50 protein-coding genes and 2 pseudogenes (2 of these 52 running past the window's edge) are annotated in these 57,069 nt (G+C 61.1%); 7 read left to right on the forward strand and 45 right to left on the reverse strand.

Going from position 1 to position 57,069, the window contains the following annotated elements:
- Positions 1-518: the 5' portion of a DUF6708 domain-containing protein gene (locus HF257_RS23425; RefSeq protein ID WP_332872297.1), read on the reverse strand. 79 nt of this gene lie to the left of the window's left edge; only the first 518 of its 597 coding nucleotides appear in the window; the start codon lies at positions 516-518; its stop codon lies beyond the left edge, outside the window.
- Positions 519-520: 2 nt separating this feature from the next.
- Here HF257_RS23425 and HF257_RS23430 point away from each other — a divergent pair.
- Positions 521-1,249: pseudogene (locus tag HF257_RS23430) on the forward strand (LysR substrate-binding domain-containing protein); the annotation flags it as partial.
- A 131-nt stretch (positions 1,250-1,380) separates the two neighbouring features.
- Here the strand turns inward: HF257_RS23430 and HF257_RS23435 are convergent.
- The 10 genes from HF257_RS23435 to HF257_RS23480 form a co-directional block, all read right to left on the reverse strand.
- Positions 1,381-2,037: a response regulator gene (locus tag HF257_RS23435; RefSeq protein ID WP_185710521.1), complete on the reverse strand. Its 657-nt coding sequence runs from the start codon at positions 2,035-2,037 to the stop codon at positions 1,381-1,383.
- 117 nt (positions 2,038-2,154) lie between these two features.
- A complete protein-coding gene (locus HF257_RS23440; RefSeq protein WP_185710573.1) occupies positions 2,155-3,207 on the reverse strand; it encodes a protein-glutamate methylesterase/protein-glutamine glutaminase in 1,053 nt (350 codons plus the stop codon).
- Complete coding sequence (locus tag HF257_RS23445; protein WP_185710520.1) at positions 3,207-3,695, reverse strand: chemotaxis protein CheD; 489 nt, start codon at positions 3,693-3,695, stop codon at positions 3,207-3,209. The genes HF257_RS23440 and HF257_RS23445 overlap by 1 nt, the downstream gene beginning before the upstream one ends.
- Positions 3,692-4,504 carry a CheR family methyltransferase gene (locus HF257_RS23450; RefSeq protein WP_185710519.1) on the reverse strand — a complete coding sequence of 271 codons (813 nt, stop codon included), beginning with the start codon at positions 4,502-4,504 and terminating at the stop codon, positions 3,692-3,694. Before HF257_RS23450 ends, HF257_RS23445 begins: the two co-directional genes overlap by 4 nt.
- Positions 4,505-5,032, reverse strand: coding sequence for a chemotaxis protein CheW (locus HF257_RS23455; RefSeq protein ID WP_185710518.1), 528 nt, complete (start codon positions 5,030-5,032; stop codon positions 4,505-4,507).
- Between the two features lie 11 nt (positions 5,033-5,043).
- Complete coding sequence (locus HF257_RS23460) at positions 5,044-6,678, reverse strand: methyl-accepting chemotaxis protein (protein ID WP_185710517.1); 1,635 nt, start codon at positions 6,676-6,678, stop codon at positions 5,044-5,046.
- A gap of 19 nt (positions 6,679-6,697) precedes the next feature.
- Positions 6,698-8,677 carry a chemotaxis protein CheA gene (locus HF257_RS23465; protein WP_185710516.1) on the reverse strand — a complete coding sequence of 660 codons (1,980 nt, stop codon included), beginning with the start codon at positions 8,675-8,677 and terminating at the stop codon, positions 6,698-6,700.
- 3 nt (positions 8,678-8,680) lie between these two features.
- Entirely contained in the window at positions 8,681-8,998 is a 318-nt protein-coding gene (locus HF257_RS23470; RefSeq protein ID WP_185710515.1) for an STAS domain-containing protein, read from the reverse strand.
- A 4-nt stretch (positions 8,999-9,002) separates the two neighbouring features.
- Positions 9,003-9,368: a response regulator gene (locus HF257_RS23475; RefSeq protein ID WP_185710514.1), complete on the reverse strand. Its 366-nt coding sequence runs from the start codon at positions 9,366-9,368 to the stop codon at positions 9,003-9,005.
- Positions 9,369-9,411: 43 nt separating this feature from the next.
- Complete coding sequence (locus HF257_RS23480) at positions 9,412-10,500, reverse strand: methyl-accepting chemotaxis protein (protein WP_185710513.1); 1,089 nt, start codon at positions 10,498-10,500, stop codon at positions 9,412-9,414.
- Positions 10,501-10,823: 323 nt separating this feature from the next.
- Between HF257_RS23480 and HF257_RS23485 the strand changes: the two genes are divergently transcribed.
- Both HF257_RS23485 and HF257_RS23490 read left to right on the forward strand, forming a co-directional pair.
- A complete protein-coding gene (locus HF257_RS23485; RefSeq protein ID WP_185710512.1) occupies positions 10,824-11,597 on the forward strand; it encodes an NYN domain-containing protein in 774 nt (257 codons plus the stop codon).
- 152 nt (positions 11,598-11,749) lie between these two features.
- The gene (locus HF257_RS23490) at positions 11,750-12,787 is read left to right on the forward strand and encodes a phospholipase D family protein (protein WP_185710511.1); all 1,038 of its coding nucleotides are present in this window, start codon (positions 11,750-11,752) and stop codon (positions 12,785-12,787) included.
- A gap of 77 nt (positions 12,788-12,864) precedes the next feature.
- On the opposite strand, the gene HF257_RS33220 is transcribed toward HF257_RS23490, so the two are convergent.
- The 19 genes from HF257_RS33220 to paaG form a co-directional block, all read right to left on the reverse strand.
- Positions 12,865-14,601: an ankyrin repeat domain-containing protein gene (locus tag HF257_RS33220; RefSeq protein ID WP_198913764.1), complete on the reverse strand. Its 1,737-nt coding sequence runs from the start codon at positions 14,599-14,601 to the stop codon at positions 12,865-12,867.
- Positions 14,562-15,587 carry a hypothetical protein gene (locus HF257_RS33225; RefSeq protein WP_198913763.1) on the reverse strand — a complete coding sequence of 342 codons (1,026 nt, stop codon included), beginning with the start codon at positions 15,585-15,587 and terminating at the stop codon, positions 14,562-14,564. Before HF257_RS33225 ends, HF257_RS33220 begins: the two co-directional genes overlap by 40 nt.
- A 137-nt stretch (positions 15,588-15,724) precedes the next feature.
- Entirely contained in the window at positions 15,725-16,906 is a 1,182-nt protein-coding gene (locus HF257_RS23500; RefSeq protein ID WP_185710510.1) for a GGDEF domain-containing protein, read from the reverse strand.
- A 6-nt stretch (positions 16,907-16,912) separates the two neighbouring features.
- On the reverse strand, positions 16,913-17,332 hold the full coding sequence (locus HF257_RS23505; RefSeq protein ID WP_185710509.1) for a hypothetical protein: 420 nt from the start codon (positions 17,330-17,332) through the stop codon (positions 16,913-16,915).
- Positions 17,333-17,435: 103 nt separating this feature from the next.
- The gene (locus tag HF257_RS23510; RefSeq protein WP_185710508.1) at positions 17,436-17,804 is read right to left on the reverse strand and encodes a BrnA antitoxin family protein; all 369 of its coding nucleotides are present in this window, start codon (positions 17,802-17,804) and stop codon (positions 17,436-17,438) included.
- Positions 17,805-17,807: 3 nt separating this feature from the next.
- Positions 17,808-18,089 carry a BrnT family toxin gene (locus HF257_RS23515; RefSeq protein WP_185710507.1) on the reverse strand — a complete coding sequence of 94 codons (282 nt, stop codon included), beginning with the start codon at positions 18,087-18,089 and terminating at the stop codon, positions 17,808-17,810.
- Between the two features lie 241 nt (positions 18,090-18,330).
- Complete coding sequence (gene paaZ / locus HF257_RS23520) at positions 18,331-20,385, reverse strand: phenylacetic acid degradation bifunctional protein PaaZ (protein ID WP_185710506.1); 2,055 nt, start codon at positions 20,383-20,385, stop codon at positions 18,331-18,333.
- A 31-nt stretch (positions 20,386-20,416) separates the two neighbouring features.
- A complete protein-coding gene (locus HF257_RS23525) occupies positions 20,417-22,063 on the reverse strand; it encodes a cation acetate symporter (protein ID WP_185710505.1) in 1,647 nt (548 codons plus the stop codon).
- Positions 22,060-22,368 carry a DUF485 domain-containing protein gene (locus tag HF257_RS23530; protein WP_185710504.1) on the reverse strand — a complete coding sequence of 103 codons (309 nt, stop codon included), beginning with the start codon at positions 22,366-22,368 and terminating at the stop codon, positions 22,060-22,062. Before HF257_RS23530 ends, HF257_RS23525 begins: the two co-directional genes overlap by 4 nt.
- A 45-nt stretch (positions 22,369-22,413) precedes the next feature.
- Positions 22,414-23,490 carry a 1,2-phenylacetyl-CoA epoxidase subunit PaaE gene (paaE, locus tag HF257_RS23535; RefSeq protein ID WP_185710503.1) on the reverse strand — a complete coding sequence of 359 codons (1,077 nt, stop codon included), beginning with the start codon at positions 23,488-23,490 and terminating at the stop codon, positions 22,414-22,416.
- Between the two features lie 33 nt (positions 23,491-23,523).
- Complete coding sequence (gene paaD, locus HF257_RS23540; RefSeq protein ID WP_185710502.1) at positions 23,524-24,048, reverse strand: 1,2-phenylacetyl-CoA epoxidase subunit PaaD; 525 nt, start codon at positions 24,046-24,048, stop codon at positions 23,524-23,526.
- A complete protein-coding gene (gene paaC / locus HF257_RS23545; protein ID WP_185710501.1) occupies positions 24,035-24,796 on the reverse strand; it encodes a 1,2-phenylacetyl-CoA epoxidase subunit PaaC in 762 nt (253 codons plus the stop codon). The genes paaD and paaC overlap by 14 nt, the downstream gene beginning before the upstream one ends.
- An 8-nt stretch (positions 24,797-24,804) precedes the next feature.
- On the reverse strand, positions 24,805-25,086 hold the full coding sequence (gene paaB / locus HF257_RS23550; RefSeq protein ID WP_007943393.1) for a 1,2-phenylacetyl-CoA epoxidase subunit PaaB: 282 nt from the start codon (positions 25,084-25,086) through the stop codon (positions 24,805-24,807).
- A 15-nt stretch (positions 25,087-25,101) separates the two neighbouring features.
- Positions 25,102-26,091, reverse strand: coding sequence for a 1,2-phenylacetyl-CoA epoxidase subunit PaaA (gene paaA / locus HF257_RS23555; protein ID WP_185712114.1), 990 nt, complete (start codon positions 26,089-26,091; stop codon positions 25,102-25,104).
- A 176-nt stretch (positions 26,092-26,267) separates the two neighbouring features.
- On the reverse strand, positions 26,268-27,593 hold the full coding sequence (gene paaK / locus HF257_RS23560) for a phenylacetate--CoA ligase PaaK (RefSeq protein WP_185710500.1): 1,326 nt from the start codon (positions 27,591-27,593) through the stop codon (positions 26,268-26,270).
- Positions 27,594-27,699: 106 nt separating this feature from the next.
- Positions 27,700-28,905: a 3-oxoadipyl-CoA thiolase gene (pcaF, locus tag HF257_RS23565; protein WP_185710499.1), complete on the reverse strand. Its 1,206-nt coding sequence runs from the start codon at positions 28,903-28,905 to the stop codon at positions 27,700-27,702.
- Positions 28,898-29,347: a hydroxyphenylacetyl-CoA thioesterase PaaI gene (paaI, locus tag HF257_RS23570; RefSeq protein ID WP_185710498.1), complete on the reverse strand. Its 450-nt coding sequence runs from the start codon at positions 29,345-29,347 to the stop codon at positions 28,898-28,900. Before paaI ends, pcaF begins: the two co-directional genes overlap by 8 nt.
- Positions 29,340-30,857, reverse strand: coding sequence for a 3-hydroxyacyl-CoA dehydrogenase PaaH (gene paaH / locus HF257_RS23575; RefSeq protein ID WP_185710497.1), 1,518 nt, complete (start codon positions 30,855-30,857; stop codon positions 29,340-29,342). Before paaH ends, paaI begins: the two co-directional genes overlap by 8 nt.
- Positions 30,858-30,860: 3 nt before the next feature.
- Positions 30,861-31,652: a 2-(1,2-epoxy-1,2-dihydrophenyl)acetyl-CoA isomerase PaaG gene (paaG, locus tag HF257_RS23580; RefSeq protein WP_185710572.1), complete on the reverse strand. Its 792-nt coding sequence runs from the start codon at positions 31,650-31,652 to the stop codon at positions 30,861-30,863.
- A 334-nt stretch (positions 31,653-31,986) separates the two neighbouring features.
- Here paaG and paaY point away from each other — a divergent pair, with 334 nt between their 5' ends.
- The 3 genes from paaY to feaR all read left to right on the forward strand — a co-directional run bounded on the left by paaY (position 31,987) and on the right by feaR (position 34,584).
- The gene (paaY, locus tag HF257_RS23585) at positions 31,987-32,583 is read left to right on the forward strand and encodes a phenylacetic acid degradation protein PaaY (RefSeq protein ID WP_185710496.1); all 597 of its coding nucleotides are present in this window, start codon (positions 31,987-31,989) and stop codon (positions 32,581-32,583) included.
- A gap of 79 nt (positions 32,584-32,662) precedes the next feature.
- Positions 32,663-33,586 carry a phenylacetic acid degradation operon negative regulatory protein PaaX gene (paaX, locus tag HF257_RS23590; protein WP_185710495.1) on the forward strand — a complete coding sequence of 308 codons (924 nt, stop codon included), beginning with the start codon at positions 32,663-32,665 and terminating at the stop codon, positions 33,584-33,586.
- Between the two features lie 83 nt (positions 33,587-33,669).
- Positions 33,670-34,584: a transcriptional regulator FeaR gene (gene feaR / locus HF257_RS23595; protein WP_185710494.1), complete on the forward strand. Its 915-nt coding sequence runs from the start codon at positions 33,670-33,672 to the stop codon at positions 34,582-34,584.
- A 50-nt stretch (positions 34,585-34,634) separates the two neighbouring features.
- Here the strand turns inward: feaR and tynA are convergent, their stop codons facing one another.
- From tynA to HF257_RS23610, 4 genes and pseudogenes are all read right to left on the reverse strand, one after another.
- Positions 34,635-36,923, reverse strand: coding sequence for a primary-amine oxidase (tynA, locus tag HF257_RS23600; protein ID WP_185710493.1), 2,289 nt, complete (start codon positions 36,921-36,923; stop codon positions 34,635-34,637).
- A gap of 639 nt (positions 36,924-37,562) precedes the next feature.
- Positions 37,563-38,423 (reverse strand): methyl-accepting chemotaxis protein, encoded by an 861-nt coding sequence (locus HF257_RS33650; RefSeq protein ID WP_408635725.1) that lies wholly within the window; start codon positions 38,421-38,423, stop codon positions 37,563-37,565.
- A pseudogene (locus HF257_RS33655) lies at positions 38,418-39,650 on the reverse strand (HAMP domain-containing protein); the annotation flags it as partial. The pseudogene HF257_RS33655 and the gene HF257_RS33650, both read right to left, overlap by 6 nt.
- Positions 39,651-39,704: 54 nt before the next feature.
- The gene (locus tag HF257_RS23610) at positions 39,705-41,027 is read right to left on the reverse strand and encodes an alginate export family protein (RefSeq protein ID WP_185710998.1); all 1,323 of its coding nucleotides are present in this window, start codon (positions 41,025-41,027) and stop codon (positions 39,705-39,707) included.
- A 244-nt stretch (positions 41,028-41,271) separates the two neighbouring features.
- Here HF257_RS23610 and HF257_RS23615 point away from each other — a divergent pair, with 244 nt between their 5' ends.
- Positions 41,272-42,762: an aldehyde dehydrogenase family protein gene (locus tag HF257_RS23615; protein ID WP_185710999.1), complete on the forward strand. Its 1,491-nt coding sequence runs from the start codon at positions 41,272-41,274 to the stop codon at positions 42,760-42,762.
- A 106-nt stretch (positions 42,763-42,868) separates the two neighbouring features.
- Here HF257_RS23615 and HF257_RS23620 read toward each other — a convergent pair whose 3' ends face one another.
- The 11 genes from HF257_RS23620 to HF257_RS23670 all read right to left on the reverse strand — a co-directional run.
- Positions 42,869-44,059 (reverse strand): MFS transporter, encoded by a 1,191-nt coding sequence (locus HF257_RS23620; protein WP_185711000.1) that lies wholly within the window; start codon positions 44,057-44,059, stop codon positions 42,869-42,871.
- 33 nt (positions 44,060-44,092) lie between these two features.
- Positions 44,093-45,502 carry an aldehyde dehydrogenase family protein gene (locus tag HF257_RS23625; protein ID WP_185711001.1) on the reverse strand — a complete coding sequence of 470 codons (1,410 nt, stop codon included), beginning with the start codon at positions 45,500-45,502 and terminating at the stop codon, positions 44,093-44,095.
- 11 nt (positions 45,503-45,513) lie between these two features.
- Positions 45,514-47,106 carry a GMC family oxidoreductase gene (locus tag HF257_RS23630; protein ID WP_185711002.1) on the reverse strand — a complete coding sequence of 531 codons (1,593 nt, stop codon included), beginning with the start codon at positions 47,104-47,106 and terminating at the stop codon, positions 45,514-45,516.
- 19 nt (positions 47,107-47,125) lie between these two features.
- Complete coding sequence (locus HF257_RS23635; RefSeq protein ID WP_185711003.1) at positions 47,126-49,405, reverse strand: TonB-dependent receptor family protein; 2,280 nt, start codon at positions 49,403-49,405, stop codon at positions 47,126-47,128.
- A gap of 599 nt (positions 49,406-50,004) precedes the next feature.
- Complete coding sequence (locus HF257_RS23640) at positions 50,005-51,099, reverse strand: sigma-54 interaction domain-containing protein (RefSeq protein WP_185710129.1); 1,095 nt, start codon at positions 51,097-51,099, stop codon at positions 50,005-50,007.
- A gap of 112 nt (positions 51,100-51,211) precedes the next feature.
- The gene (locus HF257_RS23645; protein WP_185710130.1) at positions 51,212-52,033 is read right to left on the reverse strand and encodes an ABC transporter ATP-binding protein; all 822 of its coding nucleotides are present in this window, start codon (positions 52,031-52,033) and stop codon (positions 51,212-51,214) included.
- Between the two features lie 13 nt (positions 52,034-52,046).
- Positions 52,047-52,817: an ABC transporter permease gene (locus tag HF257_RS23650; RefSeq protein WP_185710131.1), complete on the reverse strand. Its 771-nt coding sequence runs from the start codon at positions 52,815-52,817 to the stop codon at positions 52,047-52,049.
- A 9-nt stretch (positions 52,818-52,826) separates the two neighbouring features.
- Positions 52,827-53,633 (reverse strand): ABC transporter permease, encoded by an 807-nt coding sequence (locus HF257_RS23655; protein WP_185710132.1) that lies wholly within the window; start codon positions 53,631-53,633, stop codon positions 52,827-52,829.
- The gene (locus HF257_RS23660) at positions 53,633-54,679 is read right to left on the reverse strand and encodes an ABC transporter substrate-binding protein (protein ID WP_185710133.1); all 1,047 of its coding nucleotides are present in this window, start codon (positions 54,677-54,679) and stop codon (positions 53,633-53,635) included. Before HF257_RS23660 ends, HF257_RS23655 begins: the two co-directional genes overlap by 1 nt.
- 76 nt (positions 54,680-54,755) lie before the next feature.
- Complete coding sequence (locus HF257_RS23665) at positions 54,756-55,811, reverse strand: ABC transporter substrate-binding protein (protein WP_185710134.1); 1,056 nt, start codon at positions 55,809-55,811, stop codon at positions 54,756-54,758.
- Positions 55,812-56,144: 333 nt separating this feature from the next.
- A protein-coding gene (locus HF257_RS23670) for an ABC transporter ATP-binding protein (protein ID WP_185710135.1) crosses the window boundary here: on the reverse strand, positions 56,145-57,069 show its 3' portion. The gene runs 905 nt beyond the window's last position; the window shows 925 of its 1,830 coding nt (coding positions 906-1,830); its start codon lies off the right edge, out of view; its stop codon occupies positions 56,145-56,147.

The raw sequence follows: 57,069 nt of genomic DNA on the forward strand, positions 1-57,069 counted from the left end.
GTCACGGTTTCGTTGTTCCAGTCGTGAGGTGGGCGGGGAAAGGTGGGCAGGGCGTGCGGGCCTTGTTGCATGAACAGTTGGGCCATGGCCCAGTACATTTCGCCTTGCTGGATTTCGTGGGCGAAATGAAAGCGATCGATCACCTGGTGGGTGCCCGGTTTCACTACGGCGAGGGTGACGGTTTCGATGAGGCCGCCGCTGCCCATGGGGCCGTATACGCTGCAGGCTTCGGCGCGCAGGTCATCCCAGTCATAGACTTCAGCGCGTATGCCCCATGCGGTGCGGCTGAAGGGTCTGAGGCCGTTACGGTGGAAGCGGTAGACGTAGACTTTGCGTCGTAGGCGGTTGAAGCGGATGGGCTCGTCGCGTGGAGCTGCGATGTCCATACGCCATAAGTAGGTTGCGAGCCATATGCCAATACCGATTACGGTTAGCTCCAAGATTATAAGTAACAGAGGTGAGGGTGCTGGAGTTCTGGCATGGACCATAGTTTGGAAAGTTGCGAAGAAAATGACCATTGCAAATATGGATGACCGATGATGGCGAGCGGGTGCTTCGTTGGGCACAAACGCTCCTCCACCAAGTGGGGCAATTGGAGGCGCAAATCGATGCCTTGCATGATGACCCCGTGGGGCTTTTGCGGGTGGTGAGCAGTCCGGGACTGGGACGCCGAATGGTCGCCCCCGCGCTCGCTGAATTGGGGCGGCTTTACCCTGCGCTTGACGTGCGCCTGGACATTCGTCATCAGCTCGTCAATCTCTTGGAGGAAGGGGTGGACCTGGATGTGCGAGTGGGCAACGACATTGCCCCGCACTTCATCGCTAAACCGTTGGTAGCCAACCGGCGGGTGCTCTGCGCCAGCCCTCGCTATCTGGAAGCCCACGGAACGCCTGGAACCCTGGCTGATCTGGGTCATCACGATTGCCTGGTGATCAAGGAGCGCGACCATCCCTTCGGTGTCTGGGAGTTAACGGGACCACGAGGCGTTGAAACGGCAAAAGTGACAGGCAGCTTCTCCACCAATAACGGTGAAATCGCCCGGCACTGGTGCCTGGACGGTCGCGGCGTGCTGTTGCGATCAATGTGGGACATCAACGACGACCTGAAGCAGGGAAGGCTCCTGCAGGTGCTGCCGGATTATTACCAGCCTGCGGACATCTGGGCCGTTCATTGCTCGCCGCTACTGACGTCGGCGAAAGTCAGGGTCGCTGTGGATTTTTTGCAGAAGTATTTTCGTGAGCGGGCGTAGTAAACACCCTTCAGGAAAATGACAAGGGCAGATTAAAAACACACTTTGATTTTCTAAGCGCCTCAAGAGTGGTGTTGTAGACTTTTGGGTCAGGCAGTGCTTAAGCGAACTTTGCGTTTTTCACAAAAAGTTCAGTCGTTTATTTGTACGATGCCCTCGCGGACTGCAAACATCACCAAACTGGCGACATCGTGAATATGTAGCCGGTGCATGATCTGAGAGCGATGGGCCTCGATCGTTTTGATACTTAACCGCAGCCCTTGCGCAATAGTGCGTGTCGTTTCACCCCGGGCGATCAATCGGAGTATTTCGAGTTGGCGCACGGTCAGTTTTGAATGCGAGACATGTTTTGTTTCTTCACGCGATTGTTTTACTGCCTGATTGACCACCAGTGAAACTACCGGAACCGACAGGTATTGGCTGCCGCCCCGCAGGGCCTCCAGGGCCAGGTCAAGCTCCAGCACGCTTGCGCTTTTCAACAGATAGCCTTTTGTACCGAGTTGCAGACATTGCATCACAAAGCTTGAATCCTTGTGGATTGATATCATCAAGACCCGACTAGTGGGTGCGTGGATCGACAGGCTTTTGAGTACTTTCAGGCAGGCCACACGTTCAATATCCATATCAAACAGAATAATGTCGGGCTGCCAATGCGTTGCGAGTTCCAGGAGTGAGTGTTCATGGTCGGCTTCTGCAATCACTTCGTAGTGTTCTTTTTGCTCCAGTAATGCGCGCAGGCCGGCGCGTAACAATGGATATATATTGGCTACAAGAATTCGACAACGCATAGGCTTCAGCCCAAATCGCAGAGAACGGGAGGCAGCGTTTATCTCGCTGCAGTGATTGACGGTGTAGTGTCCGTGCCCGCTTGGGGGAACGCGCAAGTCGTGAAGTGTGAAGATTTTTCAGCCGTGGCGCGTGTTATCCGCAAACTCCTGGATTAAGCGGGGGAACTTGTTAAGCGGCTCAACTGTTTGGGCCGAACCAAGCTTGATGGCTTCCTTGGGCATGCCAAAGACCACGCAACTGGCCTCATCCTGGGCGATGGTCTGGGCGCCATTTTCCCGCATGGCCAGTAGGCCGCGCGCACCGTCGTCGCCCATGCCGGTCATGATGATACCCAATGTGCTGGGCGCTGCGTGCTTGGCGATAGAACGAAACAGCACATCGACGGACGGTTTATGCCGATTCACCGGCGGGCCATCCAGCACTTCGACTTGGTAATGCGCGCCACTGCGCTTGAGTTGCATGTGAAGCCCGCCCGGGGCCAACAGTGCCAGGCCGCTGTGCACGCGGTCCAGATGCCTGGCCTCGCGCACTTCTATCTGGCACAGCGTGTTCAGCCGACGGGCAAAGTCGGCGGTGAATTTCTCTGGCATGTGCTGAACGATGACAATGCCCGGGCAGTCGCGAGGGAGTTGGCGCAACAGGAATTCCAGTGCTTGCGTGCCCCCGGTAGAACAGCCCAGTGCGACGACTTTTTCAGTGGTGCGCAACAGGTTGACCTTTGTCGTCCGCGTTTCTTCGGCGCTGGCTGGCGCCACGGCCGGCAGCATGCGCGGGCGGGTTCTGGCGCCGTCCTCGATCTTGCGGATCAACTCGCCCGACAAGGCTTCCAGGCTTTGCTTGAGCCCCAACCGCGCCTTGGTGAATACACCCACGGCGCCAGCCGACAACGCCTCGACGGCGACGCTGCTGCCTTGCTCGGTCAATGTGGAGCAAATGATGGTCGGCGTCGGGCGCTCACGCATGATCTGGCGCAAAAACGTCAGGCCGTCCATGCGCGGCATCTCGATGTCGAGCACCAGCACGTCCGGCCAGTCACGGCGCATTTTTTCGATGGCGTAGAGCGGGTCGGCCGCCTGGCCGATGACAGTGATTCCGGGGTGGCTGGCCAGGCAACTGGTGAGCACCTGGCGTACCAGTGCTGAGTCGTCGACGATAAATACCTTGATCATCAACGCAGCCTCCGTACCGGCAATGCCGGCACGCTGTTGCGCTGGCACTCAATCGCACCGCTGCGGCCGTTGACCTGCAGGCGTCGATAGTGATCGCCGCTCAAGTCCCAAGCATCGACCGCCCAATTGCGCAGGCTGAACTGTTCACGGGCAAAGGCGCTGTTGCCGTCGCCCACCCTACGCCGTGGGTTGCCTTCGAAGCGCACCAGGCTGCCGCCGCCGTAGATGCCCTTGCGGTACTCCTCGGGCCGGGTGCCGTGGCGGGCCATGTCGGCGTGGATGCGCTTGAACACCGCCTCGCCGTAACGGGTATCCAGGCGTGTACTCGCGCCTGGATCGCTGGGCAGCAAAAAGTGCGAGACCGCCAGCAACTGCCGACGCGGGTGCCACAACACCACCGCTACACAACTGCCGAGCAATGTCGTGACCACGCCGTCGTGGGTGCCAAAAAAGTAGTCACCGGGGCGCAGGAATATCGATGGACTCATAAAAGCTCGTAGACCGAAGGGCAGACCAGGCGCATTGGCAGATCAAAACCGTGAATGCTTTCTGCATGCCCGATAAACAGCAAGCCGCCGACGGCCAACTGGGTAATCAGTCGGCGCACAATTCGCTGCTTCTCTTCGTTGTTGAAATAGATCAGTACGTTGCGCAAGAAAATCACATTGAAGGGCCCGAGTGGTTCAGGCAGTGGTTGGGTGATGTTGATCTCGCGCAGGCTGACACGCTCGCGCAAAGCCGCTTGTACGCGAAAGCGTCCGGTCATGTCGCCGACGCCGCTCAGGCAATGGCGCTTGAGCCAACCCTCGGGAAAGTACTTGGCCTGGGCCATGTCATAGATGCCATCGCGGGCGCGGGCTAGCATGCTTTGGCTCAGGTCGCTGGCCACGATGGACCAGTCTTGAGTGCGCGCGCTTTCGCTGGCAACCATCGCCAGGCTGTAGGGCTCTTCACCGGAAGAACAGGCGGCGCTCCAGATCTTGATCGGCCCGCGCTGCCCGGCCAGCCACTCACCGAAGAAATCGAAGTGCGGATGCTCGCGAAAAAAGTACGTCTCGTTGGTAGTCAGCAAGTCCACCACCAACCGCCGTTCGTTGATGAACAGAGGGTTGTCGAGCATCTGCAGGTACTCGGCGTAGCTGTCCAGGCGATAGTGGCGCAGGCGCTTCATCAAACGCCCGGCCACCAGCGGGCGTTTGTTCGGCGCCAGCTGGATGCCCGACGCCTCGGCCATGAGTTTTTGCAGTTGGCGAAACTCGTATTCAGCGAGTTTTGGCAGTTTCAAAAGCGTCGACATTCAGAGGCCGTTCGTGACGGCAAGGCTCAGTTGCTCGATGTCATCGAGCGACAACACCTGGCCGATATCCAGAATGATCGTGAACGCCTGGTCGCTGCGCGCCATGCCGGCGATGAAGTCAGTGCGGATCCCGGCCCCGAAAGGCGGGGGCGCAACCACCTGCTGTGGGTCGATGTCGAGCACCGCATCCACTGCGTCCACCACCAGGCCAATGTGCTGGGTGGTGTCGCTCAAGGCCAACTCGATAATCACAATGCAGGTGCGGTTGCCCGCACGGGTCAGCTCGAAACCAAAGCGCGCGGCCAGATCGAGTACCGGCACGACATTGCCGCGCAGGTTGATAACGCCGTGGATAAACGCCGGCATCATCGGCACGGCGGTCACTTGTGCGTACTCGATGATTTCGCGCACCAGTTCGATCGGCAGCGCGTAATCCGCGTCACGCACGCGGAACGACAAATGCTGGATGCTCAGTGGTTCGGCCGGTGCGTCGGCCGTTTGAAAGCGGTGATTGGCAAGAGAAGTCATGGGCACAGTGCTCAATTGAAACTGACGAACTGGCCTTCATCGACCGTCGTCTTGCCCTTGTTCCAGCTGTGCGAGGTGCTGGCGTAAGTGTCCTGGCTGCGCGGCTGGCCACGCTTGGCCGAGGGAGATTCCTGCTCGAAGCGAAAGAAGCCGATCAGTTCCTGCAATTGCCCAGCCTGGGCATTCATTTCTTCGGCAGTGGCCGCCAGCTCTTCCGATGCGGCAGCGTTTTGCTGGGTGATCTGGTTCATCTGGCCCATGGCGATATTGATCTGCCCGGCCGCGCCGCTTTGCTCCTGGGAGGCGGCGGTGATTTCCTGCACCAGGTCCGAGGTTTTCTGAATGTTCGGCACGATCTCGTTCAACAGGCGACCTGCCTGCTCGGCCAGGTGCACGCTGCTGGAGGCCACTTGGCCGATCTCTTGCGCGGCGACCTGGCTGCGTTCGGCGAGCTTGCGCACTTCCGCAGCCACCACTGCAAAGCCTTTGCCGTGTTCGCCGGCACGGGCCGCTTCGATGGCGGCGTTGAGCGCGAGCAAATTGGTCTGGTAAGCGATGTCGTCGATGATGCTGATCTTGTCGGCGATTTGCTTCATCGCCAGCACCGTATCGCTGACCGCGCCGCCGCCTTGTACGGCGTCGTTGGCCGCTTTACCGGCGATGCCGTCGGTGATTTTTGCGCTTTCGGTGTTCTGGGCGATGGACGCCGACATCTCCTCGACCGAGGCACTGGTTTGCTCGACGCTGGCGGCTTGTTCGTTCGCCGCCTGGCTCAACGACTGCGAGGTGGAGCTGACTTGTTCGGAGGCGGAGGAGAGCGAATCTGCCGAGCTGCGCACATCACCGAGGATGCTGCGCAGGCGTTCGGTCATGTTCTGCATGGCGGCAAGCAACTGACCGGTTTCATCGCGGCTGTTGGCCTGCAAGTCCTGGCTCAGGTCACCGGCGGCCATGCGGTTGGCGGCGGCTACGGCACCATTGAGCGGCTTGGTGATGCTGCGGGTCACCAACACACCAATCACCACGCCCAGCAGGGTGGCGGCGATGACCAGCGCGATCATTTGCAGGCGCGAGCGGTCAGCGATTTCGGAAATCTGCTGATTGGCTTCGCGGGCGCGCTCCTGTTTGTTGGTACTGACTTCACCGATCAAGCGATCAATCTGCTCGCCGCTGACCACGGCCTTGGGCAGCAGCTCGGTGACGTCGCTGGTTTCCTGCAATTGGCTGGATTGCTGATGCAGGGTCAACACCTGCAGCACCAGGTTTTCGTAGTTCTTGAGCGGCGTTTCCAGTTGGTCGATCTGGGCCATGCCTTCTTTGGTGATAAAGCTGGCGCGTGCCTTGAGGATCAGTGCACGGGTTTTCTCAAGCGCTGCCTTGGCTTGAGTGGCTGCCTGTTCGCGCGCGGCATGGTTGGTCGACAGCAGGCTCTGGCGCATCGAGCGGCCGGCAACGATCAGCTGGATATTGGCTTCCTGCATGGTGCTCAAGCCGGTCACATCCAGCTCGTACATGCGGTCGGACAGGCTGTTGACCTGTTCCAGGTTGCGGATGCCGATAAAGCCGATGATCGCGGTCAACGCGACCACCACCAGGAAACCTGCGGTCAATCGGATGCCTATTTTCATATTGCGAACAAATTGCATGCGGTTTCTCCTGAAAAGGCTAGGCAAGGGGTTCTAAAAGGTTTGCATCGAGGTTGGCCGGGGCCTGTAACTGCCGGAACAGGCTGGGCACATCCAGAATCAGCGCCACTTGCCCGGAGCCCAGGATGGTCGAGCCACTGATGCCGCGCAGGTGCTGGAACATCTGGCCGAGCGGTTTGATCACGGTTTGCAGCTCGCCCAGCAGGTGGTCGACGATCAGGCCGGCGTGGTGCCGGCCTTGGCTGACCACCACGATGTTGCGGCGCCGGGCGGTACTGACGGGAAGCCCGAAGTGTTTGTCCAGCGCGATACACGGCAACGGCCTGCCGCGCAGGTTGAGGTAGCCATAATCGCTGTTGAGCAACGCGTCACTGGCCTCCATGCATTCGGTGACCATGTCCAGCGGAATGACAAAACTGTCCTGGCCAACCCCCACATGAAAGCCGTCGATGATCGCCAAGGTCAGCGGCAGGCGAATCCGAAAGGTGCAGCCTACACCTTGCTGTGAGTCGATCTCGATGGTGCCGCGCAGTTGCTCGATGGCGCTGCGCACCACGTCCATGCCCACGCCGCGCCCGGAGAGGTCGGACACCTGTTCGGCGGTGGAAAAACCGGCTTCGAAAATCAGCAGATGAATCGCCGGGTCACTGAGCGCCGCGTCGGCCTCGATCATGCCTTTGCCGACGGCTTTTTCACGGATGCGTGCGGTGTTGAGGCCGCGGCCATCGTCACTGATCTCCAGTACGATCATGCCCGAGTCGTGGTAGGCATTGAGCTGCAGGTTGCCCTCGGCGGGTTTGCCGAGCGCGAGGCGTTCTGCGGCCGACTCGATGCCGTGGTCGATGGCGTTGCGCACCAGGTGGGTGAGCGGGTCAGCAATCTTGTCGATCACCGATTTGTCCAACTCGGTGTCGCCCCCGTGGATGCTCAACAGGATCTGCTTGTCCAGTTGCTTGCTCACGTCGCGGACCACACGGTGGAAGCGGTTGAAGGTTTCGCCGACCTCGACCATGCGCAATTTCAAGGCGCTCTCGCGAATTTGCTCAACGTGCTGATGCACCGCCAGGGCGCTTTCGATGCAGGCGTTGTCGCCCGTGCGTTTGGCCTGCATCTGCGCGCCAGCGGTGCTGATGACCAGCTCGCCAACCAGGTTGATCAATTCGTCGAGCTTGTGCGCGGCAACCTTGACCATGGTGGTGTCTTGCGTGCGGCGCTCGCGGACCACGGGCGCTTTTTCCACTGGCGCGACGAGGACTGGCGCAGCTTCGGCAAAGGGCTCAAGGGTGAGGGTGCAGAAGTCGGCGATGAACTCGAATACGTCGGCGATCTCCTGGCGGCTCGCGGCGCTGCGCAAGGTCAACGTAAATCCCAGGTAACAGGCTTCGGGGTCGAAGGTGTCCAGCCCCGGCAACCGCTCGGTGTGGGTTTGCAGGGTGACGATTTCGCCTAGGCGACTGAGATAGCGCAGGAACGCCGCCGGGTCGAATCCGTTACGCAGCAAGTCTTCGCTGAAGTCGATCGAGAGGTTCCACAGTTGCTCATCAGCAGTGATGACGGGTGTGGCAGGCGCGGCCTCGATGGGGGAGGTGTCCTCGCTCAAGCCTCGCGCCTGGGCCAGGGCTTCGAGCAGTCGCGCTTGCTCGGCCAGGTCGACGTGCAACTCACCGGTATCAGGCTCGACCGCTTCGAGCATTGTGCGAAGCTCGTCCATGCACCGCAGCATCAACGAGGTGAGGTCTTCGTTGAGCGTGCGCTGGCCGTCGCGTACTTGCATCAACAGGCTTTCGAGGTGATGCGTGAGATTGACCAGGGGCGTCAGCGAAAAAATCCCCGCTGAGCCCTTTAGCGTGTGCACCGCGCGGAACAGGCTGTTGACGGCCTCGCTGTCGTCGGGCGTGGTTTCCAGTTGCAGCAGGCTGTCTTCGGCGTCCTTGAGCAAGTCGCGGCCTTCGCTCAGGAAGCCCTGGAGCAGTTGGTTCCACTGTTCGCCTGTGAGCATTGTTCAATCCTCGATCCGTGCGTTGGGCAGCAGTGATTCCAGGCGCAGCAGGGCGATGGTTTCGCGCACTGCCGGCGTCGCATCGACCACCGTGACCGGGCTGCCGCCTTGGGACAACGTGCGTTGTATCACCAGCAAAAGTTGCAGGCCGGCGCTGTCGAAGTCGCCGATGCTGGCAAGATCGAGCTGCCAGGCGCTGGCATTGAGCGGCAGCAGTGCGGCAAAGGCATCGCGTGCTTCGCTGGCTTGGTAAATGCTCAGGTCACCGTCGATGCGGATACGCGTCGGGCCGCCGAAGGCTGAGGGGATCAAGGTGAACACAGGTTTACCCCATCAACTTTTCAACGGCCGCCAATAGGTTCTGCGGCAGGAACGGCTTGACGATCCAGGCCCTGGCACCGGCCGCTTGGCCTTCGGCTTTCTTCGACTGCTCGCTTTCGGTGGTGAGCATGATGATGGGCGTAAAGCGGTACTCGTTACGCGCCTTGACCGCTTTTACCAAGCCGATGCCGTCGAGGTTCGGCATGTTCACGTCACTGATGATCAGGTTGATCTTTTGCCCGGTCAGCTTGGTCAGGGCATCGCGCCCGTCACAGGCCTCAATCACCTGGTGACCGGCGCCGGTGAGCGTCATTTTCACCAGTTGGCGCATGGACTGTGAGTCATCGACGATCAGAATGGTCTTGGCCATGTTCGGCTCCCTCGAAAGTGAAAATACCTGGAAATTCGTGGCCTCAGAAGAACGTCACTTCGGCGCTGGATTGGGTCTTGGGCTGGCCATGGCGTTCTTCATCCGTGGTAAAGCGCTGACGCAGACGGGCCAGCCAGGCCTGGGCGTCGTGCAGGCTCGGGTCGTTTGCAACGATGGCGTCCAGCAGGTTCTGCAGGTCGGTCTGTACGTGTTCGAGCATCTGGTCGGTGCGGTCCTGGAACTGCAGGCTGACCATGATTGCCTGGATGTCGTGCTGGGTTTCGCGGGCATCGTGCTGCAGGGCGTGGGACGCGTCGGACAACTGGTTCAGGTTGTCGCCCAGACGGCCCATCACATTGGTTACCGACTGGTTGAGGAAGTCCAGGTTGCTCTGTTCACTGGTGCCCAACTCGGCGGCCGCCGCGATGGTGGACGCGATGGCGTGGGTGATCTCATTGACCTTGTCGTCCATGGCCAAGCCCGTCTCAGCCGAGAGGGTGGAGAGCTTGCGCACTTCATCGGCCACTACCGAAAAGCCCCGTCCATATTCACCGGCCCGCGCGGCTTCGATCGCGGCATTCAGCGCCAGCAGGTTGGTTTGCTTGGCAATCTCCTGAACCCGCTTGGCCATGTGCTGCAACTGGCTGGCGTAGTCGTCCAGGTGGCTGATGGTGTCGAGTAGTTCATGCTGGCGCTGGCTGCTGGCGCGAAAGGATTCAGTGACTTCGTGCAGACGCTCGTTGGCATCGCGCAGGCTTTCGCCGACACCGCCATTGCCGAGCACATCGTTGGAGTTGGCCAGGCTTTGCTCAAGGCGTTGTGCGATGTTGTGAAAGCGTTGGAACAATTCGCCGATATTGCTTTGCAGCAACTCGCGACTCTGCCCCAGGCTGTCACGCCAGCTGGGGGCGACGGCATCGATCAATTGCCAGTCGCGTGTGTTGGCGTGAGGCGTTTCGATAGCTATCTGGATGTCGCCACTGCTTGGGACTTTGGCAGGTTTTGATGGGCGTAGGGCGAGCAGGGCGAGACAACTGAGTAAAAGTCCCGCAGGGGTTAACAGGTAATCGGGCACAACCAATCCGATGGCCGCCAATGCCAGGCCTAGCCAGGCCCCAAGATAAATCCGCATCTCCAGCTTCCGTTGCAGGGTGGTAGGTCGGCGGATGATAGCGATGGCGTAATGATGTCAGTATAAGGGCAACCCTTAATCCGTATTTTTGGTCATAAAGGAACCGTGCGGTTTTGGTTCGGCAAGAGTTGACCGATCGGTTAGCCGAGGATGATTGCACCCTGCGACCTGAGTGGCGGATCGCGTGCTGCCTGGCTGCTGCAGGAAGGGGTAGGGGAGTAAGGTTTCGGCTTAAGGGTGCTGGTGCGCTGGCCGCATGCCCAATCGATAATGCACTGCATGGGCTTTGGGGGTATGTTGAAGCACCACTTCAAGGACGAACCATGGCCAATCACACTCAAAAACACCTTGCCGTACTGATCGACGCCGATAACGCACCGGCGGCCATCGTCGAGGGCCTGTTCGAAGAGATCGCCAAATACGGCGTTGCGAACGTCAAGCGCATCTACGGTGACTGGACCGGCCCACAACTGGGGGGCTGGAAAAAGGTGCTGCTGGATCACTCGATTCAGCCGATCCAGCAATTCGCCTACACCAAGGGCAAGAATGCCACCGACAGCTCCCTCATCATCGATGCTATGGACTTGCTCTACACCCGTCGTTTTGATGGTTTCTGCCTGGTGTCCAGCGACAGCGATTTCACGCGTTTGGCGTCGCGGTTACGTGAGGAGGGGCTGACGGTCTACGGATTCGGCGAAGAGAAAACCCCGCAACCGTTCGTGTCGGCCTGCGACAAGTTCATCTATACCGAATTGCTGCGTGAAGACGCGATCGTGGTGAGCAGCAACACGCCGGCGACCGTCCCTTCGGAAAAAACCGAACCGGCCCCCGCGTCCAAGAAATACCCCAAGGCCCCCGTCGACTTCATTGCGAAAATCATGGATGACATCGCCGAGGAAGACGGCTGGGCACCATTGGGCTCGCTGGGTAACAACATCACCAAGTTGAGGCCTGGCTTTGACCCGCGTACGTATGGCTTCAAGAAGTTGAGCGATCTGGTCCGGGCTTATCCCCACGCGTTTGAGCTACAGACGCGGGCGGCTTCCGGTGCGGGAGCGGGGATTCTGTATGCGCGGCACAGGCAGGCGGGAGGGTGAAGGCCTGCGATGCTGCGCAGTTGTGCGTTTTTTCAACAGGGTGGTTGATCAGGATTTGAGGGGCTGGCAGGACCGCTGGTCTTGTTGTCGATGTGGACGTTACCTGCGTATTCCACTTACGCTTGATGGTCCTATGCATAGCGAGTCCAGACATGTTCCTCACTTCCAAGAATTACCTGAAAGAATTCAAAGGACTGATCGAAGGAGGGGAAAATGTTTCTCTGGCGGTCGCTTTTTGGGGGAAGGGCGCACAAGACCTTATTGATAAATCCTGGACCGGGAAAAGCCTAAGAATACTCTGCAACCTCGGAAGCGGAGGAACCAACCCCAAGGTCATTCGAGATCTAATCAATTTAAAGAGCACCAGGCAAGGTCTAGAAGTCCTGACCCTTGATGATCTGCATGCAAAAGTCGGTGTTGCGGAGTCCAAAGCCATTGTCGGGTCTGCCAACCTTTCCGTGAATGGGCTTGGCTTTGAGGCTGTGGAGTGCGCCGGCTGGCAGGAGGCTGGAACGTTGGTCGGCGACCCGACGCAGATTTTCGAGATTCAGGAGTGGTTCGAGGCCTTGTGGGCGCGCGGTGAGAAGATCACAGATGTTCGACTGGCCGAAGCCGAAGTGGCGTGGCTCAGAAATCGCCGAGGTCGACCGAATGCGGCCACTCGATTTGTTGAAGCGCCGGACGCCAGTCTAAAGAACCGAGGTATTCACGTGGCAATTTTCCAGATTCCGGCCACGGAGCAGGCGAAGAGAGAGGCGGGCAAAGCTCGGATGGAGGCGCTCAGTTCTGACGCTCCAGAGGTGCGTAATGCAAAACTGGATTACTTCGAGAATTGGCCTGACGAATGCGAAGAAGCGCTTCCTGTTGGATATCCCATTTTATCTGTACGGTACGGCCCAACGAAGCGGTTGAGCGGCCTGAGCCCCTGGATACGGTTGCCCCAACTTGACCGAACCTTCATCAGCAATAACACCGGCAAGCGGGTATGCCTGACGATGCTGGGCAAGCTGGATTTAGTGGCTGGCATGACCCTGACGCCAAAGGATGCGACGGCTTTCGCGAAACGCTTGAAGCCTTGGATCGCTGAATTGTATAGGGGGGAAGATCCAGAGGTTGGCCGTTGCCTGCCGCTCGATGATTTCTTGGCGTGGGAGGAAAACCTATCTTCGCGCGCCCGCGATTCGTATTGAAACCTGACGCGATTGCTAACTGAACATGCATGAAATCGCGGGCTCCACGCGCTGGTTCCATCCTGGAGTACCCGTTGTTAGTTCGCCGACGGTGCCGCCTGCTCAAGTACATCAACAACTTGCAAAAGCTCGTCCTTAGTTGCACAACGCCTTCCCTGTCGCTTGAGCTCGGTCGCAAGATGCGCAAGGGCCCCCGGGGTATTGATCAGGTATTCAACCCTTTCCAGGGGGGTCATACCTTGATTGTTGCGCTGCCACGCCAGTGCGGGTGCCAGTTGCAGTAGGCGTCGGGTCGCATGCAGGTTTGCGTTCCAGGCGGCAGTGTGAAGGGCGGATTGGCCGTCGACCGTAAGCTTATCCAGCCGGCACGGATGATCGAGCAGAGCATCTACGCAGCCGTCCACGTGGGACTTGATTGCCGAGTGCAGCGGCGTCATGCCTTGATAGTCCTGCATCTCTGGATCGGCCCCGGCTTGCAGCATGAGCCTCACCAGTGCGCAATCTCCGGCTTCGGTCATTAACATAAGCGGGGTCTGCTTTTTGAAGTCGGCAAGGTTGAGTTGCTTGGGGGCTTGCTGGGCCAGTAACCCGATGTTCTGGCGCCAACGTTCCAACATGACTTCGAGTTTGTCCTGGTCGTTTTTCAGTTCGACAGGATGCATCTGGCGCATGGTCGGCAAGGATTTCACAAAAAGGCTGTGCCCCTTGATCCAGCTCATCAGCAGCGAGTCACCGGTTACCGTTGGCATGCGTGAGTTGAGCTTGCTACGGTTGCATGTCATCCATTTACGAAGGCCATTGGCGTCGTCGGTCATCAAAAGCCTGAGTGACTCCTCGACCCTTTCACGCATCAGCGGTGCGATGCGCTCGACGTCCGCGTAAGGGGTATACAGGGTTGCCCAGAAGTAGTCGGAGGCCCAGCGCGCCGTGTCTTCGATGTTGGGGACATCACCGTCTTGGATTGCGCCACCCGTCAACATCTCCCGGTAGTATTTTTCGTGGTTCTCCGGTATCAGCCGTTGGTTGGCTACTGCCATCGCCAGACAGTCCCTGGCTATCTCACCACGTAGCCGCCCGTAGTTTCGTTCGCGCGCAGCTTCCAATGCTTGCCTGAAAAGTTTTTCAGCGTTCTCCAGATCATTACAGGCTAGTAGGTGCTTGGCCCTGTATTGCAGGAGTGGTGCATTCCACAGTTGCTTACCTTCGCAGGCGTCGGCTTTGTCAAGTAACGCTTGTACGCGCTCGCGCGTGCCTTTTGGTTGGGATTTGCCTTGCGTGTTCAAATAACCATCAAGTTCTAGCAGTAGGGTCTGGACGGTTTGCGCAGGCGTATCGGCCAGCTCATGCAAGCGCAGGATAGCCGCCTGTTTCGCACGCGGGCTGAGGTCTGTGTGATGTGCCACCTGGCTGACGACCCAGTAGCGGTGCTCCGATTGCAGGGCGCGCCATGAGGAAGAGTTCTTTAGCCTGGAAACCAGATGCAGTTCGCTGTTCAGCTCGTCCGCGATGGACGAGGTTCGTTGAACGATGCGCCGGATGATCGGCATTGCCGATGCAGCATCGATTCCCACATGATCCTCGAGCTCTGCCAGGTCCTGGCAGTTGAAGAAGTGTCGACTCAGCAAGTGCGCCAGCTCCAAGTACGCGGTGTTGCGACGCGAAGGCAGAATGCTGAGATACAAACCCTGTTTGTCAGCAAGCGGCAGGTGCTGTTCGAACCAGGCATTCTCTGCATCTTCGCCGTGTTCCCCGCAGTTGCGCCAGGCTCCAATCGTCAGGTTGTAGACAAGTTTGTAGAGAGTGAACAGCTGCAACAGTTTGTTCTGTGTGGCATCGGCACATAGGCGGTCAACACCTGGGCATACCAGTTTGAGTAGACGGGTGTAACCATCTTGCACCATGCGCGCAAACAGCAGCCGCTGGCGGATGGTGTGGGGGGGAGGGGCCGCATAGCGCTCAGCCAGACACTCCACAAATCGGCTTTTTCATCCTCATTTGCAGCACCATTCAGAATCATCTCCAATCGCCCCGCCTGCGTCATTGGGATTTCTTGTCGTAGGCGCTCGGACGTGAGGTTCTTATGTGCAACGAAGTCGAGGGCGTCGGTGAACTGATCGGCAGGGAGACGGTTTTTGTTCAGCGAGAAAACACCCTTGAAAGCCACTTCCATTTCGTCAGGAAAATAGTCCTTCAACGAGTCGGTGTTGGGTGTGGTTTCCCTGCGCCAGTTGTACAGCGAGCGCATCAGTGATTCCGAAGTGGCGTCACCAGAGTCCGGAAGACGTTGGCTGCGTTTGTCGACAAACTCTTCAAGCGGCATTCCCAGCAAATCCAGCAGCCAATCCACAACCTGGGCGACCGGCAGGTACAGGCTGGGCATGCCCCCCACCTCACGGGGTTCCGGCAGGTACCAGAAACGCCCACCTGGCATGCCTTTGTCCAGGGGCATTCCCAGATTCCAGAAAGCAGCTATGCGCGCGATACCTGGCGCGTAGGAGTGGCTCAGCAACATCCAGAGAACCTGGCGCTTGTCGGCCGCAAAAGTCCATGTATTCAGCTCGAGGTTTTTATTGAAGTTTGCCAGGTCCAGCACGTTGTGCATGATGTCGCTACGTGCGCTTGGGTCGAGGTCAAGCGCATCGAATATGGCCGTAAAGATTTCGTCAGCCATCTCTATATGATGGGAGAGCTGCTTTTGGCCGGATGCAAAATCGCGTTTGGGTGTGGTCTGGTAGGGGGGGCATCCGAGGCTCTGATGAACCTGTAGCAGAATGGATTCAAATGATGGAAGCGTGCTCATGGTGTCAGTCCTTTTTAGTTTCGACGGTGAAGCAATCCTTGCAAAACCGGGCCAACTGGCCACTGTAAAATCCCGTAACCCCCCCACACCGAATTAATCGAAGGCACTCAAACAGGTTTGTGGGGCCGTGAGTGGGGTTAACTGCTGACCCAATCACCCTCGCTTTTGTCCTCAGGAGTCGCAAACCGCACCCTGTCGCGCCCCATCCCCTTCGCCTCATACAGCGCCGCATCCGCCCTGGCCAACAAGCTTGCAGTTGTATCGCCCTCACTCGGCACGTCACAACAAACCCCGATGCTGATGCGCAGCGCAATGCTCGACTCACCATACTGCGCTGGCGCCTCAGCCAACGAGGTGCGCAGTTCATCGAGTACCGCCGCGACGCCCTCAGGGGGAGTGTCAGGCAGTAGTAGCAAGAACTCCTCGCCACCGTAACGACCGATGCTGTCCGAGGCCCGAAGCCGTTGACTGAGGTGGCGTGCGCAGTGGCTGATCACCTCATCGCCGGCCAGGTGCCCATGCACGTCGTTAATCTGCTTGAAGTGGTCGATGTCGACCATGGCGACACCGAGACAGGCATGCTCGCGCCGGGCGCGCTCCAGTTCGCTGGAGAATTGCTCAAGGATGGCGCGGCGGTTGAGGATGCCCGTCAGCACATCACGCAGGGCCATGTGTTTAAGCAGCGACTCGCTGCGCTCCTTGGCCAAGAGCACCAGGCCCAGGGAAATCATCATCGCGGTGAACGTGCCGATGCTGACCGAGATGGTTTGCTTGAGGTTGCTGACGTCGTAGCGCATCTCGGCGGCGCCACCGCCGAATATCGCCACCACACGCATGCCCAGTCCGATCAGGCTGATACTGGAGCCAATGATCAGCAGCATGCGTGCACGACCCAGCGCGGGAATGTGGCGCAGGGTCCAGTAGATGATCAGGGCGCATTGCACCATCAGCACAATCGAGGCTGCGAGCATGCGCGGTTCCAGGGTGTCGATCAGGCTCACCATCAACACCAGCATCAACGCCGCCGGTGCGAACACCCGCGACCACGGCACCGGCAACTCGACAATCCGAAACAGGCTGGCGCCATAAAACGCCAGTGCCACGGCCAGCAGGGAGTTGGCGGCGCCGTAGGTAAACCAAAGTGGGGCATGCCCGTAGAAGGTATAGCCAACATAGGCCAGGGCATGGGCCAACAGACCAAATCCGATGGTCAGCAACCCGTCACGCCGGTTGAACTGTCCGACCAGGATCAGACAGAACGCCATGATCGTCGCGACCAAGGCAACACAGCCAAACAGCGTGGGGGTATGGGCGATCATGGCGTCTCACCAGGCGATGGCAGGCCGCGCGAAATAATTGCCTGTGCGCAATTGCAGACTGTAGACCCAAATCCCGAAGATCAGCGCATATTCCTTGAACATCGGCAGCGTCAGCAGGTGCAGGATGGAGCCGCTGCCGACCTGGCTGAGCGAGAAGGTCACGCCGCAGGCCAAGGCCAGGATAAAGCACAACGAGCTGCTTTTGCGCCTGGCGAGCAGCATCACCCCACCCACGAATATCAGCAGCGCAACCACACAGATATTCAGGAATGCCACGAACGAAATGTCCCCCTGGCGAGCTTGATCAAACCCTGTCCCTGCCACCCACAGGCCTGCCTGGATCAACACGATCAGGCAATAGAAGGCAATCATGAAGACGGGGGCGGGGCGGGTGTTGTACCAGGGTTGGGGTTGAGCGGCTTCCATGCGGGTGTTGCTCCTGAGGGGGATAGCCGCGGAGTATAGGGAGGGCGCGCGAGTAATTCTATGGCCGCTCGCCCCAGATCAGCCCCTGGGCTGACCATGATGTTTAGAGAGGAGCTTTGGATTTTGATTTACTGGCCTTGGGCGCACCCAGCACTCGATTCAACTCCCCTGCGACGGCGATCAGTTGCTGCTCGAGCGCTTCCACTTCTGACTGACTAATTCCGTTATTGATGATCTGTAGGGTTTTAGCCCGTTTTTTTGAAGTAGGTACAAGGCTGTGTACATCCTGCGAAATCAACGCCTGTCGCAGCAGGTTATTGATCACGGTTTGATAGCCTGTGCCTGCGTATTCCGCGCGCTCACGTGCGGCTTCGATTACGGCATCGTCTAGCATGATCGTGATGCGTGTCTTGCCCTTGTTGCTGGCGACAGCGCCGCGCTTGCCGCTGCTGAAGTCGTATTCGTCTTTCATGGTTCAAGCCTCCAGGTATTGGCGCTGTTCATTTTTGGACGCAAGCCGGGCACTGATAATGCGAACGAAATTTGGATCTCGATAGGTGTAGGCCACTATCAATATGCGTCCCTTCGCGTCTGTTCCCATGGTCACCCAGCGTTCTTCATCGTGATCATGGTCTTGTATTGTCAGGGCTGTCTCGTCATAAAACACCGGTTCTGCATCAGCCAGGCTAACGCCTTTGTGCTTGCGCTGATTGGCAATGTTCTTTGCTTCGTCGTATTGAATCCTGAATGTTTTCATTATGCATATTTTATATGTATAAAAAAGTGCTTGAATGAACCGTCAGTCAGGGGGCGGCAAGGTGGGACTTTGATGTGGCTGTGCCTTTTCCCATCAGATCGGAGGGGGACCAATCTTGATGGGGTTTCCAGCCTAGTTCTGCGCGTAATGGTTGACCCGTTACGTAGTGAAGTTCTGTTTTGGTTGTCAGATGAGATATCCCCCACCTAGATGGGGGACTTTGCAGATAGGTTTGGCAGCCTCACACCTCCCGCTTCACCACCAACGTCAAAATGTCATAACTGGCCACCAATTCCCCCAACTGGTTAGTCACCTCCACATCCCAAGCCACCACGCCTTGCGGTATACCCTGTGGGCTCGCCTTCCCCTGGTCGATCTTGCGTTTGCAGGTCAGGCGCGCCTGGATGGTGTCGCCGATGCCCACTGGGTTGATGAAGCGCAGGGTGTCCAGGCCGTAGTTGGCCAGCACCGGGCCGGGGGCCGGGGAGACGAACAGGCCGGCGGCGGCGGACAGTACGAAGTAGCCGTGGGCGATGCGTTTGCCGAACTGCGACTCCTTGGCGGCGATGTCGTCGAAGTGCATGTAGAAGTGGTCACCCGACAGGCAGCCGAAGTTCACCAGGTCGGCCTCGGTGACGGTGCGGCGGTGGGTCAGCAGGGATTCGCCGATCTGCAGGTCCTGAAAGAAGCGGCGGAACGGGTGCACTTCGGTTTCGATCACCTTGGCGCCGCGTACGTATTCACCGGTGACCGCTGCGAGCATGCTCGGCGAGCCTTGTACCGCGGCGCGTTGCAGGTAGTGTTTTACCGCACGCAGGCCGCCGAGTTCTTCGCCGCCGCCAGCGCGGCCTGGACCGCCGTGCTTGAGTTGCGGCAGCGGCGAGCCGTGGCCGGTGGATTCGGCGGCAGATTCGCGGTCGAGTACCAGCAAACGGCCGTGCCAGGCGGCGGCCACCGGGATGGCTTTGGCGGCAATCTGCGGGTCTTTGGTGACCAGGCTCGCCACCAGGCTGCCTTTGCCGCGTGCGGCCAGGGCCAAGGCTTCGTCCAGGTCGTCGTAGGCCATCAGTGTGCTGACCGGGCCGAATGCCTCGATATCGTGGGCTCCGCCTTCGGCGTGTGGATCGCGCGATTGCAGCAGGGTCGGGGCAAAGAATGCGCCCTGGCTGACGTTTTCACCACGCGGCTCAAAACCATCGCGGGCGCCAAACAGCAGGTCGCTGCTGTGCAACAGGGCTTCCAGGCGTTCAGCCACATCCTTCTGCTGATCGTGGGAGGCCAGAGGCCCCATGCGCACGCCTTCCACCGATGGGTCGCCGACCACCACCTTGGCCAGGCGCTCACGCAGGCGGCTGGCGACTGCATCGATATGCTTGGCCGGTACGATGGCGCGGCGGATGGCGGTGCATTTCTGCCCGGCCTTGACGGTCATTTCGCGGGCGACTTCCTTGATGAACAGCTCGAATTCTTCATCGTCCGGCGAAACGTCCGGAGCGAGGATCGCGCAGTTCAGCGAGTCGGCCTCGGCGTTGAACGGCACCGAATTGCGGATCAGGTTCGGGTTCACCCGCAGCTTGGCAGCGGTGTCGGCGGAGCCGGTGAAGGTCACCACGTCCTGGCCTTGCAGGCGGTCGAGCAGGTCGCCGGTGCTGCCGATCACCAGTTGCAGGCTGCCGGCGGGCAGAAGGCCGGACTCGTCCATCAGGCGCACCACGGCTTCGGTCAGGTAGCTGGTGGCGCTGGCGGGTTTGACGATGCACGGCATGCCCGCCAGGAAGCTCGGCGCGAATTTTTCCAGCATGCCCCAGATCGGGAAGTTGAAGGCGTTGATATGCACCGCCAGGCCACCGCGTGGCACCAGGATGTGGGTGCCAGCAAACGTGCCCTTTTTACCCAATGGCAGCGCCGGGCCTTCGTGGACGATATTGCCCGAGGGCAACTCCCGCGAGCCCAGGCTGGCGTAGGTGAACAGGGTGCTGTTGCCGCCTTCGATATCGATCCAGCTGTCGGCGCGGGTGGCGCCGCTGTGGTGGGAGAGGGCGTAGAGCTGCTCCTTGCGCTCGCTCAGGTACAGCGCCAAGGCCTTGAGGCGTTGCGCCCGTTGCTGGAAGTCCAGTGCCATCAGGCCGCTGACGCCCAGGCTGCGGCCGTGGGCGACGGCTTCGGCGAAGTCGGGGCGTTCTTCATGGGTGCGCGCCAGCTCGTGGCCGTCGATGGCGCTGCGTAGCACTTGGGCACCGTGTTGGCCGATCCAGCGACCGGCGATAAAACTTTGCAGGGTAGGGGCGTGAGACATCACGGTTCCTCCAGGGTAGAAAATAAAGGGATTAGTGTTTGCTGGCGCCCGCTGCGCCGATGCCGGTCATGGAGCGGATGAACTGCGCCAGGTAGCGGCCACGTTCAAGGGCGGCACGGGGTGAGGTGTCGGTGACGGAAAACAGCCAGGCGCTGAAAAACGCCAGGCTCATGGAAAACAGCGCCGGGTTCGAATAGGGGAACAGCGCCTTGTCGTAATGCAGCACGTTGACCCACACCGCCGGGCTCAGCACCAGCAGCACAATCGCCGAGACCAGCCCGGCCAGGCTGCCGATCACGGCGCCACGGGTGGTCAGGCCCTTCCAGTACATCGAAAGGAACAGCACCGGGAAATTCACCGACGCGGCAATCGCCAGCACCAGGCCGGACAGGAACGCAATGTTCTGCGACTCGAACAGCAAGCCAAGGATGATCGCCAGTACCCCGATGCACAGCGTGGCGATGCGCGACACGCGGATCTCCTGCTGCTCGGTGGCCTGGCCCTTGCGCATCACGCAGGCATACAGGTCATGGGACACCGCCGACGCGCCGGACAGCGCCAGCCCGGCCACTACCGCCAGGATCGTGGCAAACGCCACCGCCGAAATGAAGCCGAGGAACAGGTTGCCGCCCACCGCTTGGGCCAGGTGCACGGCGATCATGTTGCCGCCGCCGATGATCGCGCCGTTGGCGTCACGGAAGGTCGGATCGGTGCCCACCATGACGATTGCGCCAAAGCCGACCACGATCAGCAGCAGGTAGAAGTAGCCGATGAAACCGGTGGCGTAGAACACGCTCTTACGCGCTTCCTTGGCGTCACTGACCGTGAAGAAACGCATCAGGATATGCGGCAACCCGGCGGTGCCGAACATCATGCCCACCCCCAGGGAAATCGCATCGATGGGGTTGGACAGCAAGCCGCCCGGCGCCATGATCGCGCTGCCCTTGGCGTGCACGGCGGCGGCCCCGGCAAACATCGCCTCGGTGCTGAAACCGAAATGCTTGAGCACCATGAACGCCATGAAGGAGGTGCCGAACAGCAGCATCACCGCCTTGATAATCTGCACCCAGGTGGTCGCGAGCATGCCGCCAAACGTCACGTAGAACACCATCAGCACGCCCACCAGCATCACCGCGTACAGGTAGTCGATGCCGAACAGCAGCTCGATCAGCTTGCCCGCGCCGACCATCTGCGCCACCAAATACATCAGCGCCACGGTCAGGGTGCCGAAGGCCGAGGTGAGGCGCACCGGGGTCTGTTCCAGGCGGTACGACACCACGTCGGCAAAGGTGTACTTGCCCAGGTTGCGCAGGCGCTCGGCAATCAGGAACAGGATGATCGGCCAGCCTGCCAATACGCCCAGGGCGTAGAGCAAACCGTCATAACCATTGAGGAACATCATCGCCGAGATGCCCAGGAAGGACGCCGCCGAGATCATGTCGCCGGCAATCGCCAGGCCGTTCTGGAACCCGGTCATGCCGCCGCCGGCGGTGTAGAAGTCACTCGCCGAACGGGTGCGCAACGCCGCCCAACGCGTCACGCCAAAGGTGAACAGCACAAACACCAGGAACATGCCGATGGCGTTCCAGTTCAGCGGCCGCGACACGTCATCGGCGGCGATGGCCAGGTCGGTGGCCAACGCCAGGGGTAACAGGAACCACGCAATCAGCCGGCTCATGCTGCGCACTCCTGCTTGAGTTTGTCGTTCAGCGGGTCGATCACATGGTTGGCGCGGTGCACGTAAAAGCCGGTCAGCGCGAACGCCAGCAACACAATCACCACACCCACCAGCATGCCCACCGTGGTCACGCCGCCGCTCAGGGACTGCCCGAGGGTGGCGGGGGAGAACGCCACCAACAACACAAAGCCGAAATACACCACCAGCATGATCAGCGACAGGGACCAGTACAGGCGCTGTTTGCGCCGTACCAACTGAATAAAGTCGGGATGCCGGTGGATATATTCGATTTCGTCGGGGGTCATGGCGTTAATCCTTTTTATTGTTGTGTTGGGGTGTGGCTGCACGCGTCAGAGTTGGTCGAAGTCCAGTACCACCTTGTCGCTGATCGGGAATGCCTGGCATGACAGCACGTAGCCGGCGGCCACTTCGTAGTCTTCCAGGGCGTGGTTGCTGTCCATCTCCACTTCGCCTTCGATGACCTTGCATTTGCAGGTCGAGCACACGCCGGCCTTGCATGAATACGGCAACTCGGCGCCCTGGGCGTTGCCCGCATCGAGGATGCTCTGGCTGTTGCGCGGCAGGTCGAAGGCCAAGGCGCGGCCATCGCTGATCACGGTGATCTGGCTGACGGCGGCGTCCAGTTCGCGGGCGGCCTCGCGGGCTTCACGTTTCTGCTGGCTACCGGCGGCGGCGAACAGTTCGAAGTGAATGCGCTCGGGCTGCATGCCGCGGGCCTTGAGGCTGTCGCGCACGGTTTCGGTCATTTCCTGCGGGCCGCAGATGAAGGCGGCGTCGAGGGTTTTTACGTCCAGCCAGCGAGAGAACAGTTGCTCGCATTTGTCGGCGTTGATGCGGCCGTTGTAGAGGTCCACATCCTGCTGTTCGCGGCTGAATAAAAAGATCAGGTTCAGGCGCTGCAAATAGCGGTTTTTCAAATCTTCCAGCTGCTCGCGAAACAACGCGCCGGAGCTGGAACGGTTGCCGTACAGCAGCGTCACGCGGCTGTGGGGTTCGGTTTGCAGGGTGGTCTTGATGATCGACAGGATCGGTGTAATACCGCTGCCGGCCGCCACCGCCAGGTAGTTGCCGTGACGCGCCGGGTCGAGTTCAACGTGGAAATGCCCGGCAGGCGGCATTACTTCCAGGCTGTGCCCGGCCTTGAGCTGCTCATTGGCAAACGCCGAAAAACGCCCACCAGCCACGCGCTTGATGGCAATACGCAGTTCGCCGTCATTCACACCCGTGCAGATGGAATAGGAGCGGCGCACTTCTTCGCCGTCCAGTTGGGTGCGCATCACCAGGTGCTGGCCCTGGGTGAAGTGGAAACTGTCTTGCAGGTGCTGGGGGATATCGAAGGCGATGGACACCGCGTCACGGGTTTCGCTGCGTACGTCCTTGATCACCAGGCTGTGAAATTTACTCATTGTTATTCTCCAACCGAGATGGCACGGGGCCCCTCAGATGCACTTGAAATAGTCGAACGGTTCCAGGCAATCGCGGCAGCGGTACAGCGCCTTGCAGGCGGTGGAGCCGAACTCGCTGAGCACTTCGGTGTGCGTGCTTGCACATTGCGGGCACACCACCACCGGGCTTTCACCGAGCAGGCTGCGCTTGCTGGCGCTGCCCTGGGGCGGTGCGATGCCGTAGGCGCGCAGGCGCTCGCGGCCATCCTCGGTAATCCAGTCAGTGGACCAGGCCGGGGTCAACTTGCGCTCCAGGTGCGGGGCGCGAAAACCGGCGTGCTCCAGCGCATCGCGGATATCGCTCTCGATCACTTCGGTGGCCGGGCAGCCGGAATAGGTGGGTGTGACCACCACATGCAGGTGGCCGGCCTGCCAGTCGAGGTCGCGCACGATGCCCAGGTCAACCACGCTGACCACCGGCACTTCCGGGTCCATCACCCGGGCCAGGGTGGCCCAGGCGGCGGCCAGGTCGGTGGGCTGCGCTGGCCGGTCGCTGGCGATCAGCTCACCAGGTCGCATCGGGGTACGCTCGGGGCAAAAACTGCATCTCGGCCAACAGAATGCCCAGGTGTTCGGTGTGCAGGCCACGCCGTGCATTCAGGTAGAAGTAGCTCGCTGCCGGTGGAACGGGCAGGGTGGCGCTGGCGAAGAGTGCGCTCACCGTGTTCTGCCAGGCGGCGGCAACCTGCGCGGTGTCCGGGGTGATACCGGCGGCGCACAGGCGCTGCTCGCTGTCGTCGGCGCTGGTCAGTTCGACGGTAAAGCGCCAGACCTCGGGGATTGCCGCGAGCATGCGCGCATGGCTTTCCTCGGTGCCGTCACCCAGGCGTTCCACCCACTCACCGGAGCGGCGCAGGTGATAGGTGACTTCCTTGACGGCCTTGGCGGCGATCCCGGCGATGCGTTCGTCGCTGGACTGGCTCAGGCCCGTCAACACCGGCAAGTGCCAGGCGTCGTACAGGAATTGCTTGAGAATGGTCACCGCGTAGTCGCCGTTGGGTTGTTCCACCAGCAGCAGGTTGCGGTAGGCGCGTTCGTCGCGGCGGAAGGCCAGGTCGTCGGCATCGCGACCGTCGTCCAGCAGCTCGGCGGCGTACTCCAGCCAGTTGCGCGCCTGGCCTACCAGGTCGAGGCCGACGTTCATCAGCGCCAGTTCTTCTTCCAGCGCTGGTGCATGACCGCACCACTGGCATAGGCGCTGGCCTTGGATCAGGGCGCTGTCGCCCAGGCGCAGCAAGTATTCGATCAGATCGGTTTGTGTATTCATGGTCGACCTCACATGTGCCCGACTTCGGCCGGCAACTCGTAGAAGCTGGCGTGGCGGTAGACCTTGTCGTCAGACGGGTCGAACAGTGGGTCTTTTTCATCCGGCGACGAAGCGGTGATCAAGGCCGAGGGCACCACCCACAGGCTTACGCCTTCGCTGCGACGGGTGTACAGCTCGCGGGCGTTCTCGATGGCCATGGTGGTGTCGGCGGCATGCACGCTGCCCACGTGTTTGTGGTTGAGGCCGTGCTTGCTGCGCACGAAGACTTCAAAAAGGGTCCATTCAGACATAGCGGTGACTCCGGATCAGGCAGCGTTCTTATTGTGTTTTTTACGGGCATGGGCCACGGCGGCTTCGCGCACCCAGGCGCCGTCTTCGATGGCTTTGCGACGGGTGGCCACGTGTTCCTGGTTGCACGGGCCGTTGCCCTTGAGCACTTCGTAGAACTCGTTCCACTGGATCTCGCCGAAGTCGTAGTGGCCGCGTTCGGCGTTCCACTTCAAGTCCGGGTCGGGGCAGGTGCAGCCCAGCAGTTCCAGTTGCGGGATGGTCTGGTCGATAAAGCGCTGGCGCAGTTCGTCGTTGCTCTGGCGCTTGATCTTCCAGGCCATGGACTGGGCGCTGTTGGGCGAGTGCTCGTCGCTGGGGCCGAACATCATCAATGACGGCCACCACAGGCGGTTGATCGCGTCCTGCACCATGTCTTTTTGCGCCTGGGTGCCGTGACGCATCATGGTCAGCAAGATCTCGTAGCCCTGGCGCTGGTGGAAACTCTCTTCCTTGCAAATACGCACCATGGCGCGGGAGTAGGGGCCGTAGGAGGTGCGTTGCAGCACCACCTGGTTGACGATCGCGGCGCCATCCACCAGCCAGCCCACGGCGCCCATGTCGGCCCAGTTCAGGGTCGGGTAATTGAAAATGCTCGAATACTTGGCCTTGCCGCTGTGCAGCTTGGCGATTTCTTCATCGCGGTCGGCGCCCAGGGTTTCCATTGCGCTGTACAGGTACAGGCCGTGGCCGGCTTCGTCCTGGATCTTGGCCATCAGTTGCAGCTTGCGCTTGAGGGTCGGCGCGCGGGTCACCCAGTTGCCTTCGGGCAGCATGCCGACGATCTCGGAGTGGGCGTGCTGGGAGATCTGCCGGATCAGGGTTTGACGGTAGGCGTCGGGCATCCAGTTCTTGGCTTCGATCTTGATTTCAGCATCGATCTTTTCCTGGAAGTGGCGCTCCTGCTCGGACATCTCCGACAGGTCCTTGATGCGCTTCACTCCGGTTTCTACAAGCTGTGCGTACATGGTGAGTCTCCCGCCGTGAATCTGTTTAAAGGCATGGAGAACTTTATAAGTGATACAGAAATATTTATCAAACACAAAATAACGTGTCATTAATGTTTTTGTATCGCTTTGCGCTGAATGGGTTTTCCTGCGGGCAAAAAAAAGCCCCGCCGGAGCGGGGCTGTAAAGTGCAGCAGTCATGCTTTAGGGCGGTTATCGATCACGTGGCAGGCCTTGCCTTCGGAGCGCTTGATGGAGTGCATCGGCTGCAACACGATACGGGTGCTGATGCCGATGTAGGTCTTGATGTGACGGCTCAGTTCGCTGGCAATAGCCTTTTGCTGCTCGTCGCCCAGGTGCTGATGTTCGGCTTTGAGCTCCACGTGCACGTCAACGCTGTCCAGGTTGCCATTGCGATACAGATGGATCTCGTAGCACTCGCACAGCTGTTTGACTTTGAGTACCTGTTCCTCGACTTGGGTGGGGAACACGTTGACCCCACGAATGATCAGCATGTCGTCGCTGCGGCCGGTGATCTTGTCGATGCGCCGCATCGGCCGGGCAGTGCCAGGCAGCAGGCGCGTCAGGTCGCGGGTGCGATAGCGGATCATCGGCAGCGCTTCTTTGCTCAAGGAGGTGAACACCAGTTCGCCCATCTGGCCGTCCGGCAACACCTCACCGGTCACCGGGTCGATGATTTCCGGGTAGAAGTGATCTTCCCAAATGGTCGGGCCGTCCTTGGTTTCGGCGCATTCCATGGCCACGCCTGGGCCCATGATTTCCGAGAGGCCGTAGATGTCCAGGGCGGTGATGCCCAGGCGGTTTTCGATAGCGCTGCGCAGCTCGCCGGTCCACGGCTCGGCGCCGAAGATGCCCAGGCGCAGCGCGAGTTTGTGCGGGTCCAGGCCTTGGCGCTCGATCTCGTCGGCGATGTTGAGCATGTACGACGGGGTGACCATGATGATGTCCGGCTGGAAATCCTTGATCAGTTGCACCTGCTTTTCGGTCTGCCCGCCCGACATCGGAATGACTGTGCAGCCCAGGCGTTCGGCGCCGTAGTGCGCGCCGAGGCCACCGGTGAACAGGCCGTAGCCATACGAGATATGCACCTTGTCGCCACGGCGGCCACCGGCGGCGCGAATCGAGCGCGCAACCACGTTGGCCCAGGTGTCGATGTCGTTCTGGGTGTAGCCGACCACCGTGGGTTTGCCGGTGGTGCCGCTGGACGCATGCAGGCGCACCACGTCGTGCATCGGCACGGCAAACATGCCGTACGGGTAGTTGTCGCGCAGGTCGGACTTGGTGGTGAATGGAAACTTGGCCAGGTCTTCCAGGCAGGTGATGTCGCTGGGATGCACGCCCAGCGCATCGAAGCGCTGGCGGTACAGCGGCACGTTGGTGTAGGCGAGGTTGAGGCTCCAGCGCAGGCGTTCCAGCTGATGCTGGCGCAGCTCGTCGATGCTGGCGGTTTCCAACGGGTCCAACACAGGTTCAAGCACGGTTTTGGCAATTGGCATGTTCATGGTTTCACTCGAATTATTTTTGTGTTCCAGCCCGGTCAGCCGCCGGGCTTTGAGTGCATGCCCCAAGGATACCGCTCGGTTCCCCGGGAATTCGGATTATTTGGTCTTATAGGCGCTCGATGATCAGTGCGATGCCCTGGCCAACGCCGATGCACATGGTGCACAGCGCGTAACGGCCTTGGCGGTCTTCCAATTCCTGCAAGGCGGTGGTCACCAGGCGTGCGCCGCTCATGCCCAGCGGATGGCCGAGGGCAATCGCACCGCCGTTGGGGTTGACCCGTGCATCGGCGTCGCCAAGGCCCAGTTCGCGCAACACCGCCAGGCCTTGGGCGGCGAAGGCTTCGTTGAGCTCGATCACGTCCATGTCCGCCAGGCTCAGGTTGGCCAGTTCCAGCACCTTGCGCGTGGCCGGCACCGGGCCGATGCCCATGATGCGTGGCTCCACGCCTGCCGTGGCCATCGCGACCACCCGGCCGCGGGCTTTCAAACCGTAGCGGTTGGCGGTTTCGGCACTGGCCAGCAGCAACGCGCAGGCGCCGTCGTTAACCCCGGACGCATTGCCAGCGGTAATGCTGCCACCTTCGCGAAACGGCGTGCCGAGCTTTTGCAATTGCTCAAGGGTGGTGTCGCCACGCGGGTGCTCGTCATGCTCCACCACCTTGGCCGGGCCTTTGAGTTGGGGGATTTGCACCGCAACGATTTCCTTGGCCAGCCGTCCGCTGGCCTGGGCTGCGCCAGCGCGTTGCTGGCTACGCAGGGCAAACGCATCCTGGTCGGCGCGAGAGATATTGAACTGCGCGGCGACGTTCTCGGCGGTTTCCGGCATGGAGTCGATGCCGTAGGTGGTCTTCATCAACGGATTGACGAAGCGCCAGCCGATGGTGGTGTCGTAGATCTCGGCCTGCCGCGAAAAAGCCTGCTCGGCTTTGCCCATTACCAACGGTGCGCGGGACATCGATTCCACGCCACCCACCAGCATCAGCCCGGCTTCGCCGCAGCGAATGGCGCGGGCGGCGGTGCCAATGGCATCCAGCCCCGACCCGCACAGACGGTTAAGCGTGGTGCCCGGCACACTCACCGGCAACCCCGCCAGCAGCGCCGACATGCGCGCCACGTTGCGGTTGTCTTCGCCGGCCTGGTTGGCGCAGCCGTAGATCACATCGTCCACCGTGCTCCAGTCTACGTTCGGGTGGCGGCGCAGCAACTCACGCAGCGGCACCGCGCCGAGGTCGTCGGCACGCACACTGCTCAGGGCACCGGCATAGCGGCCGATGGGGGTACGCACCGCGTCGATGATCAGGGCGTCATTCATTCGGGGTCTCCTGCGCCAGCACCGGGCCGCGCACTTTGTAGGATTTGCCATGGAACAGGGCGATCAGTTCGCCATGCTGGTTTTCGATACGCACGTCGTAGTTGCCGGTACGGCCGGAACGGCTTTGCTCGATGCATTCGGCATTCAGGGTGTCGCCCAGGCGTGCCGGGGCGATGTAGTCGATGCTGCACCCCATCGCCACTGTGGCTTCGTTGTAGCTGTTGCAGGCCAGTGCAAAGGCCGAGTCGGCCAGGGCGAACAGGTAGCCGCCATGGCAGGTGCCGTGGCCCTGGAGCATGTCGGCGCGCACGCTCATGCCCACGCGGGCGGTGCCCGGTGCAGCCGAGAGCAGGCGCATGCCCATCCCTTGGCTGGCGCTGTCGCGTTCGAACATCGCTTGGGCGCAGGCACTGGCCAGGCGCATGGCGTCGTGGTTAGTCATGGAAACGGCTCCCTTCGGCTACGCGGCGACGCAGCAGCAGTGAGGGCCGGTAGCGTGCTTCGCCATAACTGGCGTGCAGGTTTTCCAGCACGCGCAGGATGTGGACGAGCCCGATGGTGTCGGCCCAAGTCAGTGGGCCGGCTGGGTAATTGACTCCGGCGCGCATCGCCAGGTCGATGTCCGCGGCCGAGGCCACGCCTTGCAGCAGGGCGTCGGCGGCTTCGTTGGCGAGCATCGCCACGGTGCGCAGGACGGCGAGGGCCGGGCTGTCGCTGAGCAGGCTTACGCTGAACCCGGCTTGTTGCAGCAGGGCCACGCCGTCTTCGAGCGCGTCCGGGTCAATACCGGCTGCGCAACTGATGGCGAGTCGGTTTGCGGTGCCGTAGTCGAACGCCAGGTCCAGCAGGATCAGGTTGCACAGGCCGTCTTCCTTTGCGCGTTGGCACGCCATACGCCCGTCGCTCAAGGCCAGCACGGCATCGCCGACCCGCAGCAGGCCCTGGCCGTCGCGGCTGATGACTTCGATGGAATGCTCGCGCAGGCGCGGGACCAGAACGTTGGCGATGCCCAGGTCACCCTCGACCACGCAGGTAGCGACGGTGCGTTCGCTGCTTGTCGTCCTGGCCTGAGCCCGCTCGGCACCGTCGGCATAGCTATAAAAGCCGTGACCGCTCTTGCGTCCCAAACGCCCGGCATCCCCCAAGTCTTTCTGGATCAGCGAGGGCTGGAAGCGGTTGTCGCCGTAGTAGGCGTCGAACACTGAACAGGTCACCGCATAGTTGACGTCATGGCCGATCAAGTCCGTCAGTTCGAAAGCGCCCATGGCAAAGCCGCCGGCATCGCGCATCAGTGCATCCAGGGTCGCGCAATCGGCAACGTTTTCCTGCAACAGGCGCAGGCTTTCGGCGTAGAACGGGCGGGCCACACGGTTGACGATAAACCCCGGTGTCGAACGGGTGTGCACCGGCTTTTTACCCCAGGCTTTGGCGGTGGCGTACAAACAGTCGGCCAGGGCCGGGTCGCTCGCCAGGCCGGAGACGATTTCCACCAGTGCCATGACCGGCGCCGGGTTGAAAAAGTGCAGCCCGAGCAAACGTTGTGGGCGTTCCAGTTGGGCGGCAATGCTGGTGATCGACAACGAAGAAGTATTGCTGGCCAGGATGCACTGCTCGTTGCAAATGCTTTCCAGCTGACGGAAGAGGGCGCGTTTGACCTCCAGGTTCTCGACGATGGCTTCAATGATCAGCGCGCAACCGGCCAGATCCTCGATGGATTCCACCGCCTGCAGGCGGGCGACAGTCACCCTGCGGGCGTCGGCCGAGAGTTTGCCTTTTTCGACGCGCTTGCCCAGTTGCCGGTCGATCCCGTCGATAGCCTTGGCGGCGGCGCCTGGGCGGTTGTCCAGCAGCAATACGGGATGGCCGGCCTGGGCTGCGACCTGGGCGATGCCGGCGCCCATGGCCCCGGCACCGATCACGGCGATGCGCGCTGTGGTGCTCAGTGCGGTCATGGTTCAGCGCCCCTTGAAGCTTGGCGTGCGTTTTTCCATGAAGGCGCTGACGCCTTCACGGTAATCCTCGCTGCGCCCGGCCAGGCGTTGCAGGTCCTTCTCTAGCTCAAGTTGTTCGTCGAAAGTATTGCTCAGGCTGGCGTTGAGGCTGCGCTTGATCAGTGCCAGGCCGTAGGTCGGTTGGGTGGCCAGGTGGCGCGCCAGGGTCAGGGCTTCATTGCGCAGTTCGGCGTCGTCCACGCAGCGGTAGATCAGGCCCCATTGTTCGGCCTGCTCGGCGCTCAGGCGGTTGCCCAGCAGAGCCAGCGCTTTGGCACGGGCCATGCCCACCAAGCGCGGCAAGGTCCAGGTGCCGCCGGAATCAGGGATCAGGCCGATCTTGCAGAAGGCCTGGATAAAGCTTGCCGAACGGGCCGCCAGCACCAGGTCGCAGGCCAGCGGAATGTTCGCGCCGGCCCCGGCTGCGACGCCATTGACCGCACAAATCACCGGCAGCGGCAGGTCGCGCAGTTGGCGAATTAGTGGGTTGTAGAACTGTTCGATGGACTCGCCCAGGTCCGGCGCGCTGCTGCCCGGCGCCACGTTGCGGTCGCCGAGGTCTTGGCCTGCACAGAAGCCGCGGCCTTCGCCGGTCAGCAGCAACACGCGCACATCCGGATTCTCGCGTACTTGCTTGAGGGCTTCTTTGACTTCGCCGTGCATCTGCACGTTGAAGCTGTTGAGTTGGTCTGGGCGATTGAGGCAGAGCAGGGCGACGCCGGCGTCGATGGAAAAGAGGATGTGTTCAAAGGCCATAGGCATGGCGGCTGCCCTCGGTGCACGCACGGCTTTATTGCCGGCTCATTATTGGATCGGCCACAGGTGGCCGGTTTTGCCCGAGTATACCTATAATGCGATACACAAAATCAAGTATGAAATTGAATTAACGTGTCCTATTTGTGTTTTTTAATTTTCAGCGTGTTCATGTTTAAGGGCGTTGATGCACCTATTTACTGGCGTAAATGGCGTTGTTCGAGGTTTTCAGGATCGTGCAGTGAAGTGATACGGTTTTTGTTCTTTGTCTGTGTTAAGTGATGTGATACAAAATAAGTCTGCACGCGCATCGCTTTGCGCCAACAAGGAATTTTCTATGACGTGTTACAGCCTCAATGGTCTGACGCCGGTGGTTGACCCCACGGCCTATGTGCATCCGTCGGCCGTGTTGATTGGCGACGTGATCATCGGCCCGCATTGCTATGTCGGGCCGCTGGCCAGCCTGCGCGGCGACTTCGGCCGCATCGTGCTGGAGGAGGGCGCCAATATTCAGGACACCTGCGTGATGCACGGTTTCCCGGAGAGCGACACGGTGGTCGAGCGTAACGGCCATATCGGCCATGGCGCGGTGCTGCATGGCTGCCGCATTGGCGAAGACGTGCTGGTGGGCATGAATGCAGTGGTCATGGATGGCGCACGCATTGGCCCGCGCTCGTTTGTGTCTGCCACGGCGTTCGTCAAGGCCGGCTTCGAATGCGCCGAGCAATCCCTGGTGATGGGCACGCCGGCCAGCGTCAAGCGCCGCCTAAGCGATGAGGAAGTGAGCTGGAAGCAGACCGGCACCCGCGAGTACCAGCAATTGGCCAAGCGTTGCCTGGAACAGATGCAAGAGTGCGCACCGCTGGATGCCGTCGAGCCCGACCGGCCACGGGTCCAGGACAGCGGCCTACGGCCCAAGGGCGCGACGCTGTGAGCGTCCATTGCATGCGCAGGATGGTCACAAGGCCCGCTCGCCGGGTATATTTCAGCCTTTTTTCCTGTCCGGTACGCCCATGTCGTCCCTAGCCCCATTGAATTCCCTGATCACGCGCTTTCAGGAGCAAACGCCGATTCGCGCCAGTTCGCTGATCATCACCCTCTATGGGGATGCCATCGAACCCCATGGCGGCACTGTCTGGCTGGGTAGCCTGATCCAGTTGCTGGAGCCCATTGGGATCAATGAGCGGCTGATCCGCACCTCGATTTTCCGCCTGACCAAGGAAGGCTGGCTCACCGCCGAAAAAGTCGGGCGGCGCAGTTACTACAGCCTGACCGGCACCGGTCGGCGGCGTTTTGATAAAGCCTTCAAGCGCGTGTACAGCTCCACCGTGCCGGCCTGGGACGGTTCCTGGTGCCTGGTGATGCTCACGCAACTGGCCCAAGACAAGCGCAAACAAGTGCGCGAAGAACTGGAGTGGCAAGGTTTTGGTGCGCTCTCGCCGGTACTGCTGGCCTGCCCGCGCAGTGACCGCGCCGACGTGAATGCCACCCTGCAGGACTTGGGCGCCCTGGAAGAAACCATCGTCTTCGAAACCACCGCCCAAGACGTACTGGCCTCCAAGGCCCTGCGTTTGCAGGTGCGCGAGAGTTGGAATATCGAGGAACTGGCGACCCATTACAGCGAGTTCATCCAGCTGTTCCGACCGCTCTGGCAAGCCCTGCGCGAGCAGGAAAACCTGCTGCCTTCCGACTGCTTCCTGGCACGGGTTCTGCTAGTGCATGAGTACCGCAAATTACTGCTGCGCGACCCGCAGTTGCCAGACGAGCTGTTGCCCGGCGACTGGGAAGGCCGTGCCGCACGACAGCTGTGCCGCAATATCTACCGTCTGATCTTCGCCAAGGCCGAAGAGTGGTTGAACAGCGCACTGGAAACCGCCGACGGGCCCTTGCCGGATGTCGGCGAGAGTTTTTATCGACGCTTTGGCGGGCTTAAATAACCTGCCATCAATCAAGCAAGATCGCTGTCCGTTTTAGCGTGGATCGACGTAGATAATAAAAATAAGCCTGCGTGAGGCCTCACATGACTTCTACAACTGCACACCGGCGTGATGGGTTTGACCAATGGATCCATCAGATCAACCAGATCTGTGGCGCCTTCAACGCACAAACCCTGGGCGATCAGTTTTCCGGGCGCATCCGCGAATACCACAGCGGTGCGCTCAAGCTCAGTTTTGTCGACGCTTGCCAGGCGCGGCTATACCGCACGCCACGGGAAGTCGCGGCGGGCGAGGGCGGCAAGTACTTCGCGGTGTTCCAGCTCGATGGCACCGCCTGCATGGCCCAGGGCGATAATCGGGTGGCGTTGTCCGCCGGCGATATCACCCTGATCGATGCATCGCAGCCCAGCGACTTCACCTACAGCGAGAGCTCCCGGCAGTTGTCGTTGATTTTGCCCTACCCGCTGGTGGAGCAGTCCCTGCGCTTCAACCCGGTTCGGTGTGGACACCGGATCGCCGCCACGTCACCCATCGCCACGTTGTCGCACCATTTGATTTTGGACGCTACGCGCCAGGCCAGCCTGAGCCAGCAAGAAAGCGAAGCCACTTTGGATGCCGTGGTCAGCTTGCTGCGCCCGGCCATCACCCAGAGCGAAGGCGCCGACGATCCGCATGAGCGGATCTTTCGCAAGACCCTTGGCTACATTGACGAGCATATTCGTTCGGAAGACTTGTGCCCTGAGTTGCTGGCACGGGAGGTAGGCGTGTCGATGCGCGGGCTGTACCGCATGTTCGCGCGCAAGGGGTTGGTGGTGGCGCGTTATATCAAGAATCGCCGGTTGGATTTGTGTGCCGAGTCGCTGCGCCAATCGCGCGCCGAGCAGAAGCTGTCTGCGCTGGGCTATTCGTGGGGGTTTTCTGATTCGAGTTACTTTTCTACGGCGTTCAAGTCGCGGTTTGGTATTTCGCCGGGTGAGTATCGCAAGCAATATGCCTGACACAAAAAAGCCCCTGTCGCGATGGCGACAGGGGCTTTTTGCTGCTTGGGTTATTTAGGTGAGTTGAGGTTCAGCGTCGGCGTCTCATCAAAGAAGTTCCACGGTTTGAGCAGCACATGCACCCACTCGGTCGGCATGATCGGCCACTCTTCTGCACGGGCGATGTGGGTGGTGCCGGTGGTCAGCCACACCACGTCGTCGCTGTTCTCGATGGACTGGTCATCCTTGGTGAACTGCCCCAGGCCAGTGTCGCTCTGCGAGCGGTTCGGATACTTGCCTTCCGGGTACTTTTCGTCCGGGTTGTAGCGCGTCACCCACAGCTGTTTATCCATGAAACTCAGACGGTGATACAGCCATTCGTCCTTGCCGAAATTCGCGCCCTTGGCCACCGGGTGCGTGCCACCGGCATACGGAATCAACTGGTAGGAAACCGGGTTGCCGACTTTGTTTTCCTTACCGAAGTTGGTCAGCAGGCGCACGGTGGACGGGTCGAATTTCTGCGCAGCCTGCTGCTCGGTGCTGACTACGCGCTGCTCGGTCTGCATGGTGCTGGTACGTGGCCCGCCACGGTCGTTGGGGGCGATCACTGGGTTCACTTCCACCAGTGAGTTGTTCTCGCCGTCGATGTCCATGTCCAGGCGGAAGTTGTAGATGTGCTGGTGGGTGGTGCCGACGATGTTGTGGTCCAGCAGGGTGCCGTAGCGCGTGTCTTCCTTGGCGGTGGCTTCGTGCATGGTCTTGGTCTTGACGCCTTTGACCGCTTCGATCCCGGTGGCGCCGGCATCGATGCCAATGGTGCCGTTCTGCTGGAAGACCCAGTCGAAGATGTAGTCGTAGTTGCCCACGGTGCTGATCCAGCGGATCACCAATTCACGCCGCTCGGCGCTGAGGTTGGGTTGGCCCATTTCCTGGTGTTTGTATTCCGGCCCGGCATAGCGCTCGAACACCGCGATGGCGTGGGGGATGGTGGTCGGTGCGCCGGTGTAGTCGGCGATGGTCGCATCCAGCAGCACGGCGTTTTCCGGGGCGTCTTTGCCACGTGCAATCGGCGAGGTGAGGGTGCCCATGCCGTAGTCGCCCGAGTCCAGGTAGGCCTTGAAGTACCAGCCGGCGTCCGGGTCGCCGTAGGGCACGATCATGCCGCCCAGGTTGCCTTCGTACATGATCTTGCGTTTCTTGCCCTTGTCGTCATAGGTGACGGTGGACAGGATCGGACCGACGCGCGAGTCCAGGCGCACATGGAAGTCCCAATTCTGCCAGTGGATGCTGTTGCCGGTGATGGTGTAGTTCTTGCCTTCCGGCTCAATGATCTCCAGCGGCTTGAGCGCCACGCCCTTGCGGCCGCGACCGTCATAAGGGGTGGGTTTGAGTGGCACCGGGACCACGGCGCCGTCCTCGACCTTGATCAGTTTCTTTTGCTCAAGGTCGACCACGGCCACCAAGCCTTCAATCGGATGCGCCCAGTAGTTGCCGTCGCCAACATCGAGGTAACTGACGATTTTCAGCAGGCGCTTGTCCTGGGTCAGGCCATCCTTACCGTCGAAGTAGCCGACGGTCAGTGGCGTCGTGACCACCTTCTTGATATCGGTGATGCCACGCTTGGCCAACGCCTGGGCGTATTCGGCGCTGGTATCGATCACCGATTGCACGGTGGCGAAGTCGTCCAGCAGCACCATGCCGTGGGCGCCTTCAATCGGCTTCCACGACAGCAGGGTCTTGCTGTCCAGGTCGACCTGGCCTTCGATCACATGCTTGCCATCGAGCACCACGATATTCGCCTGGCGCGACTGTGTGGGTTTTTGCCCGCTGTAGATGAAGTTCCACACCTGGTCCTTGGGCGGCGTGTGCACCGAGACTTCGGTGAAACGGAAGCCCGGTTTGTAGTGCTCGGACTTTTTAATGATCTCGACCGCGCTGTTGATCTCATCCGCGCTCAGCGGGTTGAGCGGACTGGGGCGAGTTTCGATGACAAAGGTCTTGTCCAGGCCGGACTGGAACACCTGGTTGATAAAGTCCTTGGACATGTAGGCCGTCTTGCCCTTGAACACCACCGGCACTGGCAACTCCATGCGTTTGCCGTTGAGCACGGCCACCTTGCTGTCGGGCTTGACCTTGACGTAGGCGCCGTCCTTGGCAATCACGAACACATTGGCGTAGTCGTCCCATTTGACCGAAGCGCCGAACGCTTCAAGAGTCGACTGTAACGGCACCATTTCGGCAGCGCCGCCATGGGCCTGCGCAGCGGACTGCAAGCCAGGCAGGCCGAAGGTGCCCAGGGCAATGGCCAGCGCGAGCCGGGCAAGGGGCGTTCTTTTGAGCAAAGCGGTGGGCGAGAGCATTTCTGAATTCCTTGAGATGAACCGAGGACAGTGTCAGGTAGCACTTTGCTACAGCGGATAGAGAGATGCTTTTGGATTCTCGCCAAAATCCTTGTGCTGCGTGCCTGAATGGATCATAGCGACTGGCAGGCGAGGTTGGTGAGAAGTAAACCGGCCCCCACAGAAAAGCCGATTTCAAACCGCCAGGAAGCCGGACACGGTCAAAAAGTGTGGGAGCGGGCTTGCTCGCGAAGGCGGTGGATCAGCCAATATATTCATCGACTGACACGCCGCCTTCGCGAGCAAGCCCGCTCCCACATTTTGATCTCCATTTGTCAGATAGGCAGTGGTCTGCCCTGGCTCTGGCTCTGGCTTTTGAATTGGCTTGTGATCTTGATCTTAGGCGCCCCGTTAAACCACGCTGGCCGAACGCAGGCTTGAATCGCGGCGGCCCACGGATTCAAGCCGGAGTGAGGGCACACCGAGCCTAGGCGAGGTGCCGAGTGGTGGGGCAAGAGCCCTTTGGTTACTTTGGGGCTCTTTTCCAAAGTGACCCGCTGTAAGAGCGGAACCAATAGCAGCCATAACCCAAATAACGGATATGTACACCGAGAGACCACCATCGCAGCGTTGCGGCGCCCCGACAAACCAGCTCCCACACTAAATACGAAAACTCCCCACCAACTGCTTCAGCCGCTCGGCCTGCTCCTCCAGCTCCGTACACGCCACCAACGTCGCCTGCAGATTCTCCACCCCCTGGCTATTCAGCAGATTGATCTCGGTAATATCCACATTCAACGCCTCAACCACCGCCGTCTGCTCCTCCGTAGCCGCCGCCACCGACTGGTTCATATTGTCGATCTCCCCAATCCGCTGCGTCACGCTACCCAGCCGTTTACCCGCCAGGTTCACCGTGCTCACACTGGCTTCACTGTGCTGCTGGCTCTCGGTCATGGTGGTCACCGAATCCCGCGCCCCCACTTGCAGGCTTTCGATCATCTGCTGAATCTCCTGGGTCGACTCCTGCGTACGGTGGGCCAAGCTGCGCACTTCGTCGGCGACCACCGCAAAGCCACGGCCGGCTTCACCCGCGCGGGCGGCTTCGATGGCGGCGTTGAGGGCCAGCAGGTTGGTCTGCTGGGAGATGCTCTTGATCACCTCGAGGATCTGCCCGATGTTCACCGTCTTGTCATTCAGCACCTCAATGTTGGCGCACGACGCGCTGATCTTGCCGGACAGTTCGTTGATCAACTGGATCGTGCGCTCTACCACCTCGTGACCGTCGTTGGCCTGTTGCCGTGCGGCAGAGGCCTGCTGCGAAGCAACGGCCGCATTGCTGGCGATTTCCTGGGCGGCAGCGCCCAGTTGGTTGATGGCAGCGGCCACGCTGTTGGTGCGCAGGACCTGTTCGTCCGAGTTGCGCAGCGAGGAGTTGGACGCCAGCAGCACACGCTTGGCCCCTTCATTCACACCGAGTGCCGCCGAGGACACTTCGCGGATCGACTGGTGAATCCGCTCCACAAAACGGTTGAACGCCGTCGCCAGTTGGCCCAGTTCATCGCGTGACTGCACCTGCAGGCGGCGAGTCAGGTCGCCTTCACCCAGGGAGATGTCTTCCATGACGCGGGTGAGCACGTGCAGCGGTCGGGTGATGCGAAACGCGGTGTACCCGATCAGCAGCAGGCCGAGCAGCGCCGAGCCGCCTCCCAGCAGCAGTTCCAGCAGTTTTCTGTGGGCGCTTTGCGCATCCAATTCGTGTTGCAACGCGGTCACCGGTGCCAGCAGCACCGCCTGGGGCACGCTAACCACCACGCTCCAAGGCGCCACGTTAGCAATCGGTGGCAAGGGCTCAACGACTTTGACCTGCTGCGGGTCGACACTGTCGGCGTGGGCGGGCGTGCCCAGGCGGCTGATGTCCTGGCTGTTGGCAGCTGTCACCCCGAGCGGGCTGACGATACTGATCTGACCCTGGCCGTCGAACAGTTGCCGTGCACTGGCTTCACTGTTGTGTTGCAGGTCGGCGAGGTTGATATCCAGGCCGACCACGGCGATGACCTTGCCGTTTTCCAGCAAAGGGAAGGCGACGCTGGTGACCAGCTTGCGGCTGCCGGAGGACTCATCGAAATACGGCTCCAGCACGCAGGCTTGGCGACTGTCGCGGGCGCAGGTGTAGAAGGCGTTGTAGGGCGCGCCGCTGGGGCCGGGTGCGGTGTTGGCGAGCAGGGCCTCGTCGCCGATGACGGCTTGCAAGTCGCCGGGTTGGCTTTGCACCCAATAGAGGTTAAAGCGCCCGCGTTCGTTGCTGCCCAGTGCCGGCTGGTTGGCAAAGTCCTTGTCGGCACCGTCCAGCGCATCGGGCTCAAAGATGACGAAAAGCCCGAGCAGGTCGGGCTTGTCGATCAGCGCTTGGTGAATCTGGTGAGTCAGTTCTGCGCGCAGTTGTTGGCGGGTCAGGCTGCCTTTGGCGTGCAGTTGGCGCAGGTAGAGCAGGTAGCGCGACAGGCCTTGGCCATATTCGTGGGTTTGCGTGAAGGTGCGCTGCACCTGCATCGCCTGCAATTTACCCAGGGCCTGCATATGTTCCTTGGCCGCATTGGCCAGCATCGCGGTGCTGGCCTGGTCTACCTGCTGGCGGCTTTGATGGGTCTGGTAGAGCGAGAGCCCCATCAGCAAGCCCACCACCAACAGCAGGCAGAGGCCGGCAAGCAGGGTGATCTTGCTCTGGATCGTCAGGGGTTTTAAGGGCATGGAAAGAGCCTTGTCTCAGCGGTGCAATGGCCTGCGCCACCGCACCGACCGGGGTTAGAAAGTGGTGGCGAAGACCAGTTGGCTGTAGACGTTCTTGTCGTTGTTGCCCAGTTGGGTGCCGCCGTGTTCGGCGCTCTTGTCCGGTTGGTAAAGGCCAATCAGCGGCATCACCGTGAGGTGCGCGTTGACTCGCCATTCAGCGAACAGGTCGATCTCGTGGCCGTCGGTATTCCCCAGGCCGCGGTCGATCGTGTCGAAGTCAAACAGCACCGCACCAATGCTGACGGTTTCCAGCGGCGAAGCTTTGAGGGTGACCGATTGGATACGCGAGTTGGTGTTGAACGGGCCTGCGTAGTTGCCCGCCACTTCGCCCTGGAACCAGGTGCCGTAGCCGCGACTCAGGCCATAGAACAACGGGTCAAAACCTTTCGAGAAGCGGCTGTAGCGGTAGTTGGCACTCGGCGCCCAGGCGATGTCGGCGAAGGTCCAGCCGGCTTCCAGGTACCAGGCGTTTTCGCTGGCGGCGTGGGGTTTGTCCTGCTTGGCGTATTCACCGGACAGGAACAGGTTGGTCACCCCGGCATTGCCTTGGGCACGCAGGCTGTAGGTCTTCATGCCATCGCGTTCCAGCTGGGTGGGGGAGGCGTATTGCTTGTCCACATCAGTGGTGTCGATGTAGGTGAAACCCACGGTGCCTTCGGCGGCGACGTGCTCCAGCGTGCCGATGACCATCTCGGTCTTGGCCTGGGCGCGGTTGTCGGACTTGAGCCACATCAGGTCGCTGCGCCAGCCTTGCTTGCCGCCCAGGCGCAGCACGGCGGTCTCGTCGAAGGCCTTGCGCGCCGCCAGGTAGTAGGCGCCGCCGCGATTGTAGTCGCCCTCGCCGATGCCTTTGCCCATGTTCAGGGCGTCGCCGTTGATCAGGAAACCGTCGCCAACCACGATGTTCTGGCGGCCGAAGGACAGGTCCACGCCATCGTCGCCCAGGGCTTCGAACAACTTGCCGGAGCGCCAGCCAAGGTAGGCGTCTTCGAACTTAGTGGTGCGTTCCGAGCCGTCGCTGAAGCCGGCGGCATCGCCATCACCCCAGGTGCCGGAGCTCAGCAGGTTGGCTGCGCCATAGGCGGTGCCCGCGCCGGCCAAGCCCTTGTCGAAGCTCAGGCCGTATTTGATGTAGCCCTCGCGCCATGAGGATGAACCCGGGTTCAGGCGCCCTGACGGGGCATAGCGCTCCTGACTGTGGAATGCGCCGAATACCGCTTCCAGCGTGGCGTTCAGATGGCTGTCGGCGTCGCTGTAGAGTTCATACGCCTGGGCGTGGCCAGCACCGACCAACAGGGCGAGGGTCGACACACAAAGCTTGGGGGACTTGAGCATGGGGAGGCATCCGTTCTTGTTCTTGAACGCAGGGTTGCGCTCCTTTTCGATACTACGGCGCGGAACTTTTGCTGCCTTGTGTGTGGTTGCCAAAGCCTTGACTGTGCTTGCCAGAGGGGGCGATTTGGCAGCCTGGCCAAAGCATCTGGCACGCAGGGAAAACCCGCAGGCAGAGGGTGCGCCGACAATCGCGTCAACCCCTGCCGAACTACTCCTGCTGAATCATTCGAACAAAAGGTGAACCATGAGCAACGTTGAAATCCTGCCCCAGGTGGCTGCCTTCCTTGACCGCCGCCACGGCTGCTTTATCGACGGCCAGTGGGTGTTCGCCGAAGGCCAACACATCGCTGTGCTCAACCCGGCCACCGGGCAAACCCTGTGCGAAACCCTGGACGCGCCGCTGGAGCTGGTAGAACGCGCGGTGCAGTCGTCCCATGCTGCGTTCAAGGCGGGCGTGTGGTCTGGGCTGCGCCCGGCCGACCGCGAACGCATCCTGCTGAACTTCACGCGCCTGGTGGAAGAGCACGCCGAAGAACTGGCCCAGCTGGAAACCCTGAGCCAGGGCAAGTCGATCAACATGGCGCGGGCCCTTGACCTGAACGCCACCGTGGAATTCATGCGCTACATGTCGGGCTGGGCCACCAAGATCGAAGGGCAGACCTTCGACGTGTCGATCCCGCTGCCGCCCGGCGCTAAATTCACTGCGTTCACCAAGCGCGAGCCCGTGGGTGTTGTAGTCGGTATCGTGCCGTGGAACTTCCCGCTGATGATCGCCGCCTGGAAGTTGATGCCCGCCCTGGCCACCGGCTGCACCGTGATCATCAAACCGGCGATGGAAACCCCACTGACCGCCATGCGCCTGGCCGAGCTGGCCATTGAGGCCGGCATTCCGGCCGGTGTGTTCAACGTGGTCACCGGTGGCGGCGCCTCGGTGGGCGGCGTGCTGACCACCCACCCGCTGGTGAGCAAAGTCTCGTTCACCGGTTCCACCGCCGTGGGCAAAAGCGTCGGTGTGGCGTGCATGCAGAACATGACCCGCTTCGCCCTGGAACTGGGCGGCAAGAACCCGATGATCGTGCTCGCCGATGCCGACATCGACAAAGCCATCCAGGGCGCGATCCTCGGCGGTCTGCTGAACAATGGCCAGGTGTGCGCGGCGGCGTCGCGCTTCTATGTGCATCGCTCGATCCACGACGCCTTTGTCAAAGGCCTCGCGGCAGCGGTGTCGGCCATGCCGATTGGCGCCGGCATGGACGGCGACGCAGTGATCAACCCGCTGGTGTCACGCAAGCAGCAACAGGGCGTGCTCAAACACATCGAGCAGGCCCGCCAGGAAGGTGCGCGCGTTGTGTGCGGTGGCGAGTTGCTGGAGGGCGAGGGCTTCTACGTACAACCGACGATCCTGGCCGATGTGGACCACAGCATGGCCGTGGCCCGCGAAGAAGTCTTCGGCCCGGTGCTGGCGGTGCTGCCGTTCGACGACGAAGACGCGGTGATCGCCCAAGCCAACGACAACCCTTACGGCCTGGCCGCCAGCCTATGGACCAACGACCTGACCAAGGCCCTGAACCTGGTACCGCGCATCGAGGCCGGCACCGTGTGGATCAACGCCCACGTTCTGCTTGACCCGGCGATGCCATTTGGCGGGGTCAAGCAGTCTGGGATGGGGCGTGAGTTTGGGCGGGCGGTGATTGAGGCTTACACCGAGTTGAAGTCGGTGTGCATCGCCCACTGACACCATCACTTGTAGTGAGCGGGCTTGCCCCGCGCGGCGGTGCACCAGGCGTCTCAGGCTTACCTGACACACCGTCGCGCGGGGGGCACCAGGTGCCTGGGAGGAATCACGCAGGCACCAGGCGACTCTCGTCATTGCGCTTGAAACCCAGTGGCAACAAAAACAACGGCAACAGATTCGCCACGATCAACGCCGCAAAAAACGGCAGCCGCGAAGGCAGCGTGAACAGCGGGTAAAGCAGCACCGGACCGAGGAACATCGACAGGTAAAGTGCTTGCTCGGCGATCCCGCCGGCGCCCATCACGTCGCCATTGCGGGTCATTTTCGGAATGCTGGTGAACACCCAGGCCACTACGAAACTGGTGAAAAAGCCCTGGACGATTTTTGCGGCAATCGCCAATTCGGCATTCACCCCCGGAATGAACACCAACACTTCCAGCGCCACGCCAATCACTGCGCTGACCACCACGCTCAAAGGCCCGATCAACCGCAGATTGAGAATGAAACCGGCAAACAAACCGGCGACCACACTGGACAGGATGCCCACCGTGGAAATCACCCCAATCGTCGCGGGGGCCACGTTCAGCACATTGATCAGGTATGCCGGGGTAATGGTGATCAGCCCCAGCGCCACGGTCAGCGGCGCACCGACGGCCGCCGCCAGGCGCAGCGCGGACGGGTCGGCGTAGATCTTGAAGACCTGGGACAGCGGTTTGCGTTCGGCGCGGTTGGCCAGGTTGATCGACGGCAGCAGGGGCGTGGCCAGCAACAGCAGGACCAGTACCAGCGCATGCCCACTGAATGCCACGCGCCACTGCTCGTGGTCGCCGCCGATGTAAGGCGACACAGCGAAGATCGCAATCGCCCCACCCAGCGGCGAAGCCACCGACCAGAACGCCAACGCACTGGTGCGCCGTTTGCCGGCGGTGGTGTGGATCAGCAGCGCCAAGGCCGCCAACACCACGCTGATATAACCGGCGCCTTCCACTACGCGCAGGGCCAGCAACACGGCAAAGTCTGCGGTGCGGCTCGCGGCGTAGCTGCACACCGCTGCCACCATCAGCCCGACGATAATCGCGCGGCGCTCGCCCACGCGGGCCACGCCCCAATTGACTACGGGTGAGGCGAGGGCGGCGACGATCGCCACCGCCGAGACCACCCAACTGGCGTGGGACGGGCTGACTGAGTAGGCCTTGGCGATATCGGCAATCAGCAGAATGGTCTTGCCATGGCACGCTGCAATGATCACGGCGAAGGCAAGGGTCAGAATAATCGAGGGCCAGCTACCGGGTCGCATAGGAATTCCTTGATGAATAGAGAAAGGCCTGGCTCAGTGCCGGGCGATATTGATCACTTGCAGGTCGCTGAACGCGTCATAGCCGCGCGCCCCACCTTCGTAGCCCAGGCCGCTCCACTTGTAGCCGCCTTTCGGCGCGCCGGGGTGCACGTCCAGGTGCTGGTTGACCCAGGCCAACCCCGCATCCAGGCGCCGCACAACGGCTTCTCCCTGGTCGACATCCCGCGTCCACACCGAAGCCCCCAGGCCAAACGGGCTGGCGTTGGCCTGGCGGATGGCATCCTCCACATCGTCGAAGGCGATCACTGGCAGTACCGGGCCGAACTGCTCCTCATCCACCAGCGCTACGCCGGCACCGATGCCGCTGATGATGGTGGGGGCGAAGAAATAACCTGGGCCGTCCGGTTGTGTGTCGCCGGTGTGAATCACCGCGCCGTGCTCGCGGGCATCGGCCACCAGCGCCTTGATCCGCTCCAGTTGCTGGCGATTGGTCAACGGTCCCAGTTCAGCCTGGGGGTCGAGACCGCTGCCCAGGCGCGTTCTTTTCGCACGCTCCACCAGCGCGGCAATTAACGGTTCGAACAGGCTGCGGTGCACGTACAGGCGCTTGATGGCGAAGCACACCTGGCCGCTGTTCCAGAACGCGCCCCAGAACAGCGACTCGGCAATCGCCGGAATATCCGCATCCGCCAGTACCAGCGCGGCGTCGTTGCCCCCCAGTTCCAGGGTCAGGCGTTTCAGGTCATCGGAAGCGCCCGCATACAGGCGTTTGCCAGTGGCCACGCTACCGGTGAAGGTGATGTGGCGAACGTGCGGATGGCGGCTTAGCTGCTCACCTACCGCGCCATCACCGGCAACAATGTTCAGCACGCCAGCCGGAAATACGTCCTTCAACAACTGCCCCAGCAGCAGCGTGGACAACGGGGTGTGCTCCGACGGCTTGGCCACCAGGGTGTTGCCCGCATGGAGCGCAGGAGCGAGCTTGAGCACCAGCAAGATGATCGGCACGTTCCACGGTGTGATTGCGGCGACCACGCCCAGTGGTCGGCGCTCAAGCCGTACCAGGCGCTGCTCATCGTCGCGCAGTACTTCGGCGGCCGGGGCTTCGAAGCCTGCGTAGTGATCGAACGTGGCGGCAGCGCCCGCCACTTCACCGAGGGTGAAACGCAGCGGGCGGCCTTGTTCACGGCTGATCAGCTCGGCGAGTGGCTGGGTATTTTCGCGCAGCACGGCGGCGGCCTGTGCCAGTGCTTTACGACGGGCCTGCACGTCGGCCGCCCAGCTGGCAAACGCACGTTGCGCGGCCTCTACGGCTGTGTCGACCTGGGCTTGGCTGGCGCGGGCGGCATAGCCGACGGTTTGCTCGGTGGCCGGGTCGAGCACTGCATCGGCATGCTCGCTGGTGTGCAATTGTCCATCGATCAACAAGGCATAGTGGGTCATGGTCACAGTCCTCAAGCATTGGCAAGAATGGCGTCGGCGATTTTCTCGGCGATCATCAGGGTCGGCAGGTTGGTGTTGGCCGTCGGTATGCTCGGGAACACCGACGCATCGGCAACGCGCAGGCCCAGCACGCCATGCACCCGGCCGGTGTGATCGACCACGGCCTGCGGGTCATCGGCGTGGCCGATGCGGCAGGTGCCGCTGGCATGCCACACACCGCCGACGTGGGTCCGCAGGTAGCGCTCCAGTTGCGCGTCGTTGGCCAATAGTTCGGATAACAACGGTCCATCGTTGGAGGCCTGGGCGAAGCGGCTCAAACGCGGGGGGCTACTGAAGGCGGCCACGGCCGGGTGGGCGAACACCCGCGCGAGCACGCGCAGGCCTTGTCGCAAACGGTCAAGGTCACGGCGGTCCGAGAGCAGGTTGAATTCCACCGCCGGGTATTCGCTCGGGTCTTTGCTGCGCAGGCGCAGGTGCCCGCTGGAGCTGGGTTTATTGACCCACAGCACCGCGCTGGCCAGGCCGAGCGCCGCATTGGGCGCGATACCCAAGTACAAGTCTCCCTGCACATCGGCCTCTACGCCGGACGAAACCCGCGCCGCCAACAGGTGCGCGGCGCCAGGCTCATCGCTCGGCACCTGAGGGTGGTGCAGGGTGCCGCTGAGCCCGATGGAGCTGTGGTCCCACAAGTTGCGCCCAACCCCTGGGCGGTCGGCGATCACGTCTATGCCCAGGTCGCGCAGTTGATCTGCCGGACCGATCCCGGCACGCAACAGAAAGGCCGGTGATTGCAGCGCCCCGGCGGCGAGGATCACTTCATTGGCCGTCACGGCCACCTGCTTGCCGTCGCGTACCGCTTGTACCCCGGTCACGCGGTTGGCGCTGAGGGTCAGTTGGCGCACTGTGGTGTCAGCCCACACGTTCAGGTTGCTGCGTGCCCGCACTTGGGCGTTGAGATAGGCGCGAGCGCTGGAGACCCGTTGATCGTTCTCAATGGCCACGGTTGGCGCAAAGTAACCGTCTTCGTACCTGCCGTTCTGATCGACGATATCGTTCAAACCCTCGCCGTGCAGGGCTTGCGCCGAGGCACGTGTGAAGCTGCCCCAGTGCCGTGAGTCAACACGGGCAATCGGCAGTGGGCCGTCATGCCCGTGTTGTTCGGGGTGGCTGTGGCCGAAGTCGAGGTCGCGTTCCAGCTTGCGAAAATACGGCAGCACGCCTTGCCAGTCCCAGCCTTGCGCGCCCAGCCGGGCCCACTCGTCGTAGTCCCGGGGCAGGCCGCGGTTGGCGACCATCATGTTCACGCTTGAACCGCCGCCGAGAATGCGCGCCTGCTCATACAGCTGGGGTTCGCGAGGGATATCCGGGTGTTCGCTGGCGCGCAGGATATTCAGGCCTGGCCAGAAGTAACGCTCACCCGCTTGGCGCGGCAACCAGGGTTGCAGCCCGTCGAGAATATCGGCGGGCGTATCGTGGTCAGGCGTGTCGGCACCGGCTTCGATCAGCAACACGCGCTTGTCCGCCTGCGCCGACAGCCGATTGGCCAACACACTGCCGGCACTGCCGCCGCCGACGATGATGTAGTCGTAATGATCAGTACTCATGTGTGCTCCTGGAAGCGCTTCAAAAACCAACGGTCAGCGAGGCGACCAGCGAACGTGGCTGCCCCTTGTAGTACTGCGGCGCACCATAGAAGTTGGGGTTTGACGGGTCGGCGTTGATGGTCCCGGACTTCACACCCGAGAGGTATTGCTTGTCGAAGAGGTTGTTGGCGTTGAGGCTGACGGTGGTTTCCTTAAGCCCGCTGACCAGGTCCTTGAAGCGATAACCCAGGTTCAGGTCGAACACGGTGTAGCCACCGATTTTCTGGCTGTTTTCCAGGTCGCCGTAGTAGCTGCCGGTGTAACGGCCGAGGAAGTTGGCGTAGAACGCTTCGTTGTCGTAGCCCACGCCGGCGCTGAGCAGGCGGCGGGGCGCATCGAACAGTTGATTGCCCTTGGTGTCGGCGGTCAGGCCGCCCGCGGTGTAGTCGGAGTCCTGGGTCGAGCTGAGCAGGCTGAACGAGCTGAAGTAGTTGAAGTTGGCCGGCAGCTTGCCGTTTACCGCCAGCTCCAGGCCTTTGGTGGTGACGTTGCCGGCGTTGAAGTAGGAGGTCACCCCGGTCAGCTGTTGATACGCGGCCTGGCGGTCCTTGAATTTGTCATAGAACAGGGCGGCACTGACCAGCGTGTTGTCGGTGCTGTAGCGCCAGCCCAACTCCTGGTTCCAGGTCAGCTCGGGTTTTTGCTTTTCGCCACCGTTGATACGGCCGTACACCGATGCAATGGCGGGTACACGCATGTTCGACGTGGTGTTGTAGTAGAGCTGGTTTTGCTGATCGAGTTGGTAACTGAGGCTCAGGCTTGGCAGGAAGCGATTGTAATCCTCAGTGTTGTCGTAGTTCTTGAGGCGGTCGGCACCTTGCAGTTCGCTGTGCTGCCACGCAAGCCCAGTTGTGAGGGCGAGGTCGCTGTTGATGTGCCAGGTGTCCTGTACCCAGAGTTTCTGCGTGGTGATCTGGTTCGCCTGGTTGGTGTTGTAGGCCACGTTGCCCTGGCCATCGCGGATAGGGTCGCTGCCGTCAATGCTCGCGGGTTTGCCGTTGCCCTTGATCGGGGTAAAGATGAACTGGTTGCGCGCGTGGGTGTAGTCGGTCCACAGCCCCAGTTGCAGCACGTTGTTGTCGGCCAGAGTGAGATCGAGGCTATTGCTCGAACCGATACGGTACTGGGTTGGTAGCAGTTGCAGCGACGCCGGTACCACCGGGTCGATCTTGTCGCCGTCATGGTTGATGTCGGCGCCCAGGGTGTTCTCGTTCACCGCCGCCGTGGCGATAGACGCGGTGCCGTCGGTCACGCGAATGAAGTACGGGTTGACCTTCAACTGCACGCCATCCGAGAGGTTGAACAAGCCATTGAGGCCATAGGTCTGGATCTTGAAGTCGGCCCGTGAGTTCGCCGCGTTCACTCCGGGAATGGTGATGTCGGCCACCCCGTTGGTCCCCCCGAGGGTGGGGTAGGCCTTGTTCGGGTAACCATGGTCGTAATCGTTGGCGCGGTACTGCGCCAGGGTCGGCGACAGGTAGCTGTTGGTGCGCATCAGGAAGCTGGAGAACAACGCATTGATCTGGTTGCCGTCGCCCCATTTGTATTGAAGGTTGCCTTCATAGCGGTTGGACGACAGCTCGCCGTCCGAGTCGTCCCACAGGTCGGCGGTGGTGCGCGATGCCGACAGCCAGGCGGAGAAGCCTTTGTACTCGCCGGTGTTGACCCGCACGAACTCGCGATACAGGTTGTCGCTGCCGACGCTCTGCTTGTACAGCACGCCGCTTTCCTTGGTCGGTGCGACGGATTTGATTTCGATGCTGCCGCCGCTGGCGGTGAGGGTGGGGGCGTTGATCGAGGAGGAGCCGTAGAGCACCGACACCGATTCGTAGTTTTCCGGGTCGCCCAGGAAGTCGGCGTGAGGCGTGAGGAACTGCGGGTCGTTCAGGGGGATGCCATCGCGGGTGACCCCCAACTGGTCTTGGGAGAAGCCACGGATGTTCAGCGAGCCTTCGGTGACGCCGCTGGAATCACCGCCGCTTGAGTGCACGCCGGGCAGGTATTTCAAGGCGCCGGTAACAGCGCTGTCGAGGCCGACGAATTTCTGCAACTGGGCCTTGGTCAGGGTCGCTTTGGATTCGGGGGCTTTCTCTTGTTTGGCGTCGCCGACGAAGGTGTCGGTGGCTTCGTTCTGTCCTTGGACGACGACGGTGTCGAGGACGGAGTCGTTGGTTTGTGCGTTGGCGTGGGTTGATATCAGCAAGGCTGCGGATACGGATATGGCCAGGCCTGTGTGTTTGAAATGACTTAGATAGTGCATGTGTCTGTTCCCCGGTTTGTAAGCGATACGGGGGAGATTGCAAGCGATGTGCCATTAAGATAAGTGCATATTTATCAATGGTTTAATTGGCCGCTTTGAGGTTTTTTGTTGACCGTACAGCAGCAGTGCGGGGAGGGTGCTGCTGTAGCAGCAGGGCTTGTTGGATCGCCGCATCGCTGCGATGGCGGGCTGTCTGTGTACATATCCGTTGCTGCGGTAACGGCTACTTAGGGTTCCGCTCTTACAGCGGGTCACTTTTGGAAAGGCCGGAATGCCGGCCCAGCCAAAAGTAACCCAAAGGCCTTCGCCCCAACACTCGGTGTCTCGCCTAGGCTCGACATGCCCGAACGCAGGCTTGAATCCGTGGGCCGCCGCGACGGGCCATCCTTGGCCCAGCGCGGCTAACCCGGCGTCCTGCCGGGTTACCCACGGATTCAAGCCTGCGTTCGGCCAGCGTGTTTGACGGGGCGACTGAGATCAAGATCAAGTGCAAAGCAAAGCAAAGCAAAGCAAAGCAAAGCAAAGCAAAGCAAAGCAAAGCAAAGCAAAGCAAAGCAAAGCAAAGCAAAGCAAAGCAAAGCAAAGCAAAGCGTCTGCTCTCAGGATTTTGCGGCTTCCAGGCTTGCGCTGCGTGGGGACTGTGCCAGAACGCCGATTTTTTCCAGGCGGGCGCGGACGATGTTGCGGCTGATGCCGAGGATTCGGCCGGTTTGCAGTTGGTTGCCGTGGCAGAAGCGGTAGGCCTCGCGGAACACGGTTTCTTCGATGTGTTCGTAGAGGTTGGGCAGGTTCTGTTCGAACAGTTTGGCCAGGGACTCTTCCAGGCTGGCGGGTGTCAGGTTGGGGGCGCTCAACAGCGGTGAACTGGTCGGCGCGCGCAAGCCGTGGTTGCGCATGTCGACCAGGTGCAGGTCTTCCGGTTGTACGCGCTTGTTGAGGCAGACCAGCAGCGCGTGGTGGATGGAGTTTTCCAGTTCGCGGATGTTTCCTGGCCAACTGTGCTCCAGCAATTTGCGTTCGCATTCCGGGCTCAGGGTGGCGCGGTTGTAGCCCAGGCGCTGGCAGTGCTCTTCAAGGAAGAATTCCGCCAGTGGCAGGATGTCGCCAGGCCGCTCGCGCAGGGGCGGCAGGCGGATGGTTGCGACGTGCAGGCGGTAGAACAAGTCCTCGCGAAAGTTGCCAGCGACCACTGCATCGGCCAGGTTGACGTTGGTGGCGGACACCAGCCGTACGTTGATCGGGATTGGGGTGCGTGAGCCCAGGCGCACCACTTCGCGCTCTTGCAGCACGCGCAGGAGTTTGACCTGCATGTTCATCGGCAGGTCGCCGATCTCATCGAGGAACAGCGTGCCGCCCTTGGCCGCTTCGAACCAGCCTGCCTTGCTGCTGGTGGCGCCGGTGAAAGCGCCTTTCTCGTGGCCGAACAACTCGCTTTCCACCAGGGATTCGGCGAACGCGCCGCAGTTGACTGCGACGAAGGGCTCGTTGCGCCGCTCGCTCAGGTTGTGGATGTGCCGCGCCACCAGTTCTTTGCCGGTGCCGGTTTCGCCCATGATCAGCGCGTTGGCTTCACTGGGTGCCAGGCGTTCGATGCGGTTAAGCAACTCCAGCGAACGGGGGTCTTTGAAAACCAGCACGGTCGCACGAACCGACTTGGTCAGCTCGCGTGCGTGAGGGTGTGTGATCAGTGCCATGGTGCTGTTCCTGTCGCTAAGACCGCTGAAGAATCATGCACGATTTTCATATAGATTAAAAAATTCTAAATTCGTCTTTAGGTATGCGTAACAGGTATATGGAATGTGCGCTTTAAAAGGGCTGAGGCGCCTCAATGTGATCACTGCCGACCAACTCCGTCAGCAGTTCATCCTTGAGGGCCTGCAAGCGCGGTGAATGGCGTTCGCGAGGGTGGGGCAGGTCGACCTGGATCTCATGCTTGATGCGCCCTGGGCGAGCGTCCATGACGATTACGCGGTCGCCCAGGTACAGCGCCTCCTCGACGTCGTGCGTGACCATGATCATGGTGCTGCGCTGTTGCACCCATAGGCGCTGCAGTTCCCGTTGCAGGTGCACGCGGGTCAATGCATCGAGGGCGCCGAACGGCTCGTCGAGCAGGAGTATTTTCGGTTTGTTGATCAGCGCCCGTGCGATGGCCGCACGTTGTGCCATGCCACCGGACAGTTGGTGCGGGTAGGCGTTTTCGAAGCCCTGCAAATTGACCAGTTGGATATGCTCGGCCACCAGCCGCGCCTTTTCTTTTTTCGCCAGGGGATGGTTTTTCAGCGCGACGGCGATGTTCTGTTCCACGGTTTTCCACGGGAACAATCGGTGGTCCTGGAACACGATGCCGCGCTCCAGGCTGGTGGCATCGATACGTTCGCCGTCGAGCAAAATATCGCCGCTGTACTCGGCTTCCAGACCGACAATCAGCCGTAGCAGTGAAGACTTGCCGCAGCCGCTGGCGCCGACGATGCTCACGAATTCGCCGGGCTTGACCGACAGGTTGATGTCCTGAAGCACTGTCAAGGGCTTGCCTTCGATACTGTAGTGCTTGCTCAACCCACGGATTTCCAGTGAACCCGGCGTCTGTGCCGTGTGATCCAGCCACTGTTGCTTGAGTGATGCGTTCATTTTGATCCAGCCTTCAACGAAGATCGCGCCAGCGCAGCAAGTGCCGGCTCAGGCGCGAAAACAATTGGTTCATGGCATAACCCAGCAAGCCAATGCAGAGCACGCCGATCACCACCACTTCCATGCGTGAACCTGCCTCGGCGTTCATCATGAGGTTGCCCAGGCCGTCACCGGTCGACAAAAACAACTCCGCCCCTACCGAGCTCACCCAGGCGAATGCCAGGGCATGTAACACGCCGTTGGCCAGGGAAGGCAGGGCGCTGGGCAGCAGGACTAGGGTCAGTTGCTGCCACGGTCCGAATTCGAAGATCCTGCCGACTTCGCGGTAACGCGGTTCGATATGGCTAAAACCTTCGTAGGTGTTGAGCGTCATCGGGTAAAACGCAGCGAGGCTGACGATCAGTACCTTGGCCCCCTCACCACTGCCGAACCACAGCGCGATCAGCGGGATCAGCCCCAGGATCGGTACCTGGCGCATGATGTGGTACAGCGGCCCGAACACACGCTCGACCAGCGGTGACAGCGCCATGCCGGCGCCGACGACGATCCCCAGGGCTACCCCCAGCAGCAGGCCGATGCAGGTGCGTTGCAGGCTGGCCAGGGTGCTGATCAGCAGGGCGCCGCTGTCGACCAAATCCACCAGGCCCTGGCCGATGGTCTCCAGCGGCACGAATGCATACGCCTGCGCGGCGCCCTGGCGCGAAGCCAGTTCCCACAAACCGATCAGTACCACCGGCAGCAGCAGGCCACGACCGCGCCGCAGCAGGTGAATCAAGGTATGCATGTGCTCCTCCTAACGGGTTTTCCAACGGAACAGGCGCTTTTCCAGCAGCCGGAAGCCGTAGTCGAGGGTGAAACCGATCACGCCGATCACCACCACGCCGACCATCACGATATCGATGCGCATCATCTGCCGCGCCATCTCGATCATCTGTCCCAGGCCACTGTCGGCTGCCAGCAACTCGGCCGCTACCAACACCATCCAGGCCCGGCTCAAGCCGATGCGTATTCCCGTGAGGATCGGTGGAGCCGCCGCCGGGAATGCGATATCCAAGAGCAAATGGCGCAGCGGTAGGCGGTAGATACGGCCCACCTCGAAGTAGCTGCGGGGGATCGCCTTGATCCCTTCGCTGGTGGCCAGTGCCACGGGGAAAAACACCGCCTTGGTGACGATCAGAACCTTGAAGGTTTCTTCCACGCCAAAGGCCAGGATGAACATCGGGATCAAGGCAATCGACGGGATCTGCCGCACCGTGTGGAACAGCGGCGAACAGTACACCTCGACGATTTTCGACAAGGCCAGGACCACGCCGAACGCCAGTCCGGCACCGGCACCGCAGGCAAAACCGATGCCCAGACGCGACAGGCTGTACTGGATGTGTTCCCACAACTCGCCGCTGCGCAGCAGGTCCTTGAAGGTGTCCCACACCACTGCCGGCGGCACCAGCAGTTGCTCGGAGTAGCGGCCGGACTGCGCCAGCCATGCCCAGGCCAGCAACACCAGCAATGGTGACACCAGCCAACTGAGTGGGCTGAGCCGAAGCCAGGCGCGGCGTTTTGTCGGGCGTGGCAGCACCGTGGCAGTGGGCAGGCTACTCATCAAATGGCCAGCCTGGTCTTGTCCAGCACCGACTCCAGCGGGCGCGGGTCTACCCAGGCACGCACGTCAAAAGCATGGTCGATAAAGTGGTGGCGATGCAGAAAATGCGTCAGGTCCTGCAAGGCGAGCAGGGACTTTTCTTCAAGGCGGGTGACCAATCGGCGATGGGCGTCCTCGCCGTAGGCGGCGGCGACAAAATACTCACTGGTGTTCAACTCGCGGGCCAGGAAACGCCGAGTCTCATCCGCGTGGCTCCAGGCCCACTGTTCGGCGCGCAACACGGTCTCGACGATCAACGCGGCCGCGTCGAAATGCTCGTCGAGCATGTGCTGGTCCACCGTCAGGGTGCGCGGTGTGCCGATGTTGCTGCGAATGATCGGGTCCGGGTGCGAGCCGGTGTCGACTACCACATGCAGCCCGAACTCGTAGACCAACTGCACGGCATGGGCACCCTTGGCGAAGATCGCGTCGATATCGCCGCGCAGCAAGCCGATCAGTTCATTATTGCGGCGGCGGTTTTTCAGCGCGATCTGCGCGCCGAACACGTGCTGGATAGGTTCATCGCTGTGGGTACCACCGTAGGGGTAGTCCACCAACTCCACATCGGCGATATCCAGCCCCTCCAGTTGCAGGGCATTCTCCAGGCCGCGCAAGGCCTGGGCGCGGCCGAAATCGATTTGCATGTTGGCCCATTTGGGAATGCCGAAACGCCGGTTGCGCAAGTCCCGGGTGGTTTTTACCCCGCTTTCCTGGGTGGTCAGGATCAGTTGTACTTCGTCACTCCACGACAACCCCAGCACGCGTGTGCTCTTGCCGCTGGCCTTGGCCCAGATCGCTGGGGTGTTGCCGCCGTGACGGACCGAGTTGTCGAGGTGGTGGTCGAAATGTGCCTCGCGCACCTCCCTGTCGGAAGACTCGCGCAAGCCTTGGATATTGGTGCCGTACGGGCGAAAGGCTTCGGCCAACCGGCCGGATTCAACGGCGATGCCCAGTCCCGTGGGTACCGGGCTGTGGGTGTACCAAAGCGTATCGAGAGGTTTACTCATGCAGGTAGTCCAGACATGTCATGGCGCAAAAAATTGAAACGGGCAGGAGCCGCAGCCCACTGCCCGGGGCAATGGGTCAGCCGGTACGGGTGGCGACCAGGCTGCGCAGGGTTTCCAGCGGCCTTGGGTCGATCCAGTCGTTGACGGAGAACGTCGCCGGGATGAACTTCCAGCGGTGCAGGAAGTTCGTGAAGTCCTGCACGCCGTTGATCGAGCGCTCATCAAGGTTGGTGCGCAGGCGCTGGTGCGCGTCGCTGCCATAGGCGGCGGTGACCCAGAATTCGCTGCTGTTGGTTTCGTGGGCGAGGAAGCGGCGGGTGTCCTGAGGGTGAGTCCAAGCCCACTCTTCGGCACGCACCACCGACGACAGGATGGCCACGGCGGTGTCGTAGTGCTGGTCCAGCAGGTTGCTGTCGACACTCAACGTGCGCGGCGTGCCATTGTTCGAACGGATCAGCGGCTCGGGGTGCGAGCCAGTGTCGATCACCGTGTGCAGGCCGAACTGATGGGCCAACTGGGCGGCATGGGCACCCTTGAGGAAAATCGCATCGACCTCGCCTCGCAGCAGGCCCACCAGCTCGGCGTTCTGGCCACCGCTGCGGCGCCCGCCGAAGTTGGCGACGCCATCAACCACTTGGGTGGCCTCATCGCTGAACGTGCCACCGTGGATATAGTCCACCAGCTCAACGTCCTTGACCTCCAGGCCTTCGAGTCGCAGGGCGTTTTCCAGGCCACGCAGCGCTTGTGCGCGGGTGAAGTCGATTTGCGCGTTGACCCAATGGGGTAGGCCGAACTTGCGGCCCTTGAGGTCCTTGACGGTTTTCACGTTGCTGCCGGGCAGGCTCAGGATCAACTGGACCTCATCGGCCCACGACAGGCCGATCACCCGTGTGTCGCGGCCGCTGGACTTGGCCCAGATCGCGGGGATATTGCCGCCGTGGCGTACCGAGTTTTGCAGGGTATGGTCAAAGTGCGATTCGCGCACGGCTTGTTCGCTGGACTCACGCAACGACTGGATGCGTGTGCCTTGTTGTTCAAGGACTTCTTCCAGCCAGCCTTTTTGTACAGCAATGCCCAGGCCGGTTGGCACGGGGCAACGGGTATACCAGAGGGTTTCGAGGGGTTGTGACATCGGGCTTTCTCCAAAGCAATCAGGGTCGACAGGTCCAACTGTTGATCTCTGGTTGCAACGGGCATGCCACGCGGCTGTGGGCCCTGATTTACGCGGCTTTGCACGTGTGCTTGTGGGGTGTGCCCGGCTGCGATTGCTGCTGTAGCAGCAATCGATCAGCAAGGGCGTTGGGGCGTCAGCAGCAATCGGCTGCCTGTGGGTGTATTGATGTTGGCAGCCCACGGTCAAAAAATGTGGGAGCGGGCTTGCTCGCGAATTTGGTGTGTCAGGCGCCAGCGCGGTTGACGGGGCGCCCAGGATCAAAAGCAAAAGCAGTGCACAATCTAGAGATACCTAGGCCGGGGTAAGCGCATGCTCGTAAGTGCGATACAGCGCAGCGTAGGTTCCTTCGCGGTCTAGCAAGGTGTCATGGTCCCCCAGCTCGATCAGTTGCCCATTGCGCACGACGGCGATTCGGTCGGCGTCGCGGATGGTGGCCAGGCGGTGGGCGATGATAATCGCCGTGCGCCCCTCGCACAGGCGGCGCAGGGCTTTCTGGATGCGTCGTTCGGTATGGATGTCGACGGCCGAGGTGGCTTCATCGAGCACCAACACGGCTGGGTCGGCGAGGAAGGCGCGGGTCAGGCACACCAATTGCCGCTGGCCATGGCTGAGGTGAGCGCCGAGCGCGCCGACCTCGGTGTGATAGGCCTTGGGTAGCCGCTCCAGCACTTCGTCGGCGCCCAGTGCGTGGGCCGCTGCGATCAATTCTTCATCGCTGGCTCCTGGGCGGGCCAATCGCAGGTTGTCGAGGATGGAGCCGCTGAACAGCACGTTGTCCTGCAACACCACGCCGATATTGCGACGCAAGTGCTGCTGGGTCAGGTGCCGGATGTCGATGCCGTCAAGGGTGACCGCGCCATGCTGCACTTCGTAGAACCGTGTGAGTAATTGCACCAGGGTGCTTTTGCCATGCCCCGACGGGCCGACAATCGCCAGGACTTCGCCTGCAGGAATGCGCAGCACGAAATCGTCGATCACAGGCTTTGCGCCCGATTGATAGGCGAACGTCACGTGTTCGAAGTTCACCGCGCCACGGGCTTTTTCTAGGGCGACCGGGGTGCTGCTGTCGAGGATTTCCGGCTGCGTATCCAGCAGCAAGAAGATCCGTTGTGCCGACGCGGAGCCGGTGGCATAGCGTTCGAACAGATCCGACAGTTCCTGCAACGGGCCGAGGAACAGCATGACGTAGAACAGGCTTTCGGCGACTTGCCCGACC

It is taken from the genome of Pseudomonas cremoris (genome assembly GCF_014230465.1).

What these genes read in the sequence shown, in the direction of transcription:
- HF257_RS23435 (WP_185710521.1), bottom strand. Translation starts at nt 2,037, where the DNA reads ATGCGTTGTCGAATTCTTGTAGCCAATATATATCCATTGTTACGCGCC.
- HF257_RS23440 (WP_185710573.1), bottom strand. Translation starts at nt 3,207, where the DNA reads ATGATCAAGGTATTTATCGTCGACGACTCAGCACTGGTACGCCAGGTG.
- HF257_RS23445 (WP_185710520.1), bottom strand. Translation starts at nt 3,695, where the DNA reads ATGAGTCCATCGATATTCCTGCGCCCCGGTGACTACTTTTTTGGCACC.
- HF257_RS23450 (WP_185710519.1), bottom strand. Translation starts at nt 4,504, where the DNA reads ATGTCGACGCTTTTGAAACTGCCAAAACTCGCTGAATACGAGTTTCGC.
- HF257_RS23455 (WP_185710518.1), bottom strand. Translation starts at nt 5,032, where the DNA reads ATGACTTCTCTTGCCAATCACCGCTTTCAAACGGCCGACGCACCGGCC.
- HF257_RS23460 (WP_185710517.1), bottom strand. Translation starts at nt 6,678, where the DNA reads ATGCAATTTGTTCGCAATATGAAAATAGGCATCCGATTGACCGCAGGT.
- HF257_RS23465 (WP_185710516.1), bottom strand. Translation starts at nt 8,677, where the DNA reads ATGCTCACAGGCGAACAGTGGAACCAACTGCTCCAGGGCTTCCTGAGC.
- HF257_RS23475 (WP_185710514.1), bottom strand. Translation starts at nt 9,368, where the DNA reads ATGGCCAAGACCATTCTGATCGTCGATGACTCACAGTCCATGCGCCAA.
- HF257_RS23480 (WP_185710513.1), bottom strand. Translation starts at nt 10,500, where the DNA reads ATGCGGATTTATCTTGGGGCCTGGCTAGGCCTGGCATTGGCGGCCATC.
- HF257_RS23485 (WP_185710512.1), top strand. Translation starts at nt 10,824, where the DNA reads ATGGCCAATCACACTCAAAAACACCTTGCCGTACTGATCGACGCCGAT.
- HF257_RS23490 (WP_185710511.1), top strand. Translation starts at nt 11,750, where the DNA reads ATGTTCCTCACTTCCAAGAATTACCTGAAAGAATTCAAAGGACTGATC.
- HF257_RS33225 (WP_198913763.1), bottom strand. Translation starts at nt 15,587, where the DNA reads ATGAGCACGCTTCCATCATTTGAATCCATTCTGCTACAGGTTCATCAG.
- HF257_RS23500 (WP_185710510.1), bottom strand. Translation starts at nt 16,906, where the DNA reads ATGATCGCCCATACCCCCACGCTGTTTGGCTGTGTTGCCTTGGTCGCG.
- HF257_RS23505 (WP_185710509.1), bottom strand. Translation starts at nt 17,332, where the DNA reads ATGGAAGCCGCTCAACCCCAACCCTGGTACAACACCCGCCCCGCCCCC.
- HF257_RS23510 (WP_185710508.1), bottom strand. Translation starts at nt 17,804, where the DNA reads ATGAAAGACGAATACGACTTCAGCAGCGGCAAGCGCGGCGCTGTCGCC.
- HF257_RS23515 (WP_185710507.1), bottom strand. Translation starts at nt 18,089, where the DNA reads ATGAAAACATTCAGGATTCAATACGACGAAGCAAAGAACATTGCCAAT.
- paaZ (WP_185710506.1), bottom strand. Translation starts at nt 20,385, where the DNA reads ATGTCTCACGCCCCTACCCTGCAAAGTTTTATCGCCGGTCGCTGGATC.
- HF257_RS23525 (WP_185710505.1), bottom strand. Translation starts at nt 22,063, where the DNA reads ATGAGCCGGCTGATTGCGTGGTTCCTGTTACCCCTGGCGTTGGCCACC.
- HF257_RS23530 (WP_185710504.1), bottom strand. Translation starts at nt 22,368, where the DNA reads ATGACCCCCGACGAAATCGAATATATCCACCGGCATCCCGACTTTATT.
- paaE (WP_185710503.1), bottom strand. Translation starts at nt 23,490, where the DNA reads ATGAGTAAATTTCACAGCCTGGTGATCAAGGACGTACGCAGCGAAACC.
- paaD (WP_185710502.1), bottom strand. Translation starts at nt 24,048, where the DNA reads ATGCGACCTGGTGAGCTGATCGCCAGCGACCGGCCAGCGCAGCCCACC.
- paaC (WP_185710501.1), bottom strand. Translation starts at nt 24,796, where the DNA reads ATGAATACACAAACCGATCTGATCGAATACTTGCTGCGCCTGGGCGAC.
- paaB (WP_007943393.1), bottom strand. Translation starts at nt 25,086, where the DNA reads ATGTCTGAATGGACCCTTTTTGAAGTCTTCGTGCGCAGCAAGCACGGC.
- paaA (WP_185712114.1), bottom strand. Translation starts at nt 26,091, where the DNA reads ATGTACGCACAGCTTGTAGAAACCGGAGTGAAGCGCATCAAGGACCTG.
- paaK (WP_185710500.1), bottom strand. Translation starts at nt 27,593, where the DNA reads ATGAACATGCCAATTGCCAAAACCGTGCTTGAACCTGTGTTGGACCCG.
- pcaF (WP_185710499.1), bottom strand. Translation starts at nt 28,905, where the DNA reads ATGAATGACGCCCTGATCATCGACGCGGTGCGTACCCCCATCGGCCGC.
- paaI (WP_185710498.1), bottom strand. Translation starts at nt 29,347, where the DNA reads ATGACTAACCACGACGCCATGCGCCTGGCCAGTGCCTGCGCCCAAGCG.
- paaH (WP_185710497.1), bottom strand. Translation starts at nt 30,857, where the DNA reads ATGACCGCACTGAGCACCACAGCGCGCATCGCCGTGATCGGTGCCGGG.
- paaG (WP_185710572.1), bottom strand. Translation starts at nt 31,652, where the DNA reads ATGGCCTTTGAACACATCCTCTTTTCCATCGACGCCGGCGTCGCCCTG.
- paaY (WP_185710496.1), top strand. Translation starts at nt 31,987, where the DNA reads ATGACGTGTTACAGCCTCAATGGTCTGACGCCGGTGGTTGACCCCACG.
- paaX (WP_185710495.1), top strand. Translation starts at nt 32,663, where the DNA reads ATGTCGTCCCTAGCCCCATTGAATTCCCTGATCACGCGCTTTCAGGAG.
- feaR (WP_185710494.1), top strand. Translation starts at nt 33,670, where the DNA reads ATGACTTCTACAACTGCACACCGGCGTGATGGGTTTGACCAATGGATC.
- tynA (WP_185710493.1), bottom strand. Translation starts at nt 36,923, where the DNA reads ATGCTCTCGCCCACCGCTTTGCTCAAAAGAACGCCCCTTGCCCGGCTC.
- HF257_RS23610 (WP_185710998.1), bottom strand. Translation starts at nt 41,027, where the DNA reads ATGCTCAAGTCCCCCAAGCTTTGTGTGTCGACCCTCGCCCTGTTGGTC.
- HF257_RS23615 (WP_185710999.1), top strand. Translation starts at nt 41,272, where the DNA reads ATGAGCAACGTTGAAATCCTGCCCCAGGTGGCTGCCTTCCTTGACCGC.
- HF257_RS23620 (WP_185711000.1), bottom strand. Translation starts at nt 44,059, where the DNA reads ATGCGACCCGGTAGCTGGCCCTCGATTATTCTGACCCTTGCCTTCGCC.
- HF257_RS23625 (WP_185711001.1), bottom strand. Translation starts at nt 45,502, where the DNA reads ATGACCCACTATGCCTTGTTGATCGATGGACAATTGCACACCAGCGAG.
- HF257_RS23630 (WP_185711002.1), bottom strand. Translation starts at nt 47,106, where the DNA reads ATGAGTACTGATCATTACGACTACATCATCGTCGGCGGCGGCAGTGCC.
- HF257_RS23635 (WP_185711003.1), bottom strand. Translation starts at nt 49,405, where the DNA reads ATGCACTATCTAAGTCATTTCAAACACACAGGCCTGGCCATATCCGTA.
- HF257_RS23640 (WP_185710129.1), bottom strand. Translation starts at nt 51,099, where the DNA reads ATGGCACTGATCACACACCCTCACGCACGCGAGCTGACCAAGTCGGTT.
- HF257_RS23645 (WP_185710130.1), bottom strand. Translation starts at nt 52,033, where the DNA reads ATGAACGCATCACTCAAGCAACAGTGGCTGGATCACACGGCACAGACG.
- HF257_RS23650 (WP_185710131.1), bottom strand. Translation starts at nt 52,817, where the DNA reads ATGCATACCTTGATTCACCTGCTGCGGCGCGGTCGTGGCCTGCTGCTG.
- HF257_RS23655 (WP_185710132.1), bottom strand. Translation starts at nt 53,633, where the DNA reads ATGAGTAGCCTGCCCACTGCCACGGTGCTGCCACGCCCGACAAAACGC.
- HF257_RS23660 (WP_185710133.1), bottom strand. Translation starts at nt 54,679, where the DNA reads ATGAGTAAACCTCTCGATACGCTTTGGTACACCCACAGCCCGGTACCC.
- HF257_RS23665 (WP_185710134.1), bottom strand. Translation starts at nt 55,811, where the DNA reads ATGTCACAACCCCTCGAAACCCTCTGGTATACCCGTTGCCCCGTGCCA.